Annotated in this window: 65 protein-coding genes and 2 riboswitches (2 of these 67 running past the window's edge); of the genes, 18 read left to right on the forward strand and 47 right to left on the reverse strand. The window is 37.8% G+C overall.

All coding sequences use genetic code 11. The annotated features are described in order from the left end of the window. The 3 genes in view from H9635_RS00595 to H9635_RS00605 are tightly spaced (at most 12 nt apart) and all read right to left on the reverse strand, a layout consistent with a single transcriptional unit that may run on beyond the window. Window positions 1-195 carry the beginning of an ABC transporter ATP-binding protein gene (locus H9635_RS00595; protein WP_191698204.1) on the reverse strand. It extends 717 nt beyond the left edge of the window, so only the first 195 of its 912 coding nucleotides appear in the window; it begins with the start codon at window positions 193-195; its stop codon lies off the left edge, out of view. 10 nt (window positions 196-205) lie between these two features. Continuing rightward, on the reverse strand, window positions 206-1417 hold the full coding sequence (locus H9635_RS00600; protein WP_191698205.1) for an ABC transporter permease: 1212 nt from the start codon (window positions 1415-1417) through the stop codon (window positions 206-208). 12 nt (window positions 1418-1429) lie between these two features. After that, window positions 1430-2545, reverse strand: coding sequence for an ABC transporter (locus H9635_RS00605; RefSeq protein ID WP_191698206.1), 1116 nt, complete (start codon window positions 2543-2545; stop codon window positions 1430-1432). A 339-nt stretch (window positions 2546-2884) separates the two neighbouring features. Between H9635_RS00605 and H9635_RS00610 the strand changes: the two genes are divergently transcribed. Next, window positions 2885-3052 (forward strand): hypothetical protein, encoded by a 168-nt coding sequence (locus H9635_RS00610; protein WP_191698207.1) that lies wholly within the window; start codon window positions 2885-2887, stop codon window positions 3050-3052. 92 nt (window positions 3053-3144) lie between these two features. Here H9635_RS00610 and glnA read toward each other — a convergent pair whose 3' ends face one another. Then, window positions 3145-4503, reverse strand: a complete 1359-nt coding sequence (gene glnA, locus H9635_RS00615) for a type I glutamate--ammonia ligase (RefSeq protein WP_191698208.1) — start codon at window positions 4501-4503, stop codon at window positions 3145-3147. Window positions 4504-4539: 36 nt separating this feature from the next. Then, complete coding sequence (locus tag H9635_RS00620; RefSeq protein WP_191698209.1) at window positions 4540-4926, reverse strand: MerR family transcriptional regulator; 387 nt, start codon at window positions 4924-4926, stop codon at window positions 4540-4542. Window positions 4927-5256: 330 nt separating this feature from the next. On the opposite strand from H9635_RS00620, the gene H9635_RS00625 reads away from it, so the two are divergent. Continuing rightward, window positions 5257-6120, forward strand: coding sequence for a YitT family protein (locus H9635_RS00625; RefSeq protein WP_191698210.1), 864 nt, complete (start codon window positions 5257-5259; stop codon window positions 6118-6120). Between the two features lie 63 nt (window positions 6121-6183). Here the strand turns inward: H9635_RS00625 and brnQ are convergent, their stop codons facing one another. From brnQ to H9635_RS00690, 13 genes are all read right to left on the reverse strand, one after another. Further along, complete coding sequence (brnQ, locus tag H9635_RS00630) at window positions 6184-7542, reverse strand: branched-chain amino acid transport system II carrier protein (RefSeq protein WP_191698211.1); 1359 nt, start codon at window positions 7540-7542, stop codon at window positions 6184-6186. A gap of 223 nt (window positions 7543-7765) precedes the next feature. Then, window positions 7766-8341, reverse strand: a complete 576-nt coding sequence (locus H9635_RS00635; protein WP_225231051.1) for an ECF transporter S component — start codon at window positions 8339-8341, stop codon at window positions 7766-7768. Between the two features lie 243 nt (window positions 8342-8584). Beyond that, window positions 8585-8758: riboswitch (FMN riboswitch) on the reverse strand. Between the two features lie 108 nt (window positions 8759-8866). Next, window positions 8867-10084, reverse strand: coding sequence for a hypothetical protein (locus H9635_RS00640; protein WP_191698212.1), 1218 nt, complete (start codon window positions 10082-10084; stop codon window positions 8867-8869). Then, the gene (gene sigX, locus H9635_RS00645) at window positions 10081-10614 is read right to left on the reverse strand and encodes an RNA polymerase sigma factor SigX (protein WP_191698213.1); all 534 of its coding nucleotides are present in this window, start codon (window positions 10612-10614) and stop codon (window positions 10081-10083) included. Before sigX ends, H9635_RS00640 begins: the two co-directional genes overlap by 4 nt. Before the next feature lie 142 nt (window positions 10615-10756). Then, window positions 10757-12532 carry an ATP-binding protein gene (locus H9635_RS00650; RefSeq protein WP_191698214.1) on the reverse strand — a complete coding sequence of 592 codons (1776 nt, stop codon included), beginning with the start codon at window positions 12530-12532 and terminating at the stop codon, window positions 10757-10759. After that, a complete protein-coding gene (locus tag H9635_RS00655) occupies window positions 12525-13241 on the reverse strand; it encodes a response regulator transcription factor (RefSeq protein WP_191698215.1) in 717 nt (238 codons plus the stop codon). Before H9635_RS00655 ends, H9635_RS00650 begins: the two co-directional genes overlap by 8 nt. Before the next feature lie 124 nt (window positions 13242-13365). Continuing rightward, complete coding sequence (gene ccsB / locus H9635_RS00660; protein WP_191698216.1) at window positions 13366-14550, reverse strand: c-type cytochrome biogenesis protein CcsB; 1185 nt, start codon at window positions 14548-14550, stop codon at window positions 13366-13368. Continuing rightward, window positions 14547-16205, reverse strand: a complete 1659-nt coding sequence (locus tag H9635_RS00665; protein ID WP_191698217.1) for a cytochrome c biogenesis protein ResB — start codon at window positions 16203-16205, stop codon at window positions 14547-14549. Before H9635_RS00665 ends, ccsB begins: the two co-directional genes overlap by 4 nt. Before the next feature lie 13 nt (window positions 16206-16218). Then, on the reverse strand, window positions 16219-16752 hold the full coding sequence (resA, locus tag H9635_RS00670) for a thiol-disulfide oxidoreductase ResA (RefSeq protein ID WP_191698218.1): 534 nt from the start codon (window positions 16750-16752) through the stop codon (window positions 16219-16221). 106 nt (window positions 16753-16858) lie between these two features. Next, complete coding sequence (locus tag H9635_RS00675; protein WP_191698219.1) at window positions 16859-17602, reverse strand: pseudouridine synthase; 744 nt, start codon at window positions 17600-17602, stop codon at window positions 16859-16861. Between the two features lie 215 nt (window positions 17603-17817). Then, window positions 17818-18792, reverse strand: a complete 975-nt coding sequence (locus tag H9635_RS00680) for a D-alanyl-D-alanine carboxypeptidase family protein (RefSeq protein WP_191698220.1) — start codon at window positions 18790-18792, stop codon at window positions 17818-17820. Window positions 18793-18804: 12 nt separating this feature from the next. Beyond that, window positions 18805-19392, reverse strand: coding sequence for an SMC-Scp complex subunit ScpB (scpB, locus tag H9635_RS00685; protein WP_191698221.1), 588 nt, complete (start codon window positions 19390-19392; stop codon window positions 18805-18807). Further along, a complete protein-coding gene (locus H9635_RS00690; RefSeq protein WP_191698222.1) occupies window positions 19367-20143 on the reverse strand; it encodes a segregation/condensation protein A in 777 nt (258 codons plus the stop codon). The genes scpB and H9635_RS00690 overlap by 26 nt, the downstream gene beginning before the upstream one ends. A gap of 202 nt (window positions 20144-20345) precedes the next feature. On the opposite strand from H9635_RS00690, the gene H9635_RS00695 reads away from it, so the two are divergent. Next, complete coding sequence (locus H9635_RS00695) at window positions 20346-20849, forward strand: DUF309 domain-containing protein (protein ID WP_191698223.1); 504 nt, start codon at window positions 20346-20348, stop codon at window positions 20847-20849. On the opposite strand, the gene H9635_RS00700 is transcribed toward H9635_RS00695, so the two are convergent. From H9635_RS00700 to xerD, 10 genes are all read right to left on the reverse strand, one after another. Beyond that, the gene (locus tag H9635_RS00700) at window positions 20846-21205 is read right to left on the reverse strand and encodes a GNAT family N-acetyltransferase (RefSeq protein ID WP_191698224.1); all 360 of its coding nucleotides are present in this window, start codon (window positions 21203-21205) and stop codon (window positions 20846-20848) included. The genes H9635_RS00695 and H9635_RS00700 overlap by 4 nt on opposite strands. Window positions 21206-21421: 216 nt before the next feature. Then, window positions 21422-22741, reverse strand: a complete 1320-nt coding sequence (lysA, locus tag H9635_RS00705; protein WP_191698225.1) for a diaminopimelate decarboxylase — start codon at window positions 22739-22741, stop codon at window positions 21422-21424. A gap of 102 nt (window positions 22742-22843) precedes the next feature. Beyond that, window positions 22844-24286, reverse strand: a complete 1443-nt coding sequence (locus tag H9635_RS00710) for a spore germination protein (protein ID WP_191698226.1) — start codon at window positions 24284-24286, stop codon at window positions 22844-22846. Beyond that, window positions 24283-25062, reverse strand: coding sequence for a SigF/SigG family RNA polymerase sporulation sigma factor (locus H9635_RS00715; protein WP_191698227.1), 780 nt, complete (start codon window positions 25060-25062; stop codon window positions 24283-24285). Before H9635_RS00715 ends, H9635_RS00710 begins: the two co-directional genes overlap by 4 nt. 12 nt (window positions 25063-25074) lie before the next feature. Beyond that, a complete protein-coding gene (gene spoIIAB, locus H9635_RS00720) occupies window positions 25075-25515 on the reverse strand; it encodes an anti-sigma F factor (RefSeq protein ID WP_191698228.1) in 441 nt (146 codons plus the stop codon). Further along, window positions 25500-25862, reverse strand: coding sequence for an STAS domain-containing protein (locus H9635_RS00725; RefSeq protein WP_191698229.1), 363 nt, complete (start codon window positions 25860-25862; stop codon window positions 25500-25502). The genes spoIIAB and H9635_RS00725 overlap by 16 nt, the downstream gene beginning before the upstream one ends. A 253-nt stretch (window positions 25863-26115) precedes the next feature. Then, window positions 26116-27861: a SulP family inorganic anion transporter gene (locus H9635_RS00730; protein WP_191698230.1), complete on the reverse strand. Its 1746-nt coding sequence runs from the start codon at window positions 27859-27861 to the stop codon at window positions 26116-26118. A gap of 526 nt (window positions 27862-28387) precedes the next feature. Then, window positions 28388-29692: a pyrimidine-nucleoside phosphorylase gene (locus H9635_RS00735; RefSeq protein WP_191698231.1), complete on the reverse strand. Its 1305-nt coding sequence runs from the start codon at window positions 29690-29692 to the stop codon at window positions 28388-28390. A 14-nt stretch (window positions 29693-29706) separates the two neighbouring features. Then, window positions 29707-30885 (reverse strand): phosphopentomutase, encoded by a 1179-nt coding sequence (gene deoB / locus H9635_RS00740; RefSeq protein WP_191698232.1) that lies wholly within the window; start codon window positions 30883-30885, stop codon window positions 29707-29709. Window positions 30886-30974: 89 nt separating this feature from the next. Next, window positions 30975-31877 carry a site-specific tyrosine recombinase XerD gene (gene xerD, locus H9635_RS00745; protein ID WP_191698233.1) on the reverse strand — a complete coding sequence of 301 codons (903 nt, stop codon included), beginning with the start codon at window positions 31875-31877 and terminating at the stop codon, window positions 30975-30977. 241 nt (window positions 31878-32118) lie between these two features. Here xerD and H9635_RS00750 point away from each other — a divergent pair, with 241 nt between their 5' ends. From H9635_RS00750 to H9635_RS00760, 3 genes are all read left to right on the forward strand, one after another. Continuing rightward, window positions 32119-32457: a MerR family transcriptional regulator gene (locus H9635_RS00750; RefSeq protein ID WP_404828820.1), complete on the forward strand. Its 339-nt coding sequence runs from the start codon at window positions 32119-32121 to the stop codon at window positions 32455-32457. 36 nt (window positions 32458-32493) lie between these two features. Then, on the forward strand, window positions 32494-33816 hold the full coding sequence (locus H9635_RS00755; RefSeq protein WP_191698234.1) for a hemolysin family protein: 1323 nt from the start codon (window positions 32494-32496) through the stop codon (window positions 33814-33816). Window positions 33817-33935: 119 nt separating this feature from the next. Then, window positions 33936-34280 (forward strand): general stress protein, encoded by a 345-nt coding sequence (locus tag H9635_RS00760; RefSeq protein ID WP_191698235.1) that lies wholly within the window; start codon window positions 33936-33938, stop codon window positions 34278-34280. A gap of 105 nt (window positions 34281-34385) precedes the next feature. On the opposite strand, the gene fur is transcribed toward H9635_RS00760, so the two are convergent. The 3 genes from fur to H9635_RS00775 all read right to left on the reverse strand — a co-directional run bounded on the left by fur (window position 34386) and on the right by H9635_RS00775 (window position 36035). Beyond that, window positions 34386-34850, reverse strand: coding sequence for a ferric iron uptake transcriptional regulator (gene fur, locus H9635_RS00765; RefSeq protein WP_191698236.1), 465 nt, complete (start codon window positions 34848-34850; stop codon window positions 34386-34388). A gap of 64 nt (window positions 34851-34914) precedes the next feature. Beyond that, entirely contained in the window at window positions 34915-35424 is a 510-nt protein-coding gene (locus H9635_RS00770) for a hypothetical protein (RefSeq protein WP_191698237.1), read from the reverse strand. 59 nt (window positions 35425-35483) lie between these two features. Further along, window positions 35484-36035: an NUDIX domain-containing protein gene (locus H9635_RS00775; protein WP_191698238.1), complete on the reverse strand. Its 552-nt coding sequence runs from the start codon at window positions 36033-36035 to the stop codon at window positions 35484-35486. 88 nt (window positions 36036-36123) lie between these two features. Here H9635_RS00775 and H9635_RS00780 point away from each other — a divergent pair, with 88 nt between their 5' ends. Together H9635_RS00780 and H9635_RS00785 are read left to right on the forward strand one after the other, a co-directional pair. Then, a complete protein-coding gene (locus H9635_RS00780) occupies window positions 36124-37014 on the forward strand; it encodes an aldo/keto reductase (protein WP_191698239.1) in 891 nt (296 codons plus the stop codon). Then, complete coding sequence (locus H9635_RS00785; protein WP_191698240.1) at window positions 37011-37481, forward strand: VanZ family protein; 471 nt, start codon at window positions 37011-37013, stop codon at window positions 37479-37481. Before H9635_RS00780 ends, H9635_RS00785 begins: the two co-directional genes overlap by 4 nt. Before the next feature lie 29 nt (window positions 37482-37510). Here the strand turns inward: H9635_RS00785 and H9635_RS00790 are convergent, their stop codons facing one another. Next, window positions 37511-37768: a YqkE family protein gene (locus H9635_RS00790; protein WP_191698241.1), complete on the reverse strand. Its 258-nt coding sequence runs from the start codon at window positions 37766-37768 to the stop codon at window positions 37511-37513. 73 nt (window positions 37769-37841) lie between these two features. Continuing rightward, complete coding sequence (locus H9635_RS00795) at window positions 37842-39020, reverse strand: acetyl-CoA C-acetyltransferase (RefSeq protein ID WP_191698242.1); 1179 nt, start codon at window positions 39018-39020, stop codon at window positions 37842-37844. 180 nt (window positions 39021-39200) lie between these two features. Between H9635_RS00795 and H9635_RS00800 the strand changes: the two genes are divergently transcribed. Next, a complete protein-coding gene (locus H9635_RS00800) occupies window positions 39201-40154 on the forward strand; it encodes an alpha/beta hydrolase (RefSeq protein ID WP_191698243.1) in 954 nt (317 codons plus the stop codon). 118 nt (window positions 40155-40272) lie between these two features. Here H9635_RS00800 and H9635_RS00805 read toward each other — a convergent pair whose 3' ends face one another. Together H9635_RS00805 and H9635_RS00810 are read right to left on the reverse strand one after the other, a co-directional pair. Then, window positions 40273-40746 carry an S-ribosylhomocysteine lyase gene (locus H9635_RS00805; RefSeq protein ID WP_191698244.1) on the reverse strand — a complete coding sequence of 158 codons (474 nt, stop codon included), beginning with the start codon at window positions 40744-40746 and terminating at the stop codon, window positions 40273-40275. A 164-nt stretch (window positions 40747-40910) separates the two neighbouring features. Next, window positions 40911-41132 (reverse strand): YneF family protein, encoded by a 222-nt coding sequence (locus tag H9635_RS00810; protein ID WP_191698245.1) that lies wholly within the window; start codon window positions 41130-41132, stop codon window positions 40911-40913. A gap of 212 nt (window positions 41133-41344) precedes the next feature. Here H9635_RS00810 and H9635_RS00815 point away from each other — a divergent pair, with 212 nt between their 5' ends. From H9635_RS00815 to H9635_RS00840, 6 genes are all read left to right on the forward strand, one after another. After that, the gene (locus H9635_RS00815) at window positions 41345-41695 is read left to right on the forward strand and encodes a lmo0954 family membrane protein (RefSeq protein ID WP_191698246.1); all 351 of its coding nucleotides are present in this window, start codon (window positions 41345-41347) and stop codon (window positions 41693-41695) included. 13 nt (window positions 41696-41708) lie between these two features. Continuing rightward, entirely contained in the window at window positions 41709-42335 is a 627-nt protein-coding gene (locus H9635_RS00820) for a PspA/IM30 family protein (protein WP_191698247.1), read from the forward strand. 67 nt (window positions 42336-42402) lie between these two features. After that, entirely contained in the window at window positions 42403-43077 is a 675-nt protein-coding gene (gene liaF / locus H9635_RS00825; protein ID WP_191698248.1) for a cell wall-active antibiotics response protein LiaF, read from the forward strand. Next, window positions 43074-44099 (forward strand): sensor histidine kinase, encoded by a 1026-nt coding sequence (locus H9635_RS00830; protein WP_191698249.1) that lies wholly within the window; start codon window positions 43074-43076, stop codon window positions 44097-44099. Before liaF ends, H9635_RS00830 begins: the two co-directional genes overlap by 4 nt. Further along, on the forward strand, window positions 44092-44721 hold the full coding sequence (locus tag H9635_RS00835; protein WP_191698250.1) for a response regulator transcription factor: 630 nt from the start codon (window positions 44092-44094) through the stop codon (window positions 44719-44721). Before H9635_RS00830 ends, H9635_RS00835 begins: the two co-directional genes overlap by 8 nt. A gap of 12 nt (window positions 44722-44733) precedes the next feature. Continuing rightward, the gene (locus H9635_RS00840) at window positions 44734-45048 is read left to right on the forward strand and encodes an acyl-CoA dehydrogenase (protein ID WP_191698251.1); all 315 of its coding nucleotides are present in this window, start codon (window positions 44734-44736) and stop codon (window positions 45046-45048) included. A gap of 259 nt (window positions 45049-45307) precedes the next feature. Here H9635_RS00840 and H9635_RS00845 read toward each other — a convergent pair whose 3' ends face one another. Beyond that, window positions 45308-46000, reverse strand: a complete 693-nt coding sequence (locus H9635_RS00845; protein ID WP_225231053.1) for a tetratricopeptide repeat protein — start codon at window positions 45998-46000, stop codon at window positions 45308-45310. An 88-nt stretch (window positions 46001-46088) separates the two neighbouring features. Then, window positions 46089-46418, reverse strand: coding sequence for a heme oxygenase (locus H9635_RS00850; protein ID WP_191698253.1), 330 nt, complete (start codon window positions 46416-46418; stop codon window positions 46089-46091). A gap of 127 nt (window positions 46419-46545) precedes the next feature. Between H9635_RS00850 and H9635_RS00855 the strand changes: the two genes are divergently transcribed. The 3 genes from H9635_RS00855 (at window position 46546) to H9635_RS00865 (ending at window position 50543) form a co-directional block, all read left to right on the forward strand. Continuing rightward, window positions 46546-47988 (forward strand): bifunctional metallophosphatase/5'-nucleotidase, encoded by a 1443-nt coding sequence (locus H9635_RS00855; RefSeq protein WP_191698254.1) that lies wholly within the window; start codon window positions 46546-46548, stop codon window positions 47986-47988. 466 nt (window positions 47989-48454) lie between these two features. Beyond that, window positions 48455-48985, forward strand: coding sequence for a hypothetical protein (locus H9635_RS00860; RefSeq protein WP_191698255.1), 531 nt, complete (start codon window positions 48455-48457; stop codon window positions 48983-48985). A gap of 19 nt (window positions 48986-49004) precedes the next feature. After that, a complete protein-coding gene (locus H9635_RS00865; RefSeq protein ID WP_318245164.1) occupies window positions 49005-50543 on the forward strand; it encodes a flotillin family protein in 1539 nt (512 codons plus the stop codon). A 289-nt stretch (window positions 50544-50832) separates the two neighbouring features. Here H9635_RS00865 and H9635_RS00870 read toward each other — a convergent pair whose 3' ends face one another. The 10 genes from H9635_RS00870 to H9635_RS00915 form a co-directional block, all read right to left on the reverse strand. Continuing rightward, entirely contained in the window at window positions 50833-51903 is a 1071-nt protein-coding gene (locus H9635_RS00870) for a branched-chain amino acid aminotransferase (RefSeq protein ID WP_191698256.1), read from the reverse strand. Window positions 51904-52047: 144 nt separating this feature from the next. Continuing rightward, entirely contained in the window at window positions 52048-52719 is a 672-nt protein-coding gene (locus H9635_RS00875; RefSeq protein ID WP_191698257.1) for a hypothetical protein, read from the reverse strand. Continuing rightward, on the reverse strand, window positions 52716-53210 hold the full coding sequence (locus H9635_RS00880) for an ECF transporter S component (protein ID WP_191698258.1): 495 nt from the start codon (window positions 53208-53210) through the stop codon (window positions 52716-52718). The genes H9635_RS00875 and H9635_RS00880 overlap by 4 nt, the downstream gene beginning before the upstream one ends. After that, window positions 53197-53625, reverse strand: coding sequence for a bifunctional adenosylcobinamide kinase/adenosylcobinamide-phosphate guanylyltransferase (locus tag H9635_RS00885; protein WP_191698259.1), 429 nt, complete (start codon window positions 53623-53625; stop codon window positions 53197-53199). Before H9635_RS00885 ends, H9635_RS00880 begins: the two co-directional genes overlap by 14 nt. Then, window positions 53577-54173, reverse strand: a complete 597-nt coding sequence (locus H9635_RS00890) for a histidine phosphatase family protein (protein ID WP_191698260.1) — start codon at window positions 54171-54173, stop codon at window positions 53577-53579. Before H9635_RS00890 ends, H9635_RS00885 begins: the two co-directional genes overlap by 49 nt. Continuing rightward, on the reverse strand, window positions 54146-54919 hold the full coding sequence (gene cobS, locus H9635_RS00895; RefSeq protein ID WP_191698261.1) for an adenosylcobinamide-GDP ribazoletransferase: 774 nt from the start codon (window positions 54917-54919) through the stop codon (window positions 54146-54148). The genes H9635_RS00890 and cobS overlap by 28 nt, the downstream gene beginning before the upstream one ends. Window positions 54920-54931: 12 nt before the next feature. Continuing rightward, complete coding sequence (locus H9635_RS00900) at window positions 54932-55474, reverse strand: bifunctional adenosylcobinamide kinase/adenosylcobinamide-phosphate guanylyltransferase (RefSeq protein ID WP_191698262.1); 543 nt, start codon at window positions 55472-55474, stop codon at window positions 54932-54934. Window positions 55475-55539: 65 nt separating this feature from the next. Continuing rightward, on the reverse strand, window positions 55540-56493 hold the full coding sequence (locus tag H9635_RS00905; RefSeq protein WP_191698263.1) for an ABC transporter substrate-binding protein: 954 nt from the start codon (window positions 56491-56493) through the stop codon (window positions 55540-55542). Further along, a complete protein-coding gene (locus tag H9635_RS00910; protein ID WP_191698264.1) occupies window positions 56480-57040 on the reverse strand; it encodes a hypothetical protein in 561 nt (186 codons plus the stop codon). Before H9635_RS00910 ends, H9635_RS00905 begins: the two co-directional genes overlap by 14 nt. Before the next feature lie 159 nt (window positions 57041-57199). Beyond that, a riboswitch (cobalamin riboswitch) is annotated at window positions 57200-57381 on the reverse strand. A 52-nt stretch (window positions 57382-57433) separates the two neighbouring features. Then, window positions 57434-57671, reverse strand: the 3' portion of a protein-coding gene (locus H9635_RS00915) for a Fur family transcriptional regulator (protein ID WP_191698265.1). It continues 173 nt past the right edge of the window; only the last 238 of its 411 coding nucleotides appear in the window; its start codon lies beyond the right edge, outside the window — the gene reads right to left on this strand; it ends in the stop codon at window positions 57434-57436.

Below are 57671 nucleotides of genomic sequence, written 5' to 3' on the forward strand. Positions count from 1 at the left end.
GCTTAAATTACCGTTAAATAGTACTTTTCCTTTTGTTGGCTGCAAATAGTTCATAATGACATTCATTAGCGTCGATTTCCCTGTTCCGTTTGGTGCAACAAGGCCGATCATTTCTCCTTGATTAAACTTTATCTCAATGTCATTTAACACTGTACGTGTTCCAAATTGCACCGTTATGTTTTGAATATCAATCATGTTACCCCTCCTATTTAATCAATCTAAAGCGCTTCGATAGTGAAATAAGCAATGTTAATACAATGATAATCGCTGCACTCGCTAATAGTAATTTCAAGCCGAGCATGTCGTGTAATCCTTCACTTGTAAAATAGAAATTTTGATATTTCGATACAATATTCCCAACCTGGACATAAGATATTGGAAAATATTCGACATTCCAGAAATAGCCGACACCACGACTTGCGTAAAAGCGATCACCAAAAATAAGTAATCCTCCCACCAACAAATTAAACATTTCTTGGCGGAATATAATACTGCATAATAGTACTGCTGAAACAATTACTACCATCCAAGTTGCTAATAATAAGAAGCAGCGGAATAAAAATATTCCCATAGACATATGGACAAATTTACCTTGCTCATTTGCAATCAATTCATAGCCATAAACAGGAACTGGTAAATCAAGGTTCCCAAAGCCAAATTGGAAGCCAACAATCATCAGACCAACGATAATCGGAATCCATAGAAACACACTGCCTATTAATCCAACAAATACCTTAACCAATAGCCGCTTCCAGTCTGCAATTGGAAAACCCTTTAAAACAGATGGATGACGACGATCCTTCGTTACGATATCAATTGTCAGTAATAGCGTGGCAATTAATAGAATGTATGGTAAAGGTCCCTTCAATAAGCGTTCTAAGGTTTGAAGTGCCGTTCGTTGTTCTAAAATTTCAATCGTTAAATCGTACCATACACGTTTATATGTATCATAACGCTGAAATTGTTCAAAGTAGGCATAGTAAGCTTCCTCTTCAGCAAATCGTCTGTCTTCCATATAATAGCGTGGGTTGTATGCAAGTAATTCGTTACGATAAGTATAGACATTGGTGTAATAGTACCAATCACTCGTTTCATCTGCATAATTACGTAAGTCCCCTTCATCAAGAGCTTGTAGACGTCGCTCATCATAAGGATTCAGGAAACCAAACATACTGACAGCGTGTCCAACAGATTCATGATAACCATATAAACTTTTACCAAACATCGAATCTAAAAACTCCGCACGAGTTAAATACCTCGCCTCAATTTCATCATAGTCTACCTTTTCTATCGGGTCATAAGCCGGCGCAAGTTTAAACGCATAAAAGAGAGCAGCAAATGTCAGTAAAGCGAACACTGCAATATTTTTCTTGCTCGTAAAAAATTGCTTCAATTCAAAAACAAAATATCCCCGCATATCTGTCCCCCCTTACGCTCGATTTATTTTTCCAGTTGAGAAGAAGCGCTGTATAATAACCAGCATCAATACAATACAAATGACCATAAGGATAAGTCCTTGATTCATCGTAATTGTTGTTGACTTTTCTAAATCAACCGGAACACCAGCTAAAATTTCATTAAAGCTCATAAAATTGAACGGATTATATGGAAACAGACTAATAAGCGATGGGAATAATATCGGTAAAAAGAACAAAATAAAATGTACAAATAAAGTTAAATACATATTTTTAAGGAGTACATTCAAAATAATCGACAGTAACATGACAAAAATTGATATAACAATCATGTACAGTACTGCTCGTCCAATATAGGAAATACTTGAAACAAGTGTCGGTTCACCTAAAAACACACGAACAGGTTCCGTAATATCTCCAAAGCCATTTCTCAAACTTACCAACGAACATATAAAGATGAGTGCAATAAACGCGAGCACATAACCAAATGCAATGACACATTTCGACAGAATGTACTGATCAAAACGCACTGGATAACCTTTCACTAAACTTGTATGTTCAAAATCATCCAACAAAATTGAGCTCGTGTAAAAGCTAATAAAAATATACCACCCAAAACCAGCAATACTGAAAAAATAAAGTAGGAACGGTATGTATTGTGATAAATCACTGATTGTTTGTTTCTCGGAATCTACCATCTGTTTAAAATACATATAGTTCAATGTATTCTCTAGCTTAGTAGGCAATAAATCCGCCACTTTATCATAGTCCTCCAGATCAAATGCCTCTTTTCGAAGCTCTGCTGTAGTCATTGAAGCCTCATAATACAACGGATAATTATCCATTGTTAATGCCGCTATTTGTAAGGCAATCGACCTGTTTTGCTTCGTCAAATTTTTAAAAAGATCACTACCATCCCCATCTTCAGAAGCATCCTTTACCTGAAACTTTGACAGTGCTGCGCGACCATTATAAAAATCACTCTTCTTTTCATCTAGCTGCTGTCCAACCTCCTGTGCCTTAATGAAAAACATCATTCCAAACACGACAACTACAACAGCTAATAGCGCCACCAAGTTTTTACGATTCGTACGTTCAATCAACAACCCAACTTTTAACGCTCGTAGCATGAATGCAACACCAACCTTTATATTTCATTTTCTGGAAAATTAAGTATCTTATATTAGAATAGTCTAATTATTCGGTATTTACAACACCGAAACTCCCAAACCCTAAGTAAAATGCCCCTTAATAGCTAGACAAAACTAACAAGTAAGAGGCATTTTTTCGGTCAAACAAGCATATAAGTTATAAATTACCAGTAATTGTATGCCCTTATTTGAAATAGCGCTATTTTTATGAGTTTGTACCTATCCCTACAATTTGGGCATTAAAACTTTATAAAAATGCTTTTAGACTTTAATTTTTTTGGGAACAACAATAATAGAAACATTAAAGGAGTTTTTTAAATGAACATTTCAAAAATTTTAGGTACTAAATACGCTAATTTAGAAACAGCCAAAGTATTTGTTAAGCCTGGGCAAGTAATCGTTACATATGATGAAAAAACATTTTATATTGTAAAAAAAGACGTGTATAATCAAGTTCTCTCTCAGTTAGATTACTGTGCATCTTAATACTTGAGAGACATTATTACCTATCCTTAATAACTTATTATGGTCTTTAAACAGAAAAAAGCGTTGGAGCCGACAGCCCCAACGCTTTCTTCTTAGTACATCTTCAAATATTGGTCGCGTTCCCACTGGTGTACAGATGTGCGGAACATATCGAACTCTACTTCTTTCGCCTCTTTGAAATTAGCGTAAATATGCTCGCCTAAAGCGTTAATAATTACTTCATCTTTAGCTAAAGTTGCTAATGCTGCATCTAAAGAACCTGGTAAGCTATCAATGCCGTTTGCTGCACGCTCCTCTGCATTCATTACATATATGTTGCGGTCTACTGGTGCTGGTGGCTCGATTTCATTTTTCACACCATCTAAACCTGCTGCTAAAATTACTGCCATTGCTAAGTATGGGTTTGCTGATGGATCTACTGAGCGTAGTTCAATACGAGTTGATAGACCACGAGATTCCGGAATACGTACTAATGGTGAACGGTTTTTCGGTGACCATGCCACATAACAAGGTGCTTCATATCCAGGAACTAAGCGTTTGTATGAGTTTACTGTTGGATTAGTTACTGCTGTGAAACCTTGAACATGCTTTAATACACCCGCTAAGAAATGTTTAGCTGTTTTTGATAACTGTAGGTCTGCCCCTTCATCCCAGAATGCGTTTTTGTCGCCTTGGAATAACGATAAGTTGAAGTGCATCCCTGAACCGTTCACACCAAATAATGGTTTTGGCATAAATGTTGCATGTAAACCATGTTTACGTGCAATTGTTTTTACGACTAATTTGAACGTTTGGATGTTATCACATGCTTCGATTGCGTTAGCATATTTAAAGTCGATTTCGTGCTGACCAGGAGCTACCTCATGGTGAGAAGCTTCAACTTCAAAGCCCATTTCTTCAAGCTCAAGCACAATATCACGGCGGCAGTTTTCACCTAAGTCAGTTGGCGCTAAGTCGAAATAACCACCGTCATCATTAAGCTCTAATGTTGGATTGCCTTTTTCATCTAATTTAAATAAGAAGAATTCTGGTTCTGGTCCTAAGTTAAAGCCTGTGAAACCAAGCTCTTCCATTTCTTTTAACATACGTTTTAAGTTTGAACGGGGATCTCCCTCAAAAGGTGAGCCATCTGGTCTTGCGATGTCGCAAATCAAACGGGCTACTTTACCTTTTTCAGCCGTCCAAGGGAAAATCATGAATGTATCTAAATCAGGACGTAAATACATGTCAGATTCTTCTATGCGAACGAATCCTTCAATTGAAGATCCATCAAACATCATTTTATTATCTAAAGCTTTATCTAATTGACTTACTGGAATTTCAACATTTTTAATTGTACCTAAAATATCCGTAAATTGTAGACGGATGAATTTCACGTTTTTGTCAGCCACAATTTTTTTGATACTCTCTTTAGTTGCTTTGCCCGCTTTATTAATAACTGTATTTGTCATCATTCAACACTCCCCAAATTATGTTTTTATCTTTTTTTAGAATTGAAAGAAACGCGATAAGTCACCTTGTCGTAGCGAAGTTTTTTGCATACGCTGAGCTTGTTGCATTTCTTCACGAAGTATTGCCCTAAGTTCTGTATCGGACATTCGTACAATGTCAGTATTCGTAACATAGTCCTTCGTCCGCATGGCAAATACCTTTTTTATACCTGCCATATTAATACCCTGGTCAAGTAACTCTCTTATCTCTAATAGGGCATCAATATCATCTAAAGAAAACATTCTCCTATTCCCTTCTGATCTGGCAGGGACGATTAGTTCATGTTCTTCATAGTAACGGATTTGTCTTGCCGTTAAGTCGGTTAGTTGCATAACCATGCTAATCGGTAATAACGGCATCGCTCTTCGAAATTCTCGACTCATCCTATCGCCTCCCTTTCTTGATTTAACTTTAAATCAATGTAAGGTACTTTGTCAATTCAATGTTATAAAAACTAACATACAAATATTAGAACGTTTTAATCGCATAATTCGAACGATTTTAGCGTCTTTATATACATGGCATGTTAGATTTATAAAAAATAAGGAATTTTAGTTCAGAATGTTCGCTACAGGATATTTTTGAAATTAATCACACCACTATTTACATAATTTACTCCTTTTTTAATTAAACTTATTGTTATTGTTAACTTCAAACGTCATGTTGGTTTCATTGTTGTATAATACTAATCATGAGGATCGAGGAGGAAGTTTATGTCAAAGTCTAAACCAAATATTGCAAAGTCCATCGGGCAAAAAATTATAGTTATTTTAGGTGGTTTTATCGCCGCTTACGGATTGGAAGCCGTTTTAATTCCAAATAATGTATCGGATGGCGGGATTACCGGAATTAGTATCGTCATCTCACAAACAACCCCATTAACATTGGGGATGCTAATTGCATTACTCAATATCCCTTTTATTTATCTTGGGTATAAACAAATTGGGAAAAGTTTTGCGATCAATTCAGTTATCGGTATCGCCTCGTTGGCAATCGGGACTTCCCTTATGCATCATGTTCCAACAATAATAGAAGGTGATGCACTATTAATTACCGTTGTCGGTGGTATTATTTTAGGTATTGGTATGGGTCTAGCACTTCGTAATGGTGGTGCATTGGATGGAATTGATATGCTAGCTGTACTGCTATCAAGAAAGCTGCCATTCGGAACAAGCGATTTAATTTTATTTTTGAACTTCTTCGTATTTATCATCGTTTCATTTGTGTTCGGTTTTAAAGGAGCATTATTATCTGCAATCGCATACTACATTGCATCAAAAGTAATTATTATTGTTGAAGAAGGATTAAGCGGTTCGAAAACTTATAAAATTATTACAAGCGAGCCAAACGAAATGGTCGAAACGATTCGCGATCGTTTAGGCCGAAGCGCTACTTTCAATACAGTGTATGGTGCATACTCAAACCAGGAGTTTAGAGAAATCACTTGTGTCATTAACCGTATGGAAGAAAGTAAAATAAAGGCCATCATTCGTGAGGTCGATCCTAAAGCTTTCGTTACTGTTTATGAAGTAGTCGAAGTAAGTGGCGGGACATTCCAAAAGCGAAACATCCATTAATAAAAATAAGTAAAAGGATGAATTAAAAGCATATGCTTTCAATTCATCCTTTTTTGATTCATGTTATTGATTACCTACAGCATTACTTTTGTCGGTACCCGGAATGCATAAACCAATCACTACCCCAATAACTGCAGGTACGATCCATCCCAGCCCTATCGAATAGAACGGCAAATAATGTGCATAAATTTCAGAAACTGTTGTAAAAGCACTCATTTCAAATGCTGGGACATTATTGATCAATGCATTATAGCCATCGATAACACTAATAAAGAATGTAAATAAAATAGCTGTCGCAAAAACTGATTGTTTATAACCAAACAACGGTCCGAAAAGCGCTAAAATAATTAAGACAATTGCCAAAGGATATAAGAACATTAACACCGGTACTGCATATGTAATAATATTCGTTAATCCGACATTTGCTATAACAAACGATACAATACATAGCAATACAACAAATGCTTTATAGCTCACTTTTGGAAATACTTCATGGAAAAATTCGCTACACGACGTAATCAGCCCAATACTTGTTTTGAGACAGGCAAGTACAATAATAATAGCCAATAAAATCGCACCGTACGAGCCAAAGTAATAATCTGCTACAGCCGCAAAAATTTGACCGCCATTCTCATAAGTTCCTATCGCTGTTACACTCGATGCCCCCATATAAGTAATGAGACCGTATATTAGCATCATAAGAGCCATTGCAAAAACACCTGATTTCCAAGTCGCTTTTGCAATTTCCTTTTTATCAGTAATACCCGTACGCTTGATGGCATGTATCACAACAATACCGAATGCTAGTGAAGCAAGTGCATCCATCGTATTGTAACCTTCTTTAAACCCTGTCATAAACGCCTCATTTATATACGCCCCAGCAGGCTCGACAAAATTGCCCATCGGCGAAAATAAACTAATTCCGATTAATACAAACAGAAAAACTAAAAATGCCGGCGTTAAATATTTGCCGATAATATCCATAATTTTCGCTGGATTTAATGAAAAGTAAAATACGATAGCAAAAAATACAAAACTAAACACTGCAAGCCATAATGTAATTTGTGATGGATCGATGAAAGGTTCGAAACCAACTACAAAAGGCACCGTAGCAGTACGAGGAATGGCAAAAAACGGTCCAATCGTTAAATACAATGCCAACGCAAATAGCAAACCAAATACCGGGTGTACTTTACTTGCTAAATCACGCAATCCATTGCTTCCAGATAAACCAATTGCAAGAATACCTAAAAACGGCAGCCCTATTGCCGTTACTAAAAAACCAATTAATGCAAGCCAATAATTCGTACCTGCTAATTGTCCCATTTGAATCGGGAAGATTAAATTTCCTGCACCAAAAAACATACCAAACAGCATTGTGCCAATAACTGCGTATGTTGAAAATGGTATTTTTTTCTCCATCGTCATCTCTCCTAAAGAAGTCATATCATGTTGGTCTTTTGACGAAATAGCCCGATTTTTCACAACAATGTACATTATGATAACAGTGAATTACTTTGAATTCAATAGCAATAATTATTCCCATATAACTTTATATACATATCCTAACAATCTTCTAGCAAATAAAAAGGAGTTATGTCATAAAATTAATTGTACATGACATAACTCCTCACTGTTTATTAAGTTAAGCTAAATATTGTCTGCGCTGTTGTTCAATCCATACACGCATTGAACGATAAATCATTGTCACGACAACTAGCATCATAATTCCTTTAACAATATTAAATGGTAAAATACCTAAAACTATCGTTTCATACATATCATATTCAAACCCTAGTAAATAAGTATACATCGGCAAGAACGCTACGTAGTTTAATATAGCCATCCCCAACGACATTACAACTGTTGAAACGACTAAGCCTGAAATCAACCCTTTTGCGGAAGGGAATTTTTTATAAATATAGTAAGCTGGTAAAATGAATAATACGCCTGTTGCAAAGTTTGCCATATGACCAACCGGAATTCCTTCTGGCGCCCCTGTATAAATCCAATCAAGTACATTCTTTACTAATTCAACAAGAATGCCCGCGACAGGTCCCATCGTAATCGCCGCAATTAATGCAGGAACATCACTAAAATCAATCTGCAAAAATACAGGAAACCAAGGTAATGGGAAGTTCAATAACATTAAAATGAACGAAATCCCACTTAGCATTGCGATAGTTACAAATGACCGTAACTTCAAAGTTCTCTTTTGCATAGAAATCTCTCCTCTTTGCTGATTCCATCTCGCAAGAAGAAAGGACGTATCAAATCATTCATGAAAAAACCCTTATGCAAAAAAGAGCATAAGGGAGAAATAGGCACACTTAAATAAAAGTCTACTCATGCCTTTGTAGTAACTTCCCTTAAATTTATGTATACGAAAGATATTTCGCTCATAATTAAGGAAATTATTAACGGTACTACAAAGCACGACATTTTCATAAAATGACGACCGTACCTTCACCTTCTCCCATCCAGACTATACTGTCGGCTTTGGAATTTCACCAAATCCTGCACACAAAAGTGGCTCGCGGGCTCGAAAAGTTTTCTGTAACGTCCTCCAATTAAATGGTCAGAGGTTACAACTTTAATTACCGCCGGTCGGGAATTACACCCTGCCCCGAAGATGAATCAATATGAAATTATGCAACAAAATACTTGTTACAATTTCTATTATATATATAAAAACGGAATTGTAAAGACCATTGCTTACAATTCCGAGTAAATTTATTTGAATTGATTAAAAATTATAGAACAATATATTTCCCGAAACTGGCTTCTCTAAAGGTTTCGTAAAGTCAAAGCCACTCCAATTTTCTTGCACAATTTGTTCAAATTTAATTTGCTTATCAAAACTTGAAGCCGTTAATAATAACCCTTCGATCATACGCATCACTTGAGCGGGATCATATTGTTCCAAATCAAGCGCTTGGTCGAATGTTACTGTTACAATATCCCCTTTATCTTCTACTGTTAACGAAACTCCAGGTAAAATGACTGTACGATATATATCATTGGCTTCGGTTGTCATATTATTTATCGCATCCGTTACGTTTGGGAAGGTCATTCGGAAGTTAGGACTTAAATAAACTGCCCCATCCCTCATTTGATACATAAAATAATTATATTGTGTTTGTTCACTTTTCAATGGTATTGACTGTCCCATTTCACCAACATGATCAAAATAAGCGATTTTTCCATTAGCATCTTCAATTTGTACTTCTTCATACGAATTGCCAAATGTATCTACAAGGGAACCGAAATAATTCGATAATGTAGCCGAACTTGTGTCATATCCGTGGTCCTCGGGTAATGTGTGAATAAGTTTATTTCCTTCTTCACGCAATTCGCCTTTTAACGGATGATACTCATTAAATCCAAGCATTTGCTCATCCAGCAATGGACTAAACGTTTTATAAAGCTCCAATGCTGTCGGTTTATCCGTGCCAAGCTTATCAACAACAACTTCATTAGGAATTAAAATACTCACAGGAACACTTTCTGCATCGTCCCCAGCAAGACCAATTTTGAATAAGGTCACGCCTTCAAGCTGGCTTTCATAAATTAAAGTTTGTTGACCTTGTGTATCCATTGAAAAATTAGAAATTGTCGCGGATTCACTTTTTGAAGTTGCATCTCCAGCCCTACTCATTTTGGCACTTTCTTCCGATTCTGTAGTCGCCATATCAAATGTATTTTCCATAGAGATAGACTGATCATTTCCTAAAAACTGTGCACCAATCAAAACTATAATAAATAAGGAAGCGATAGATACTAGAAGCGGCGCCCAGCGAATCCCTTTTTGCGTAGGCTGTTGTATTTGAGGCGGCTCTTCACTAAATGCTCCTTCATCCTTTAAACGATTAAATATTTCATCCTTTGTTCGATGATCGGTTACTTTTGGGGCCTGTTTTAGAAGTTGCTCCAGGTTCTCCTCATCCCAACGCTCCTTTTTCATAATGAATTCGCCTCCTTTCCATCTTGAGCTTCCAATAACTGTCTTAAATTTTTTAATGCCCGGTGCTGCGTCGTTTTTACTTTACCTGTGGTCCATCCTAATATATCAGCCGTTTCCTGTATCGAAAGTTCCTGAAGATAGCGCATAATAATCACCATTTTCTGATCCCCCGAGCATCGTTCCAATGCTAGCAGTAATCGGCTTAGTTCATCGTTTAGTTCCATTGACTGTTCTGGTGAAGGGACAGAGCTTACAAGCTGCTCTGTTTCCCAATCAAATGCGGTAAATGCATGCTTATCCCGAACCTGTTTCTTTCTGAAATAGTCAATTGCCACATTTTTTGCAATTGAGAAAAGCCACGTTTTTTCAGAGCTTTTTCCTTCAAAGCGTTCATACGATTTCAGTACACGTACATACACTTCATGGGAAAGATCCTCCGCCGCTGTACGATTTTTTACTAAATAAAACAGAAAATTAAAAACATCCTGATGATACATATCGTATAATCGATGGAATATGGACTGTTGCACCCATCCCACCTCCGTTCTAATAATTTGTCGTTTTCAAACAGTAAAAGTTACAATACCCTGTAATATTATATGAATAGCTTGTTAAAAATAAAAGTTTATCACTTTGAGAACAAAATGATAAACTTTTCTTACTACAATTTCGTTAAGTTAGTGGTAAATAAAATGTAAAGATTGTTCCTTGTTGCTCCACACTATCTACAGAAATCGTACCGTTATGTGCTTCTACTATATTTTTGGTTATTGCTAACCCTAAGCCTGTTCCACCTTTTGAACGTGTACGTGCTTTATCCGCTTTATAAAAACGTTCAAATACGTATGGTAAGTCATCTTGTGGTATACCTTGGCCAGTATCACTCACTTGAACTTTAGCAAATTTCTGTTCATTTGTTATCGATACTGTAACTGAACCTTCAGCCGGTGTATGGCGGATTGCATTATCGATTAAATTCGTTAACACTTGCTCAATGCGATCTTCATCAATCGGGATAAGCGCATCCTCCGAAAAGTCAGTTTCAAAATGAAGTTGTACATGATTTTCTTTAGCTGTCTGATCAAACTTATGCGTCATGCGTTCGATTACCGACACTAATGGGACATCATCTTTATAAAGACTCATATGACCCGACTCCATTCGTGCTAAATCCAATAAATCCGTAACGAGTCGGCTCATTCGTTGGGACTCATCATAAATAATACGAATCATATCAGTGCGTTCCTCTTCTGTTGTGACAACACCATCTATAATAGCTTCTGAATAGCCTTGCAACATCGCTATCGGTGTTCGCAACTCATGCGAAACATTGGCAATGAAATCCGACTTCAGTTTTTCCAGCTTTGTTTCCTCTGTTTTATCACGTATAACAGCAACCGCACCCCGAATCGAATCTCCGCTATAGAGTGGGCTGATCGTAATACTATAATAAGATTTCCCCATCTGCAACTCTTCGTCCAGCTGATCTTCAAAACTTAGGACATGATCAAGCATTTGATAGAGCTCTTCCGGAATCGGCTTCGAACTGTTTAAACCTTTTTCAACAAACCATTTTTGAAGCAAACGCTCCGCCGGGGGATTACTAACTAAAATTGTTTTATCACGATTAAAAGTGATTACCGAATCTGTCATCGATGTTAAAATACTGGATAATTGCTCTTTTTCCTGATTAATCACTTCCAAATGATGCTTTAATTGACGGCCCATTTGGTTAAAGGCTACTGCCAGCTGACCAATTTCGTCATTCTGTTTTATTTCAATTTTAGAATCGAATCGACCCTTTGCCAATTCAAATGCGTGTTCACGCATGTTCCGTAATGGCAACGTTATTTTGGAAGAAAGGAAAAACGCAAATATTGTCGTCAATATGAATGCAATGGCCGCTGCCAAAAAGACAATTTTCGTTGTTTCATTACTTGTTTGATTTAATGCGTCCGGGTTTTTGTAAATAAATACTGCCCCGTGTAACTCTTCGTCACTTTTTAATGGAAAGCCAAGAACGATATATTTCAAATTTTTATTTTCTTCAATATTCGAAGGCAGGAGAAGCTCTTTAACAATCGGCTCACTTGATTCATAAACTTCCCCTAAATCCTCGTTCGAAATAATATTTTTCTGTATTTCCTCTTTATTCAATCCCTCTTGCATTGAATACAGTACTTCATTTGGATTTTTCGCGATGAGGACATTTGTCGTTTCCGTTAATAACTCGGAGATAATTGCGAATTGTTTATCATCCAATTCATCCTCATCAACAATACTGGCTATAGCTGCCGCAGTTTGTCTCAAGGAAATTTCAGACTGTTCATTATGATAGCTTTCAAGAAACTCCAGCATAAATACCGTGAAAATAAACAGGACAAATGAAACGAGAAGCAAAATGGTTACCCATAGCTTCCCGACAATACTTGTTGCTATTCTAATCATTTACTACCTCAAATTTATAGCCGACACCCCAAACAGTTACAATCATTTTCGCCGCATTTTCAGAGACACGGTTTAACTTTTCACGTAAACGTTTAACATGGGTATCTACCGTACGAAGGTCGCCAAAGAAATCGTAATGCCATACTTCTTTTAGCAGTTGTTCACGGTCAAATACTTTATCTGGTGCTTTTGCTAAAAAGTATAATAATTCATATTCTTTTGGTGTTAAGTTCACTTCTGTACCATCCGCTGTTACACGGTGTGCATCGTGATCAATAGTTAAGTGCGGGAATACAACTAAATCCTTAGATGAAGAAGCATTCGCTACCGGTGAAAATACCGCTGATCGACGTAAAATAGCTTTTACACGCAGCACAACTTCGCGCGGACTGAACGGCTTAACAATATAGTCATCAGCTCCCAGTTCAAAACCTTGAACACGGTTTGCTTCTTCTCCTTTTGCTGTTAACAAAATAATCGGTGTTGTTTTCTTTTCACGCAGCTCAGCGCAAACTTCTAAACCGTCTTTTTCAGGCATCATAATATCCAGTAAAATACAATGATAATCTTTTTCTAGCGCCATTGAAAGTGCTTGTTCTCCGTTTTCTGCTTCTTCTACTGCGTAGCCTTCGCGTTCTAAATACATCTTTAATAAACGTCGAATGCGGTCTTCATCATCTACAATTAATACAGAAATATTTTCAGACACTGATGTTGCCCCTTTCAAAACTCTTCTCTTTCTCTACTCCATTGTACCTTTTAAAAGTACAATTGAAAAGAAAAGCTCAATCAAAATGATTGAACTTTTATAACTTTATGATATTTTAATAAACTTAAGCGTAAGAGTGTAAACCAGCAATTACTAAGTTTACGACAACTAAATTAAATAGAATGATTAGGAACCCTATTACCGTTAACCAGGCAGTCTTTTTGCCTTCCCAGCCTTTTGATAGGCGTAAATGTAAAAATGCTGCATAGAACAACCATGTAACAAGCGCCCAAACTTCTTTTGGATCCCAGCCCCAGAAACGTCCCCATGCTTTTTGCGCCCAAATCATCGCAAAAATCAGTGCTCCAAGCGTAAATATTGGGAATGCAATTAAAACTGTACGATATGCGATTTCATCCATCAATGTAGAGTTTACTCGCTTTACCAACGGCTGGAACATTGTTGCTACCTTTCTTCTAAAGATGAGACGGATCAAAATATAAATCACCGTACCAAATAGAATGGACCATACTACTGTTGTTAATTTTCGTGCATCAATTAGTGCAGGCAATTCTACTAATGGTGTCATGCGATCTTCTGTTAACTCTACATACTCATTCATGCCAAAGATTGGCGGCATCAAATATGTTGAAGTGCTTACTTTATCCAAAGTATCGACATATTCATACTTCGCTTCATAATCCATGACATTGAATGTTACCGTTGCTGCCACGAAACCTACAATTAATACACAGCAGAACATAACCGTTTCAAGCCAAAAGCTCTCTTTTGAGCGTTCATTCATATTTACATTTTTCAGTAAATAAATTAGACCCGCTACCGCACTGATTCCAAAAATGGATTGACCTATTGCTGCCGTAATTACATGAATTGTTAACCAGTGACTTTGTAATGACGGTACTAACGGACTTACCTCTGTCGGGAACATTGAAGCATAGGCAATGATTAGGAGTGCGATTGGTAAAGCTACTACACCTAATGCCGACACTTTATACATAAAGAAAATGACAATGAACGATAAGATGATGAACATACCGAATGCTGTCGTAAATTCAAACATATTACTAACTGGTGCATGTCCTGTATAAATCCAACGTGTTATGAAATAACCTAATTGTGCAACAAAACCGATAATTGTAACGGTGATTGCCAATTTACCGTATTTGTCTGCTCGACTCGCCGCTGTATCATTTTTTTCTTTAATTGCTCCTCCAAATAGGAATGTGCCAAACAAATAACAAAAAAATGCAACATACAGTAAATAACCACTTAAATCTATTAAACTCATAAGGTTTTACCATCCTTTTCTGTTTCAACATGTTCACTATTTTCCGATTCCAGCTGATCTACGTATTGTGGTAAATGGGCATGTTTCTTTAAGGCCTCTAAATCCTTCTTCATACCAAACCAGTTTTTGTTTGTATGGGCTGCTAAACGAACTGTACCATCTTCCAATTGTTCAATCCAAATACGACGGTGATTCCAATACGAACCGATTACTACACCGATCATAAAGATAATCGCTCCAACTATAAGTAGAGGAATTGTGCGGTCGTATCGGACCATTAAGCCCGACATGTGACGTGTTTCTACATTGGAAAACTTCATTTTATACATGTTGTTACCTTCAGGCTCTAATGTTTGCTGAATGGCTACAAAACTCGTTTCTCCTTCTGGTTTCTCAGGAGTACTCATTTTAAATATAAATGCCGGATTATTCGGTGTTTGTGTTGCAGTTTGCGGCACACCTTCCTTAAACCCAGAAAAATCAGGATAGAAGCCCATTAATTCTACTTTAGCTCCGTTATCCAATAGGTATTCGTCTTGAGGATTTGTTAAATCTATACTAACTTGCCCAAGTGATTCTTCAGTTTCTTTAAGTATTAAATCAAAAACCATTGTTTTAATTTCATTCAGCCTGAAGTCCATTTGATAAACCGCATAACCTTCATGCTTTAATGGATGATTCACTCGAATATTATATTGCTTTACTTCTTCTAAATCTTCAGCTTGTCCGGGAACAGCATTTTCCTTTTGTTTATATAATGTAACATCCGTTTGATAATTTTTCGCCACTACGTTAATTCCTTGTTTAATCTGCTCACCTTGTGGATCGTTATCGTATGTTTCCAATATAAATTGGTCATTTTTCAAAAAATAACCATCCATACCCGGAATTGCCCGTGTTTCTCCTTCACGTAACCAGATAGACTCATCTACGTAGAAGCCAGGAACTAAATGAAGCATAACAGCTATTATAAATATGATAAGTCCAACATGATTTATATAAGCGCCGTAACGAGAAAAACGTCCACGCTCTGCCAATATTGCGTCATCTTCACGGCGGACATTATATTTTAAATTTTTTAAAGTTTGTTCTACAAGCTGTAATGTTTGGCCAGTATCCTCACCCGGTTTACCTTCACTGTAGATGCGCTGACGCTTCATAAAGCTTGTATGTCTTTTCACTCGTTGATTCTTTAAAGACTTATGTAATGGAATACCACGGTCAATACTCGCAATAATAATGGACACACCTAGCATTAATACAAGTATTTGGAACCAAAGGGAAGAATAGAGATCCGATAAACCTAACGCATAATATATTTCCCCAAACCAGCCATATACATCTGAATAGTATTTTTCCTTCTCTGCATCAGTCGCTACTCTAACGTAAAACTCCTGCGGTAAAATCGTCCCGATAGAAGCTGCCACTAAATTTATTATGATAAGTGAAATACCGACCTTTACACTCGAGAAAAAATTCCAAATTTTATCAATAATCGATTTGTTGTAAGTTTTTGAACGAATGGCTGTCCCTTCGTACCGCATGTCTGCAATTTTTTTGCTTTTTTCCTCCATTGTTAAAGGAGATCCACATTTTTGACAGAGATTAGTACCTTCAGGATTTTCATGCCCGCATTCACAAAGTATTATATTCATTGCGTTAAAACTCCTATTCCGGCTTTATTGACTCCATATACTGCGCGATTTTTTCCTCGCTCATTTCACCAGTTATAATACGGTCAACAGTACCATCTGGTTTAATAAATATTGATGTAGGAAGAGGTCCAATGCTGTAGGCTGTAAATACGCTTTTCGTTTTGTCGATTGCAACCGGGAAGTTCATCCCCATATTGGCAACATACTTCTTAACTTCAAACTCAGATTGGGCGAAATTGACAGCAATAATCTGTACACCTTTATTAGCAAATGCTGTGTATTGACGAGTCATAGCAGGGAATTCTCGTTCGCATGGTTCACACCAAGTTCCCCAAAAATTTAAAACGACACCTTTTCCTTCGTAATCTTTTAATCTATGTTTCTCACCATTCAAATCTACTACTTCAAAATCAGGCGCCTGTGCCCCTGCTTGTACTATTTCTATTTTATCTTTCGTTACAGCACCATAAATGGTATATCCGATTGCTATTGCTAAAATTGCTAGTATAATGCCACGTGTCACAGAACGTTTTCTTTTTTTATCCAAACAAAAAACCTCCTTCCTTTTAGCAACTACTGTTGCCTATTATAGCAAATAATTACAAAATGATAATTCTTTTAATTATGAATGATTTATGAACGTTTCCACTATTTTAATTGTTGTAATCTAATTTTCCTGTTTCAGCCAGTACGCGCAACAGTTTTACTTCATGCTTTGTTAGCTGACGATATTCACCAGGCGACAATCCTGTTAGATCCAAAAATGCAAAGCGCTCACGTTTTAACTTCACAACCGGTGTCCCAATCGCTTCGAACATACGACGCACTTGACGGTTACGCCCTTCATGGATTGTGATTTCACAAATTGCTTTTCCGGCACTTTCATCAAAGCTTGTCATACTTACTTTTGCTGGAGCCGTTTTCCCGTCTTCCAGCTTAATGCCATTTTGAAGTTTCATTAGCCCTTGCTTTGTTGGAATCCCTTTAACACGTGCAATATATGTTTTATCTATTTTAAATTTAGGGTGAGTCATTAAGTTTGAAAAATCCCCGTCATTTGTTAATAGTAGTAAACCTGTTGTATCATAATCCAAACGACCTACCGGGAAAATCCGTTGATGAACATGCTTTTTGAAAATATCTGTTACTGTTTTACGACCTTTATCATCTGTTACAGCTGAAATATAGGCACGTGGTTTATATAATAGGAAATATACTTTATCCTCTTTTTCAAGCTTTACGCCTTCTACTTCTATCGTGTCCGAGTTCGAAACCTTTGTTCCTAGCTCTTTTACCACTACTCCATTAACTTTTACTTTACCTTCTACGATTAATTGCTCTGCTTTACGTCGTGATGCAACGCCTGCATATGCAATCACTTTCTGTAATCTTTCCATAAGTTCACCTCATTGATTGATAAACTGCAAAGACGCACGCTTCTACAGCATTCGAATTTGCACTTTTCCTTTATTGCTATAAATATTTTGAAGAAAATTAAATCTATAACTCGTCATCCACAACACGTACGCCATAAATTTCCTTAACGAATAAAAATTATGGCATACTTTCAATACTTATTAAAGAAATTTCACTTTTCAAACAATACGTTCGATCACCTTATCGTGACTAATTTGGAGGCGACAAGTACATCATCTGCATATAAAAGCCAAACACCTCTATTTGAATCCTTAAGTCTTGAAATCTTTACGATGTGCTGGAAGTTTGGCCGTTCTTTCTTATGAAGAAGCATTTGTAATGGTTCATCTAGTTCTATCGACAATCCATTTGCATTGTATTTCCCTGTTTTCACAATTGTTTGCTGCTCAAAATTCTGGTCAATAAAATCCGCCAAATTACGGTGGACATTCCAGTCATTTCCTTCATTAATCGTGACGACAACAAATGATTTTTGTTCCCGTTCGAAAAATGTTGCAAGTGTGCGCCCCGCTACTTTTGTATAACCAGTTTTCCCGGCAATTGCGCCAACTTTTTCATGCATAAGGCGGTGCTTATTTTTCCACTGTCTACCATCCGAAAAATGTTGTGTGGAAGCAATTTTCTTAAACTCCGGATTCTTCATCGCAATTTGCAGCATTTTAGCCGTATCATATGCAGAGGAAAGGTGGACTTCATTGTGTAACCCTGTTGGATTTGTAAATGTCGTTTCATGCAGACGGTAAAGCTGTGCCTTTTCATTCATTAGCTTCACAAAGCCTTCAACTGATCCACCAACATGTTCTGCCAATGCAGTAGCTGCATCATTTCCTGACTGCATCATTAAACCGTGTAGCAGATAGTCAATTGTATATGTCTCATTTTCAATTAAATAAATGGACGATCCTTCTACCATTGAAGCTTCCTTTGAAATAACCACTTCATCGGAAAGGTCACTATTCTCCAAAACAACTAATGCAGTCCAAATTTTAGTTAAGCTGGCTATCGGCAATCGGGCATGCTCATTGACCCCCATTAATGTTCGGCCGTTTTCCGCATCAATGACAACATAGCTATTACCCGCAGCCTCAATTTGCGTAGAATTGCTAAATAATACAAACAACATAACAATAGATACAAACCACTTTTTCAACAAGTCACTCCTTTAATTTTGATTAAATGTTTCCTGGAACTTCGTTAAAAATAAATCTGTAGGCTGATCATCTTCCTGATCGACTTCTTCCGGTAATGGCGGCAACTCATTAATATTTTTCAAACCAAAATAATTTAAAAATTCTTTTGTCGTTCCATATAAAATTGCACGCCCTGTCCCTTCAGCGCGCCCTACTTCCTGTACAAGTGCACGTGAAACTAACTTGGCTATTGGTCGTTCACTCTTCACACCCCGAATATTTTCCAGCTCGGCGCGTGTAATTGGCTGCTTATAAGCTATAATCGCCAATACTTCCAAAGAGGCTGCAGTTAATACTTGGTTTGTCGGATTTTCAATCAGCTTTTTCAATGTGTCGTTTACTTCTGGCTTTGTTGTTAATTGATAAGTACCAGCAAGTTGTTTTAAAGCGATTCCGCGTTTTTCATCATCATTGTACTGAGATTGAAGTTCGCTTAATCCTGCCTCTATATCCATTGCTTCCACTTCTATATATTGTGCCAGTTGTTTTATGGTCATACCTTCATCACCTGCTACGAATAACAGTGCTTCGATTCTACTCAGTAATTTGTTCGAATTCATCGTCTATGTCCTCCTTTTGCAGTAATACCGATAAATCATCGAAGTTGTTTTGTTGTTCGACAATAACGATTTGGCGCTTCATCAATTCTAATAATGTTAAAAAGGTTAAGACAAGCATTGGTTTATCATCTGCTTCAAACAATTGTGTAAACATTACTCTTCCGCCTGAACTTTTCAAAATATTTACAACAGAGCGCATCTGGTCTTTTACAGAAATCTCCTGCCTTGCTACTCGTGTAGACAATGGCTTTCTCAATTGTTTACGGCGCATTAGTTTCTGAAACGCACTTAGCATGTCATAAACATTCACATTCTGATCAAAAAGCACCATTTGTTCATCTGGCATAAATTCGGATAAATCACTTGGCGCTTTTGTAAAGACTTGCCCGCGTTCTGTTTCCAACTCCTGAAGTTGTACAGCTGCTTCCTTATATTTTTTATATTCGATTAAACGAGCGACAAGCTCTTCACGGGGATCGGCTTCATCCACTTCGAGTTCCGCGGTATCGATCTCACCTTCGTTAATGGGAATAAGCATGCGGCTTTTAATAGCTAATAATGTAGCCGCCATTACTAAATATTCACTTGCTTCGTTTAATTCCAAAGTTTGCATCGCATGGATATGATCAATATACTGTTCTGTTAACTCCGACATCGGAATATCATAGATATCAATTTCCAAGCGATGAATTAAATGTAATAATAAATCTAGCGGCCCACTAAAGGCATCCAGTTTCACTTCGTAAGACATAAAATACCACCTATCCTAATCAATTGCGCCTCGATTGCTTTTCAGGAAAAAATATAATGCTGGAAAAGTTGAACCGAAATTTATCATAAATATGTAAATTAAGCTATAATTGAAATTTGCATTTACTAGTTATTTTTATTCGACACGGTTCTACAAATTAAAGCAGAACCTATTTAATTAGTATAGATGAAAGGAGAACACAATGCATCCTTTGTTTCACCCACTGTTTATCGATTATTGTGCATATTTTAATGGCAATGAGGACTACTTTGAATGTCATGAAGTATTGGAAGAGTATTGGAAAGAGATTGCCCCAAAAGAAAAGTTTCATCCGCTTGTTGGCTATGTACAACTTGCGACAAGTATGTACCATTGGCGAAGGGAAAACTATAATGGTGCAACACGTATGATGAGTAAAGCAGTCTTAAACTTTGAAAAAAATAGAGATAGCCCATTTTTCGATTACATTGATTTCAAGGAACTCCTTACAGTTATGAAAAATAGACTGCGAAAAATGCAGACAAATGAACCGTTTCTGAAATTTACACTACCTCTTGAAAACGAGCAGCTTCAAACATTAGTTCAACAAAAAATAAGTATATGTACGCCTATGGACGCACACTTTATTTTCAATAAACATATGCTTCGAGACCGTACAGAAATACTTGAAGCAAGACAAATAAAAAAAAGAAGTCGACTGAACTAGTCGGCTTCTTTTAATATAGTTATACACTTTTGGACAAATGCACTTGTATCTTCGTTTGGCTGAATATTTTTGAATCCCATCTCTTGGAGCTGACGCAGCATTGTTAATGCAATACCTTCTCCACGATAGGATGGAATGACAGTAATATGTTGAATTGTTGTAGTATCATCCTCTTCCGCAATTCCTACTGCCCCCACATATTCTTCACCTTTTTTCCATAAAAAAAGTGTCCAATTTTCATTTTGCTCATAGTGATGAATGGTCTCCATTAAACGTTTAATGTCTTTTTCCTGAGGCATTAACGAAATTAATCCCATTGCAATCTTTTCAAGTGCTTTTTTATATCTTACTAACATTTTAACATTCCCTCAATTCTACCATTGCAAATCCTAACAAAAGTCCAGTGGAAATGCAATAACACAATTTTCCAACGTCTAATGTAAAAGGCACTTATACTAGTTTGAGAATTTGTAAATAAATGGACTAATAATATAAATGAAAAGGAGTGACCAAATGATAATTCCTATTAACAGGCCGAAACCCCATTTCGCTTGCTTCGATAATTTCAACGATTATTCACCCTTTACCAATGTTAACGGCAGATCATTTACTACAAGATTCTCGTAGCTTTCTCGCTTAATTGCAAGTTGATGCACACCATTTTCGACGAATACTACTGCTGGTCTAGGAACACGGTTGTAGTTCGAGGCCATTGAATAGCCATATGCACCTGTACAGAACATTGCTAAAATATCGCCAGTTTCTGCATTTTGCAATGCTGCATCAATAATTAACTTATCCCCTGACTCACATAATTTCCCTGCAACAGTATATGTATTTGTTTTAGCTTCATTAGCTCTGTTCGCAATAACCGCCTCATATTTCGCATCATATAGTGCAGGGCGGATATTATCGCTCATACCACCATCGACTGCAATATATTCACGCACACCCGGTACTGTCTTTTGTGATCCTACTGTATAAAGAGAAGTACCCGCATCCCCTACTAAAGAACGACCTGGCTCAATCCAAATTTCAGGCATTGCCAAATTGAGTTTTGTACTTTCAGCTTTTACTGTCTGTATCATATCCGCTACATATTCATGGGGCTCTAGTGGCTTGTCCTCTTCTGTATATCGGATTCCAAAGCCGCCGCCTAGATTTAATACTTGTGCTTCAAATGCAAATTGTTCTTTCCATGCACCCATTTTTTGCATTACTTTACCCGCTGCCAAACTGAAGCCTTCTGTTTCAAAAATTTGAGAGCCGATGTGGCAATGTAAACCTAATAGTTCGATATTTTCATCATATACTACTTGTTTAAATGCCTCATCAGCTTGTCCGTTATTTAAATCAAAGCCAAATTTAGAATCGGCTTGACCCGTAGTAATAAAGTCATGTGTATGTGCTTCAACACCTGGTGTCACGCGTAATAGAATTTTCATTTTTTGATTTCGCTGTTTTGACATCTCTTTAAGTAATGAGATTTCATAAAAGTTATCTACAACGATACAGCCAATTCCTGTTTCAAATGCCAACTCAAGTTCAGCAACTGATTTATTGTTCCCATGGAAGTGAATGCGTTCTGCCGGGAAACCTGCTTGAATTGCCGTATAAAGCTCCCCGCCTGATACAACATCCAAAGATAGGTTTTCCTGAGCTGCCAACTGATAGGCTGCAACACAGGCAAATGCCTTTGATGCATATGCAACTTGTGCTTTTACACCGAGATTTTCAAATGTATCGATAAAGCCGCGTGCCCGTTTACGAATAAGCGCTGTATCATAAATGAAAAGAGGTGTACCATATTGTTCGGCCAACTCAATTGTATCTATACCGCCTATTGTTAAATGGCCTTGTTCATTAATTTGCTGTGTACCATATAAGTGCATCGTGTTCTCCCCTAACTATAGCTTGTTCGAGCTAATATTCTCAAAAATCAAATATATCATATGAGAACTTTAACATAGGAGACTTACTGATGCAATGTGCGTTCAAACTCGTTTTCGCTGTTTGGCGCCTACTACAAATGGTCTAAGCGCGTCCTGCGACATTGGTGTTCGAATAATGACACGGGCAAATGCTTTCGGGAAAAACGGAACAAGTGGCCATAAATATGGAACTTTCATCGGTTTTAATGAACATAAATATGTGAAAATAATAAAGATTCCTATAAAGAATCCAGTTACACCAAACAATGCGGTTGCCGCTAAAAGCGCTAATCGGAATACCTTCACGGAAATACTCAACTCGTAGTTTGGAATGGCAAACGTAAAAATAGCCGTAACTGCGGTATATAATACTACTTCACTTGAAAATAGTCCTACATCAATCGCAATTTGCCCGATGATGATACCGGCAATTAAACCCATTGCAGTTGATAAAGGGGTAGGCGTATGAATTGCTGCAATTCGCAAATATTCAATACCGATATCCGCAAATAATATTTGCAGGAATATAGGGATTTGACCCTTTTCATTTATCCCGATAAAGGCTAAGCTATCGGGGAGTAAATCCGGATGTGTAACGAGTAAATACCAAAAAGGAAGTAAAAGAAAGCTTAAAATGACTGCTCCAAAACGAAGGAACCGCATCATCGTCCCAACTAACGGTGCCTGCCGATATTCTTCAGCATGCTGCAGCAGATGGAACATAGTTACAGGAATGAGCATTACGGAAGGCGATGTATCTACCATAATTGCAATATGTCCTTCTAATACATGAGCTGCGACAATATCCGGACGCTCGGTATAACGCACGAAAGGCAATGGATGGAATTTTTGCTTAAACAGCCATTCCTCTAATGATTTATCACTCATCGTTAAACCATCATGTTGAATTTGCTCTAGCCTTTCGATCAACCACTTCAAATGAGACTCATTAACCAAATCACTCATATAGGAAAGAACAACATCTGTTTGCCCGTATGTTGAAACATGATGCATTTCAAATCTTAGCTTTTCGCTTCTTATTCTACGACGGATTAATGCCGTATTTGTAATAATATTTTCAGAAAAACCATCCCTGGATCCACGGATTACTTTTTCGTTATCCGGTTCTTCCGGGCTACGGCCAGGATAATTGCGGAATTCCGCTAAATAGCAATAGCCGCTTTCCGTAACAAAACCTACATTTCCACTTAAAACTCCGAGCATAAAAGCATCAATTGATGTTGCATCTTCTTTACCGTGATAATTAAAATGGTAGTGGAAGTAATCTGGTTCGTCATCAATTTCCTCTTCTTGATCCCACTGAGTATTGGCAAGCATCTCAGCTAAACTTTCTCCATTTACTAGACCACTTACGTATACGATAAGCGTTGGTAAATTCTTAATCGTAATGTCTTTTACACACAGGTCAAATGTTTTGCCTGTATCGAACTGGGATTCAAAATAACCTTTTGCGATATCTTTAGATGTAAAAAGCTGATTCGTCATTTTTTCACCGGCTTACTCATAGTTGATAATTCCATCCAGGTTTTCAATTGGGCCAATATTTTCTTTTCCAACCTAGACACTTGTACTTGTGAAATTCCGAGACGATCGGCAATTTCCGTTTGTGTCAAATCTAAATAGTAGCGGAAATAAATAATGGACTGCTCTCGTTTCCCTAAGCGTTTTAGCATGTCTTTTAATGGTACATAGTCAAATGCAAGCTCGGATTTATCATCCCGCATTTGATCCATCAAAGTAATGGAATCACCATCGTTTTCAAATAGCTGATCATGCAAACTTGCCGGGTCACGCATTGCATCTGTCGCCAATAAAATATCATCTTGTGATACTTGAAGTATTTCCGCTAGCTCTGCGATAGATGGCGGCTTTTCATTTGTCTTTAAATAATCATCCGTTGCATGCCGAATTTTAAAATTCAACTCTCGGATGGATCGACTCACTTTTACCATACCGTCATCTCTTAAAAAGCGTTGAATCTCTCCAATAATCATTGGTACTGCATACGTAGAAAACTTTACTTCATAGGACAAGTCGAATTTATCAATCGATTTCATTAAGCCAATACAGCCTATTTGAAATAAATCTTCCAGCTCAACCCCTCTTGATGCAAAGCGTTGAACGATAGACCAAACAAGTCTAGTATTTCCTTCAATCATCGTTTTTCTCGCAAGTTGATCTCCATCTTGTGACTTTGCGATTAACTCGCGCATATACGCTTGTGTTAATAACGTTTCAGATGACTGTTCGATGTTCCCCATCCCCTTATTTCGTTATGTCACGAGTGTCTGTATTGGCAAAATTTGCTTTGTAAATGTCACGATTGTCCCTTGTCCTATCACGGATTCCACTTGTAAAAAATCCGAGAAGCTTTCCATAATCGTAAAGCCCATTCCAGATCTTTCAAGCTCCGGCTTTGTTGTAAATAGTGGTTCGCGTGCTTCTTCAATATTTTCAATACCGCAGCCCTCGTCCTTAATTGTTACGCTAATTTCCGCGCCGTACCTTACTGCATAAACAGTTACAATCCCATTTGGATTGTTTGCATATCCATGAATAATAGCATTCGATACGGCTTCAGATACGATGGTTTTACATTCTGATAGTTCTTCAATTGTCGGATCAAGTTGCGCCATAAAGCTTGTAACTGCAATACGCGCTAAAGCTTCATTTTCACTACGCGCTAAAAAAGTTAGCGTCATTTCGTTATCCATTGACAATCCCCCTCGCTGTGTAAAATAACTTGCTGTTCAGATGCAAATTGTACGCAATTTCCTAACCCTGAATATTGAAAGATTTTTTGCATCGTTTTTGATGGATTTAAGAGTATCGTTTCCCCATCGACTGCTCGAAGTTCTCGCATTCTGCCAAGCACTAACCCAATACCGGAACTGTCCATAAAATTTAAATGTTCTAAATTCCAAACGAGCAGCTTTACATTTCCTTGTAAAATTGCTTTTGATATATGTGTTCTCACTTTTTCTGTTTCATGATGATCCAGTTCACCGAAAAGTTGGACAATCAAAATATCATTTGGATACATTGTTAAATTAAAATTCAACTACATCGCCTCCTTCTAGAATGCAAATTCGGCAAGGTCAGATGATTTCCTTTCCACCTGACAAAACTAGTGTTTATTCGTTATAAGTAGTGCTCATGCGACAACTGATTTTAGTATAGGTATTACATTTCATTTTTAATCATTCATAGTACGAAAAAAGAGACTAAGTAGAAAGTTAATCTTTCTGCTTAGTCTCTCATTACATATTCATAGTAAAAATATTTGGACAGCTGTTACCCATCAGATCCCCCTGTCATTTTAAGCGCTCGGGTGGTAAAAGGTTCTCCCCTTCTGATACAATTTGACATTCCTTAAACGCCAAATGCTTGCAACCAATACATTTTTTCAAGTTAATATAATCGAAAGCTGCCGTAATTGCTTCACCTGTAGTCTGATAAAAATTTTGTTCTCCTATTAAGTCGTATAGTCCATTACGCCTCAACATTTCCTCTAAACTTGGCTGGACCCCCGTCACGATGACCTCACCGCCATTTGACTTGAAATTTTTCACGATACTGCGGAAATATTCTTCCCCTGTTGAATCAATATAAGGAACTTTCCCTAAACGCATAATAAATACTTCCGGTCGGTAATGGATGGTATTTAAAATCGATTGTTCAAAAGTTTGTGCAGCACCGAAAAACAGGGGACCTTCTATTGTATATACACTTATTTGCGGACAATCATGCAAATCCGACACCATCTGCGGTTGCAGTTTTCCTCCATCATCATCCAAATTCGGCAATACTTTTGAGACGACGAGCATTTCACTCATTCTTTTTGCAAAAAGTACCACCGCCAGAACAAGACCAACCTCAACTGCTAATGTTAAACTTGTAAACACTGTTAATAAAAATGTAATGACAAGTACGAGTGAATCCCCGGATTTCAACTTTAAAATATGTGAAAAATGGTGTCGTTCACTCATATTCCAAGCAACAATCATTAGTACCGGCGCTAAGCTTGCGAGCGGAATATGTACAGCGAACGGAGCTAGGATCAGCAAGGTCAAAAGGACAAAAATACCGTGGATGATCCCTGACATCGGCGAAGTTGCCCCTGATTTAATATTTGTAGCTGTTCGTGCAATAGCTCCTGTAGCTGGTATTCCTCCAAAAAATGGCGTAACAATATTAGCTATCCCCTGCCCTATAAGCTCCCGATTACTATGGTGCTTGCTATTAGTCATACCATCTGCAACAACAGCAGACAATAAGGATTCTATTCCGCCAAGCATCGCTATAACAAAGGCTGGACCTATTAACATGTAAATCCGTTCAAACGTTATTTCTGGAATTTGAAAGTGCGGTAATGTATTCGGAATGGCACCATAGGTCGAGCCGATTGTTGTTACTTGACCTTGGAAAAAAAGCATTGCAACAAGAGATGAAATTATAATGCCTACGAGTGCTCCTGGAATTTTAGGTAAAAACTTCGGAGTAATAATAATTAAAAGTAAACTGATGATTGCAATGAGTACACTATAGAAATTAACTGTTCCAATATTCGAGGCAACCTCCATAATATTCATATGAAATTTCTCATGCTGTTCCATATTGGATAGACCTAAAAAATTCCCGATTTGTCCGGCAAAAATAATGATGGCAATTCCTGCTGTAAACCCAACAGTAACAGGTCTAGGGATATATTTAATAAGCGTCCCTAGCTTGAAAATCCCCATTAATAAAAGCATGACACCTGCCATTAACCCTGCAATGAGCAGATTTTCATATCCGTAGACTAATACGATTCCAAGTAAAATCGGAACGAATGCACCCGTTGGACCGCCAATTTGAAATTTCGAACCACCAAATATCGATATTAAAATCCCTGCAATAATAGCCGTGTAAATTCCATACTCCGGTTTAACACCGGATGCTATTGCAAAAGACATAGCCAAAGGAACCGCAATAATCCCCACGATTATTCCTGACAATAAATCCTTTTTAAAATGGGCGAATGAATAGCCTTCAAATCGACCTGACCATTTAACTTGCATACAATCCCTTCTTCACTATTTATTCATTATTATAGCTATTATCGTACATAGTACAGTAATTTAATTCATATTTTACCATATTTATGTTTCTACACTATAAGTTAGGGATGACAAAATTGAAAAATAAGATAACGAAAAAAATTGGAGCAACCTATTTTCCGCACACGCTTAATCGCCAAGAAATTTGCCATTATATTTCGCACATCTCTTTTCGCTGAAGTAAGTTTTGGCCGCTCACCGCCGCCTCGCAATAGCGCAAGCGGCTTGATTAGATGTTCTTTACTTCACTATATAACGAGGGCGAAAATTTGAGATTGGTGGGCCTCGCAAACGGCAATAAAGGCAGTGATAAAGACGCGTATCACGTGGCATTAGCGCTGTCTTGCCGTAGCCCACCAATCAATCAAGTTAAACTTTATTAGAAAAACAACACCATACTATAGTGAGGAGCCATATTTATGTATTTTTATAAACATAAAAAAAAGCCTTTTACCACCCTCTCGGACAATAAAAAGCTTTTCCTATATTATTGAGTTATAATCGCTTCAATTAACTTTGGTGCTTCTACTTTCTCAGCGGAAATGAATACATGCGCATAGATTTTTTCCATTACATGTTCAATATTTTCGCTATTAGCATGAATCGTCATTAATGATTCACCTTGTGCAACTTGATCCCCTACTTTTTTATGCAAGACAAGTCCAACGGCTAAATCGATTTCAGACTCTTTCGTAGCACGTCCCGCACCAAGTAACATCGCTGCAGTACCAATATCATCGGCTTCGATTTTTGAAATATAACCCGATTGTTTCGCAGGAACGTCAAATTGATATTTCGCCTGAGGTAAACGTGATGGATCATCCACTACCGAAGCATCGCCACCTTGAGCAGCGATAAACTTTTTCAGTACTTCTAGTGCCGCACCATTTGCTACAACTTCCTCCAACATTTTTCGCGCTTCCTCGATTGTTTCAGCTTTACCGCCTAAAACAACCATTTGTGAACCTAATGTGTAGCATAGTTCATTTAAATCTGCTGGACCATGACCTTTTAATGTATCAATCGCTTCTTGAACTTCCAGCGCATTACCGATTGCATAACCTAAAGGTTGGCTCATATCAGAAATAATTGCCATCGTTTTACGACCGACGTTATTACCGATCTTAACCATAGCTTCTGCCAGTTTGATTGAATCTTCGACTGTTTTCATAAACGCACCGTCACCTGTTTTTACATCAAGAACGATTGCATCTGCACCCGCTGCAATTTTTTTGGACATAATTGATCCAGCAATTAATGGAATGCTCGAAACCGTTCCTGTTACATCACGAAGTGCGTATAGCTTTTTGTCAGCTGGTGTTAAGTTGCCGGATTGACCGATAACAGCCATACCGATTTCATTTACTTGCTTAGAAAATTCTTCACTTGATAATTCAACATGGAAGCCTTCAATTGCTTCTAGTTTATCAATTGTGCCACCTGTATGCCCTAATCCTCGTCCGCTCATTTTAGCAACCGGTACACCGACAGCCGCTACCATTGCTGCAAGTGGTAAAGTTGTCGTATCACCTACACCGCCTGTTGAATGCTTGTCTACTTTAACACCTTCAATAGTTGAAAGGTCAATTTGATCACCGGATTCCACCATGGCCATCGTAAGGTCCGCTCGCTCACGATCCGTCATATCTTTAAAGTAAATCGCCATACATAAAGCACTTGCCTGATAATCAGGAATCGTACCATCTGTATAACCTTCAACGAAAAAGCGGATTTCCTCTGTCGTCAATTCTTCACCATTACGCTTTTTTTCAATAATATCTACCATTCTCATGATGAGTGTCCCCCTTATTTAAGCTCTTTTAAAAAGCTTTTACCGAACTGTGGTGCTGCAACCTTAAAGTTATCAGCAATTGTTGCTGCAATATCTGCAAATGTTTCGCGTAATGGCAGCTGTGTTCCACCATTAAAGCGAGGAGAATAAACAATTAATGGCACAAATTCACGTGTATGGTCTGTACCCGGGAATGTTGGATCGTTTCCGTGATCAGCCGTAATGATTAATAAATCATCGTCTGATAACGCATCCAAAACTTCTGGTAATCGACGATCGAATTCCTCTAATGCTTCACCGTAACCTAATGGATCACGACGATGTCCAAAGTTCGCATCAAAATCAACAAGGTTCAGGAAACTCATTCCTTGGAAGTCACGACGAACAACTTCAGCCATTTTATCCATACCATCACTGTTGTCTTTTGTACGAATTGATTCAGTAACTCCATCACCATTAAATATATCCGAAATTTTACCAATTGCAATTACTTCTAGATTTGAGTCTTTCATTTCTGCCATCGTTGTACGCCCAAATGGTGTTAATGCATAGTCATGACGATTGGCCGTGCGCTTAAAGTTGCCCGGCACACCGACGAACGGACGTGCAATAACGCGACCAACTAAAAATTCCGGATTTAAAGTTAACTCCCGTGCAATTTCACAAATTTTATATAGTTCATCCAAAGGAATAATATCTTCATGTGCTGCAATCTGTAAAACAGGGTCAGCAGATGTATAGACGATTATTGCTCCAGTTTCCATATGTTCCTTACCGTAATCATCAATGACAGCGGTTCCACTATACGGCATGTTGCATAACACTCTGCGCCCTGTTGCCGCTTCTAATTGAGTAATCAGTTGTTGTGGAAAGCCTTCCGGGTAAACTTTGAATGGTGTATCAATGTTAAGTCCCATTATTTCCCAATGACCTGTCATCGTATCTTTGCCTACAGACGCTTCTTGCATCATGCCAAAATAAGCTGTAGGTGTTTCAACTTTCTCAATACCTTTAAGTTCACGGATATTGGCCAAGCCCATTTTTTCCATATTCGGCATGTTTAAGCCATTCATTTTTTCTGCTATATGACCTAATGTGTTTGAGCCAGCATCGCCAAAATTATGGGCGTCCGGTGCTTCACCAATTCCTACAGAATCCATTACGATTACATGTATTTTTTTAAACGGTTGCATAATGCTTTCACTCCTATTCTTCCTTTTTATTTTACATAAAAAGCCTAAACAAATAAAGGTCAGACATCCGATTTCGGTAGAATTTATTTTTAGGCCCGTGGATGGAATTGTTTATAGACTTCAGACAAACGAGTTTTGCTTACATGTGTATAAATTTGTGTTGTAGAAATGTCTGCATGACCTAACAGCTCTTGTACAGCCCGTAAATCTGCCCCATTTTCAATTAAATGTGTGGCAAATGAATGTCTTAATACATGGGGTGTTATTTCTTTTGAAATATTTGCAGTTTCCGCATGTTCTTTAATAATTTTCCAACAGCCTTGTCGAGTAAATCTTTTCCCTCTTTGGGTGATGAAAAACGCATCATTTTTCGGTGCATTTCCTAATAGCTGTGGTCTTGCTTCTTCTAAATATGTGTTGCATGCTTCCAGTGCTCCGCGACCAAGTGGAATGATACGTTCCTTCCCACCTTTACCAAATACACGGACAAAGCCCATTGTAATGTGAATATCCTCTAAATTTAATTCAATGAGCTCACTTATACGCATTCCAGAGCCATACATAATCTCTAATATCGCTATATCCCGTATCCCCTGTGGTTTTTCTATAGAAGGTGCGGCTATAAGCATATCAATCTCTTCTACCGATAACACCTTTGGTAATGATTGTTCTTTTTTTGGCATTTCCAAATGTACAGTAGGGTCTTGATCCGTTACTTTTTCTCGCAGTAAAAATTGGTGAAAAGACCGAATTGAGGAAATTTGCCTCGAAATCGTTTTCGTAGACTTTCCTGTCGTCCGTAAACTATCCAAGTAAAGTAATATATGTTCACGTACAACTTCTTGAAATGCATTAATTTGCTGATCATAATGGATATGACGAGCGTATGCGATTAAATCCCGTTTATAAGACTGCAAAGTATTATCGGAAAGCTGCCGTTCAACCTTGATAAAATGAAGATAATCTTCTATTGAATCTTTTAAAGCCTGCATAAAAATCGCCCCTCTTGCTTTATATACACCCATTTTACCATTTTACTTCGGCAGTCGATATATATTGCTCGCCTATCGTTTTACTAATATTTGTTTTTTTGCTGATATATGGAATATGTTTACAAAATGTGTTTTCTGCGTTATTCTTGAAAGTAAAACGTTGTGAATGAGGTGATAACTTGGGATCGGAAAACTAAAAATTGGTGAGCTTGCCACTGCTACCGGGGTAACAAAACGGACAATTGATTATTATACAAATTTAGGGCTTTTAAAAGTGGAGCGATCGGCATCCAATTATCGCTACTATGATAAAGAAATGATTAATCGTATCCACTGGATTGAAGAGCAAAAAAAGCAAGGTAAATGTTTGGATGAAATTCATCGTTTAATTGTCCCTGCAGAAAATGAACCTGAAGAAATTGATGTTCAGGACATTCGTTTGCAAATGCGCAAGCTCGAACATGATGTAAACGTTTTAATGGAACATTTAGATGAGAAGGAGCGACAAAAGCTTCGTAAAAAAGTGTCACCTGAAAGTGTTGCGCTAATGCAGTCACTTTTATTAATTTTAAATAACTAGGAGGTGAACGTTCTACTTCGTGAGTAGAACGCTCGTTTGACCACAATCATTAACTTAATAATTTTCTCGGTTTTAATCGCTTTAACCGCCTTTTTCGTAGCAACGGAATTCGCTATCGTAAAAGTACGCCAATCTCGTATTGATCAGCTAGTCGCTGAAGGGAAATCTGGTTCACTCACAGCTAAAAATGTAACAACACATTTAGATGAATATTTATCTGCCTGCCAGCTCGGAATCACCGTAACAGCATTAGGAATCGGTATGGTTGGTGAATCTACTTTTGAGTTTATATTACACCCGCTATTCGAATCTATTGGAATTGGTACAGATTATATTCACTGGTTTACATTGGGCGGAGCTTTCTTTTTGGCAACGTTTTTCCACGTTGTAGTTGGTGAATTGGCACCTAAAACAATTGCCATCCAAAAAGCGGAGGCTGTCACTTTAGCATTTGCGAGACCTATTCAATTTTTCTATAAACTAATGTTCCCTTTAATTTGGCTATTGAATGGTTCTGCACGTTTATTATTGAAACTATTCGGAATGCAGCCAGCGAGTGAGCATGAATTATCACATACGGAAGAAGAATTACGCTTACTTTTATCGGAAAGTTATAAATCAGGCGAGATTAACATGAATGAATTGAAATATGTAAACAATGTATTTGAATTCGATGATAAAATTGCTCGTGAAATTATGGTTCCGCGAACGGATATTATTGGATTTGATATATCCGCTACGTTTGAGGAAGTTTTAACTCAAGTATCTGAAGAACGCTATACGCGCTACCCAGTCTATGAGGGCGACCGTGATAATATATTAGGTTTTTTAAATATTAAAGACTTTTTAACATTAGGTATGAATAACCGAATCAATCCCGCTACATTTAAGCTAGAGGACTTCATAAATCCCGTTATCCATATGATTGAGACAACACCTATTCAAAGTTTATTGCAAATTATGCAAAAGAAACGTATCCATATCGCAATATTATTGGATGAATACGGTGGAACGAGTGGGATGATTACTGTAGAAGATATTTTGGAAGAGTTGGTCGGAGAAATTCGCGATGAATTTGATGACGATGAAATTCCGGATATTCGCAAAATTGCCGAAAACCATTATTTAGTCTATTCAAAAGTATTGCTCGATGACGTATCGAAGCTACTATTTCTGGATATTGAAAGCCCTAACGTCGATACGATCGGTGGTTGGTACTTTACGAATATGCCAGATTTAAATATCGAGGATTCGTTCATTTATGAAAATTATTTATTTAAAATCCAGGAAATTGATGGTCATCAAATTCAATTTTTGGAAATTAAAAAGATAGACGATTTAGTAGACCCGGTGATGTAATCTATATTACTGCACTACCCTCCTCTCATAGAATAAGAACTTGGTATTTCCCCAAAGTTTCAATTAACTAATCTTAGGGAATCATATAAGTATTCTAAGTTAAGGAGTGTGTATATAAAATGGCAGTTTTAAAATCAGTAGAAAATGGTGTACAGGCTAAATCAGTAATTGAATCATTTATTGCAGAAGGCTATGTGCGTGATCACATTCATGTTTTTGCAAATAGCAATAAGCGTGCAGAGGATATTGCAGACTTTTTCAATGTAGATGCTAAAGCAACTGCGGAAACAACTGAAAATGATAAAGGGGTTTTAGCAGCGATTAAAAACTTTTTCCAAATGACGCCTGATGATCTTCATCATCAATTGGCTAACTTAGGAGTAAGCGAACAAGAGCATGCTACAGCAAAAGATGATTTAGAAGCAGGTAAAATCCTTATTATTGCACATCATCCGCGTACTTAATTGAAATAGCTGAGACGATTAGGGAAACCTAATCGTCTCTTTTAAACTATATGTGCGTAAAAAAAAGAACAGCCAATTACGCTGTTCTTTTTTCTTGATTATAGATTATGCATTGCTGTCTCCAGAGTTATCATGATCATGACAACGCCAGCAGATGCCATGGAATGTTAGGCGGTGATCTTTAATTATAAAGTTCCAGCGTTTCTCCACAATTTCTTCTACATCTTCCAATAAATCTTCTTGAATTTCATCTACTGCGCCACACTCGATACAAACTAAATGATGGTGGAAATGCTTTGCGCCCTCTTGACGTAAATCATAGCGGGACACCCCGTCACCAAAATTAATTTTATCGACAATTTTCAGCTCTGTTAGAAGCTCAAGTGTACGATATACAGTAGCCAGTCCAATCTCAGGTGCTTTATCTTTTACTAATAAGTAAACATCCTCGGCACTTAAATGATCTTCCTCATGCTCAAGTAATACCGCTACTGTTGCTTCTCGCTGTGGCGTCAGCTTATAGCTCGCACTATGCAGTTGCTTTTTAATTCTATCAATACGGCTCTCCATATGTGACGCCCTCCTAAACTCTTTTCATTATACCAAATGAGTAAATCTCATTACAAGACAATGATTATTTAAATAAATAAGTAATTGCTATATTTTCAAGTCCAAAAAACACTACCATTACTATTAAAAGGAATATTACTTTTTTCCAAGGCATTACACTTTTCAAAGTTCGTCTACCACTGTTGTTATTTGTGATTTGATAGAGAGCGATCAATAGTACACAATAGATCAACTGGAACGGGAACCACCAAAAGGCATACAATTTTATAGATTGATGCTGCACAAGTAAATAAACAGAACTAAACCCTAGGAAAGTAACTTTTATTGAAATAAAAACTAGGGCCATTCGTGGTAAATATTTATGTGTCGAAAAGAATAATACAATAATTAAAGAAACTAGGAAAGGAACAACACTCCAAAGCAGTTCCGGTTTTTCCAGATCTAGTAGTCTTCGATCACTATATTTAATAATTTGCTGTACTTGCTCAATTTGAAATAATTGATAACATACTACACCACAAATAAAACATATGACTATCATAGATGTATATTGAATATATAAATATTTACGCATTTGGACGCCTCCTTGTCCATACAACTTATGCACATAAATTGTCCTTATGCGTAAACATTTTATTGATTTAAAATCATTTTCATCTTCACCCATAAAACGGCAAAAGCAGTTTTCGCATCATATATTCTTCCATCAGCAACCATTGCTTCTGCTTCTTCCAAAGTTACTTCCATTAGCTCTACAAACTCATCTTCATCTAAGTCTACAGGAATGTCCAGTTTCTTTAACTTTTCGGCAACATAGATATGGATAACTTCATCCGCGAATCCAGGTGACGTTGCAAAAGCCTGAACAAATCGGAAATCATCTGACGTATAACCTGTTTCTTCTTCCAATTCTCTGCGTGCTGTCACAATCGGTTCCTCGCCTTTTTCCATCTTGCCTGCGGGAATTTCTATGATTGAACGCTCCAAGGCTTTGCGGTATTGTTCAACGAAAAGAATTTTATTATCTTCAGTAATAGCAATTACAGCAACAGCACCGGGATGATTAATAATTTCACGCTTACCGGTTTCACCATTCGGTAGTTTAACATCATCAACTTTCAGTGAAATTACTTTACCTTTAAAAATAGATTCAGAATGGATCGTTTTTTCTTCAAATTTTTTCATGACTACGCCTCCACTTGTTCTCTTACTTCCATTCATTGTACCATTAGTAAGAGCTTTTCTAAAATATCGAATGTTGGAGGGATAATTTATGAAAAAAAGAAAATTAGGTACGAGCGATTTGCATATCTCGGAATTAAGTTTAGGCTGTATGTCATTACCTCTAAATCTATCAGAAGCTAAGCAAATCATACACGAAGCTATCGATGCAGGCATCAATTACTTTGATACAGCAGATTTATATGACCGCGGAGAAAATGAAAAAAATGTCGGCTCAGCATTAAAGGAGCATCGACAACATATTTATTTAGCTTCGAAAGTGGGTAATCGCTGGGAGGAAGGAAAAGACGGCTGGAGCTGGGATGCTTCTTCTGACTATATTAATACGGCTATTCGTAACAGTTTGCGTCGTTTACAGACGGATTATTTAGATTTATATCAGCTGCATGGCGGAACAACTGATGACAATTTGGAAGAAGTAATCGATACTTTTGAAAGCCTGAAAAAAGAAGGATTGATTCGCGAATACGGCATCTCCTCTATTCGACCAAATGTTTTCGTTCCTTTTCTACAAAATAGTAAAGCAGTCAGCAATATGATGCAGTTTAATATTTTTGACGAACGAGCAAGTGAATTTTTTGAAGTGATTGAAAAGACAGGGGCATCTGTCGTAACACGTGGCTCTATTGCAAAAGGATTACTTACCAATGACTGGCGCAATCGAATGGCTTCCTATATGGGCTATGACGAAGCTACTGCCGAAGAAATTTTGCTGAAAATTGAACAACAGTACAGCGATGTCCACGCTGCAGCACTTGCATTCAATCTGCAATATCAGACGATTGCCTCTACAGTAATTGGCGCACGTACAACAACACAGTTAAAGCAGAATCTGTATGCTTACGAAAAAGCACAAACTTTGCAAAATATTACCGACATTCATGATTGGACAAAAACTGAACGGTATACAGAGCATCGATGAAAAAAGCAATATCCTTCGTAGTAATTGGTCTTATCATTGTTGCAGTCATTTCTAATATGAGATATGAGCAGCAAACGATAATTCCTGTATTAAAAAATGTACTAGAAGATAAACCTTTTGAAGACTTTTTAAGTCAATTCCAAATTCCTTACTGGGGAAGAATCATATCGGTTGAATCGCAGGGCTACTATAAGTTTTTGGAATTTCTGTTTCGAAAAGGCGTTCATTTTTTTGGCTATGGTTTACTCGCGGTCACCTTTTATATTTTCTATAAAAAGCTGAAATGGAGATTCCCTACTGTACTTGCTTTTTTCACAGTAACGGTTATTGCATGCCTAGATGAATTTCGCCAAAGCATGATTCCTGGGCGCAGTGGATTGATAGAAGATGTAGTAATCGATGCTTCGGGTGCAATGACATTGCTAATTTTAACAAAAATCGGACATGCTCTATTTAAAAAAAGCTAGCGCAATTATTTCATTGCGCTAGCTTTACCTTAAAACTTGGAACCTTTATCCCCGTATTGATCTAATAATTCTTCAAAGCTCATGTTTTTTTCGCGTTGTTTCCGTTCGAATGCGGCTTTCGCTATACGTTCTTCTTCTTTCGCTTTTTCATCGGCCACCATATCCTGCTTTGCTGCCTTTAACTTAGCCAATACGTCTCCACCAAGCTGATCGGCTAAAGTTGCCGCCTTTTCTTTTGGTAAGTTGAATTCATCATTCGTACTTCTTTGTTGTTTCTTTTTTGCCATAATTTTCACCTTCTATATAATCAATTACGATTTGGTAATTTGCATCCTTTCAGTGTATGCATAAACACCACTGTTAGCGCTGTACGATCGTTGCTACCCCTTGCCCGCCACCGATACATAATGTTGCAAGACCGAATTCTGCGTCTTGCTTTTGCATTTCATGAAGCAATGTGACTAAAATACGTGCACCGCTCGCACCAATCGGATGTCCAAGTGCTATTGCCCCACCGTTTACGTTTAGTTTATCATGATTGAACGCCAATTCGCGATCAACTGCAATTGCCTGAGCCGCAAAAGCTTCATTCGCTTCAACTAAGTCCATTTTATCCAATGTTACATTTGCCTTTGCTAATGCTTTTTTCACTGCCGATACAGGTCCTACCCCCATAATGGACGGGTCTACCCCTGCGCTCGCATTTGCAACAATCGTAGCCATAGGTTTAAGCCCTAATTCGAAGGCGCGCTGTTTCGACATGACAACAACTGCCGCCGCCCCGTCATTAATGCCAGAAGCGTTACCAGCTGTTACAGAGCCTTCCTTTTTAAAGGCTGGGCGTAATCCATTTAATTTTTCTGCTGTCGTGCCATGCTTTACATATTCATCCTGGGCAAAAACGATTGGTTCCCCTTTACGTTGCGGAATTTCGATAGGAACAATTTCTTCTGCAAATCTATTTTTTGCTATAGCCTCTGATGCACGAGCTTGTGAACGGGCAGAAAATTCATCTTGCTCTTCCCGTGTAATGCCATATTGATCGCATAGGTTTTCCGCGGTTACGCCCATATGGTAATCATTAAAAGCACACCATAACCCATCTTTTATAAGTGTATCGACAATTTTTTGATCGCCCATACGGAAACCTTCCCGCGCATTCTGCATAATATAAGGTGCTTGACTCATATTTTCAAAGCCCCCTGCAACAACGACTTCTGCATCTCCAGCAATAATTGCCTGGGCTGCTAAATGAACCGCCTTTAACCCGGAGCCGCATACTTTGTTAATCGTCATGGCAGGAACTGTATGAGGAACACCTGCTGCGATGCTTGCCTGTCTTGCTGGATTTTGACCTAAACCTGCTGCAAGTACATTCCCCATTATTACTTCATCAATCGTCGTTGGATCTAACTGTATACGCTGTAATGCTTCTTTTATAACGATACTACCCAATGCCGGAGCAGAAATATCTTTTAATGTCCCTTGAAAAGCCCCAATTGGTGTACGGACTGCACTTACTATTACTACTTCTGTCATGATAAAAATCCCCCTTTTTGATGTGAATCCCTTTGTAGGCAATATATAAAGTTGCTTAACGAAATTTTATCAAATATTCCCTACTTTTCACACAAAATATTCCATCAGTCAAATTCCTACATAATATTTGATTTATCCTAAAAATTCATTGAATATTAAATTAAATAAGGAGTGATTTCCATGAAAAAACGCACATTAGTATTATCAGGCAGTATCGTAACAACTTTGTTGGCTGCTGCTACTACAGTTACAGGTGTCTTCATGACGAATCGCATTATGTATATAAAGAAAAAAGATGATGCGTTTATTAGGGAGCGTGAAATAACAGCAAAACGTTTTGACGAAGCTTGGTATGATGGCTGTTCAAAAGAAATATTGACTATTAATTCCCCAAATGGCTATACAATCAGCGGAATCTACTTGAAACCGCTGGAAACAAAAAACACAGTAATAATTTGCCATGGGGTAACCGAAAATAAAATCAATTCAATGCGATATGCGCGCATGTTTGAACGTCTTGGCTTTAATGCGGTCGTTTATGATCATCGTCGCCATGGGGAATCACAAGGTAAAACAACGAGTTATGGCCATTATGAAAAATTCGATTTACAGGCTGTAGTGGAAAAAGTACGAGAACTTACAGGAGAAGATGCTTTGTTAGGTATTCATGGCGAATCAATGGGTGCTGCTACAACACTGCTTTATGCCGGCACTTTGGCTGACAATGCCGACTTTTATATTTCCGACTGTGCCTTTTCGAATTTCCCCCAGCTATTAAAACGGATTTTCGAAAGTGTCGTGCCGATTGATGCGAAATATACACTTCCTTTTGCCGACTTTTTCATGCGTATTCGGGATGGCTATTCTGTCAAAGAAATTATGCCTATCGATGCGGTAAAGCAAATTGAACGGCCCGTTCTATTTATTCATAGCGAACCGGATGACTTTATCCCTTCATCTATGACAGAAGAATTATTTGAACAAAAACCCGAGCCAAAAATGCTGAAAATATTCGACAAAGGTGAACATGCAAAATCATTCAACGAAAACCAGGGAGATTATGAACAAACAGTCGCAAAGTTTTTGCATGATTATGTACCCGCTTATCGTAATGAAACGGAAACACTATTGTAAAATAGTTTTGGTCATATACTCTAGAAAACCACTTTAAAATCAAAAGCAGTTTAAATTTTACTCATCGTAAAAATTTAAACTGCTTTATTTCTATTCCGCATATTATAAGAGCTTTCGTTTACTGCTCATTAAAAACGATATGCCATTCATCACGTTTATCCAAAAATTGTTTCGCCAGCTCTTGTGCACCTTCCAGGCTATGGCTTGCCGCCCAGCCGCATTGCACTTCGTTGCACGCAGGTACAGATGTAGCTGCTAAAACATCATGCAATGTTTTTTCCAAAATTGCTAACACGCCTTCATAGTCATCATAATTCATAAACGCTACATAAAAACCTGTTTGACAACCCATTGGTGAAATATCGACTACTGCATCACTATGGTTGCGGATCCGGTCTGCCATTAAATGCTCCAATGAATGTAATGCAGGCATTACCATATGTTCTTTATTTGGCTGTTTAAAGCGAATATCGTATTTTGTTACGACATCTCCTTTAGCACCCTCTTTTGTCCCTGCTAGACGTACATATGGTGCAACCACTTTCGTATGATCTAAATCAAAGCTCTCTACATTCGTTTTTTCAGTTGTCATCTTTTGTCCCTCCAATACTTACAATCCTTATAAGGATAGACTAGAATCATAACCAAATCAATAGAATATTCAGATTTTTAACTCTAATTTAATAAAGGGTTAAATTTTTGCAAAACAAAAACTACCTCCATCACTCTTTAGAATGTAAAAGGTAGCTTAATTTATTATTTGTCTTGGAACTTGTTCATTTGAGACATCATTTGACGTACTTGTTTTTCCGACGGTTTACGTCCCATTTGCGCCATCATCACGCGAATCATTTGTTCATTAATTGGCGGGTTCTCTTTCAAATACTTCATCATATATTGACGAGCTGCGTAGAAACCAATTGCCACGCCCCCGATAAGAGCTGCGATTACGATAATAATCCAAATCCATGTTTGCATACTGTCCAACCTCCTCCATTACATATGTACCGAGAAAAACTCTCCAACAAGCATTATACAATAAAAGTTATTACGTTTCTATATATTTAATTTGAGTTATATGTCTGAGTTCCTATCAGCCTCCAGACCTAGATGAAAATACAGTTGCAGGTCGTTATTGAATTTTAGTAATTAACGTAACATGAAGTTATCAAATACAAGGAGGAACACATATGAAAAAGTTTTTCTTATATTCAGCTGGTTTCATCGCCGCAATTATTGCGCTTTGTCTATTGGTACCAGTAGTCGGACTATTATTATCAGGCGCACTTTTAGCAGCCGGTCTACATTATTACACGGGGAGCAAGTCTACATTTGGAAAAGTAATGAGTTTAGTTGTTGCATTTGTAGGATTAATTAGTGCAATTTCAAACATTCCCGGTTTTATTGGTCTAGTGGCAATTGGTATTATTTATTATATTTACAAATCACGTAAAAATGAGAAGGTTGAAATTTTTACAAGCAATAAAGAAGAGGATCCATTTACGAACTTTGAACGCGAATGGGCACATTTAAACAAATAAGGAGAGAAACATAATGAAAAATTTATTCACAAAATTTAAATACTCGATTCAGGCTGACTTACATGATTTATTTGATAAAAAAGTAGAAAAAAATCCAATTAAAATGTTAAACCATTACATTCGCGAAGCAGAAAAACAAACGGAGCATACAGGTAAACTGCTTGCACGTCAGGCACAGCTAAAAAAGGAATTGGAGTTACAGCTTTCACAAACAGCCGAGATGCTTGAAAAACGAGAAAAGCAATTACACTTAGCACAGGCTACCGAGGAAGTAGAACTCATTACCTTTGCACAAGAAGAAGTTGCTGCCTATACAACACGTAAGCACACATTGCTGACAAGCATTGATGCAGCAAACGTTGAATACTTTGCATTGGAACGTAAATTTGAAACAATGAAACATAAAATTAAAGATATGAAAGTACGACAGCTCCAGTTGATGGGGAAAGAAAATGTTGTACGTGCCAACCATCAGATGGACAAAGTGTTAACTTCTAATAACAATGAAAACTTTGATGAACTTTCGACATACATCGATGAGCTCTCTCAAAATATCGAGCGCAAGTATGAAGTGACATCATTTGAGTCCCGTTTAGCTCAGCTGGAAAAAGAACAAAAGCTAATTGAACAACCAAAATAATGCTATAATGTTTTAAAGGAGAAGGCGCTGTGCTTTCTCCATTTTGCTCGTTTTAGGAGGAGGCAATATGCCGAAAATCACGTCAGATCAGCTTACGATAATCGTTATTAGTATGGCACTTGTCGTTTTGATCGAATTGACACTATTCAATAATATCAGTGTATTTTTACTCATTGTCGGTGCAATTCTATTATTCTACAGCTTTAAAAAGAAAAAAAAATATACACTCTGGGCCGGTCTCATCTTAATATTCTTTGCAGTAATTCATTTATGGACATTACGTCTTTTAATCATCGGTACATTAATTTTTTTACTCTACCAATACTTAACGAAAAAAGAACAAATTATAGAAATCAAAAATCAAGTAATTGATACGATCGGAAAAAATAAATTGATTGGTACTACGGGCATCCCGACAGAAAGCTACCAATGGCGTGACATACACATTCAACGCTTCATTGGAGACATTACAGTTGATACAACAGAAACGATTTTACCCCAAGGGAAATCAATTATTGTCATTAATCAATCACTAGGAAAAGTGAGGATTACTGTCCCGTATGAAGTAACGCTTCAGCTCCACTATTCTACGATATATGGTGAGGCCAATTGCTTACACTTCTCGCCTAAGCAATGTATAAATGAGCAGCTCTACTTTGAGGATGGCGATCCGGATGCAAAACGTGTACTCGTACTATACGTTACTTCCTGGATAGGCGATGTGGAGGTGCAGCGCGGATGATTGCATTTATAGCTCGATTTTTCGTACTTATTTTAATTTTTGCCTCTTTTACAATGAATATACTAATTTTTATACTTGGAGAGCCGGAAGAAGAAACGTGGCGCTTTTTATGGGAAAATGTTGATTATGACATTCCATTGCTTGGAATTATCGCGATTAGCGCTACCGGTATTAGCTTCTGCATTGCATTATGGATGGCTGTCGCCGTGAAAATGAAAGAGAATCAGACAACGAGGATTGTCAAAAAAATTGCAGAACCTGATTTTGCCCAGAAATTAAAGAAAACTAACGGTTCTTTAAATAAAGCATTGCGTGATGCCAACGAATTAATCGATACCCAGCGTGCATCTCTGCAACGACTTTCCCATGAGAAGGTCGAAACGAATGATGCAATTGTACAGGAGCGCCTTCTTGCAGAACGTCAACGTCTCGCACGTGAACTCCATGATTCTGTATCGCAACAGCTTTTTGCAGCTTCCATGCTATTATCTGCCCTTACAGAACAGCAGCAAGACGAGCATGCCCAAAAACAGTTGGCACAAGTAGAAAAGGTCGTCCAGCAAGCCCAGCTTGAAATGCGGGCACTGCTCCTACACCTACGCCCCATTGCTTTGCACAATAAGAGCTTAGCAGAAGGTCTGGAAGATTTGATTGTCGAATTACAGGAAAAAGTCTACTTTAATATTGATTATCAAATAGAGGAAATCAATTTATCTAAAGCGGAGGAAGACCATTTATTCCGTATTGCACAAGAAGCATTATCCAATACTTTAAGGCATGCTAAAGCGACAGAGGTTGAACTGCTTTTAATTGCACGTGATCAGTTAGCCATTTTACGCATTCAGGATAACGGTCTTGGTTTTAGTAATGATGGCGACAAAACATCTTCTTACGGATTAAGAAATATTGCCGAGCGAGCTGTCGAAATTGGGTGTACGTATAAAATCGTCTCCGTTCCAAATGAAGGGACTATTGTAGAAGTAAAAGTTCCGATTAAAAAGGAGGAACAATTGAATGATTAAAGTTGTTATTGTAGATGATCACGAAATGGTACGTATCGGGGTCGCTGCCTATTTGTCGGCACAGCCTGATATCGAAGTCATCGGAGAAGCAACAAACGGCGAGGAAGCGGTTGAAAAGGTGCTATCACTAAAACCTGATATTGTCTTGATGGATAATGTTATGCCGATAAAAACAGGTGCGGAAGCGACAGCCGAGATTTTAGCGCAGTGGCCGCAAGCGAAAGTAATGATTGTCACAAGCTTTATTGATGACGACAAATTATATCCGGCACTTGAAGCAGGTGCGGTCAGCTATATACTGAAAACGAGTAACGCAAAACAAATTGCTGAAGCAATCCGTAAAACGATGGCTGGTGAAACAGTACTTGAGCCTGAAGCTACAACAAAAGTAATGGCCCGTATGCGCGGTACTGCACCTGCTTTGCACGATCATTTAACAGACCGGGAAATGGAAGTGTTACTGTGTATGGCCAGAGGACTTGCGAATCAGGAAATTGCAGAGGAACTATTTATTGCATTAAAAACGGTAAAAACACATGTAAGCAATATTTTAAGCAAGCTCGAAGTACAAGATCGTACACAAGCAGTCGTTTATGCATTTCAAAATGGCTTAGTTAAGTAAGGAGGTTATACGGTGACATTCACATATGAAAAATTTGCACAGGATGGGACCCTTACATTAATGGATCCCCTCTTCACACTATTGCTGATTTTTTCAGCACTGTTCATTATTGTACTACTGCGCTTTGCAATAAATCCTAAAGTTATGTTATTTATTGGTGCCTTAATTATTTTACTAAGTGCACAATTACAGTCGATTGAAGGCATTTTGGCTGATGAACTTAATTTAGCCGATTCATCGAAGAATTTTTACTTTTTTATTGCAATCGTCGTGATACAAGTTGGATTAATAGTATTTGCGTTTGTGAAGGACAAAAAGAAGAAATAGATGATAGTGGAAAAGGCTGTCTTGAAGGGATTTTTAAACCCTTTTTAGATAGCTTTTTTTATTAGAAGTTTTCATAGTTTATTAGAACTTTCGGCGAGGATTTTAGAACTTTCGCAGAAGATATTTGAACATCAGATACCTTTATTTGAAAATCTCGGAGATTTATTAGAAGATCAAAACGATATTAGAACTTTTTCAACAAGAAAAACTCACGAACCTGCTTATTGAAACCGTTCGTGAGCGCGATTTTATTACCTACCTAGTTGAAAAGATATTCCTTTAAATTTTCCAATGTTGAATCGATACCATTGCGAAGAGATGCTTGATCTTCGCGGCAAGTCTCAATCGCCTTTTCAATAGTAACGAGTGCTTGCTCTAAAAAGGGCTCGGCATTTAAGTCTTTATAAAGCCTTGTTAATACAAGTGCCTTGTTCCAGTGCCATCGGGCGTTTTCCGGATCCAGGTCAATAGCCCGTTCTATGTAAATCATTACCTCAAAAGGAGACCAATTAAAGCGGTTCATCGTCTGACCTGCTATCCCGTAATAAAGTGCTTTATTCGGATTATGCTTTACGGCCTCGATAAAGCAGTGGATACTTTCATCATATTGATGTGCCATTAAAAACAAATGCCCCTGTACATAAAACGACTGTGCTTTTCGTTTATCATCAGCTGTTCGTGCATCGTTCTCAAGCTGCTTCACTTTAGCTGCAAATTCCTGTTCGTCTTTAATGCTTCGCAATTGCTCTAGTTCATCATTTTCTTCATAGCTTTCATTGGCACGTTCAATACTTTGCGTATGTTGCTCAGTCGGCTTAGGGAAATTTTCATACTCGTATTTTTTAAATAAATTTAAAAATTGTGTAGCTAATGCGTCATTGCCTTCCTGTAACTGACGTGTAGCCTCTTCATAGCATTTTAAAAATTGCCCGTCATAAAAAAATTTTTCCATTAATAACACGAAAAGCACCTTCCTAATCTTGATGAATCATCGTATGAAAAAGAAGCGCCCTAATCATCATTAGGACGCTTTTTTTAACTTATTTTGAAATAGTGCCTGCTACTTCAGCAATAATAATTTCTGAACCTAGCATTGGAGAGTCGCCTTGCTCACCATGACCTTGCCCTTCAGATGGACGTTTATGTGATTCTTTAAATGCATCACTTTCACGCCATACTGAGAAGCTTTCTTTTGAATCCCAGTACATTACGACACTCATTTCATCATACTCTTCAAATTGAGTCGAAACTAATACTTCAACCTTTTGGAATCCTTCAAACTGTTGTAATGGACCCGGTTGCACAAATTTTGGCGCCATCATTTCGGCAAAGCCTTTTTTTACTTTGATGCGGTTTGTTACTGTAATCATTATTCCAACTCCTAAAATTTAAAAGTAAGTGTATTCACTTTTTATTAAAGCACTTTCATCACTGTTGCGCAATAATTCACACACGCTATAATGAAGGAAAATGAATAGTTGAAGGAAGTTTTTGCATATGCAGTTTTCTATTATTGCCACTAGTGACATACATGGCCATACAGAGCGGTTTTCACAGCTTGCTCAAATGATTTCAAAAAGACAGCCTGCATTGTTAATTGATAACGGTGATTTTCTTCAAGGCAGCCATTTAAGCTACTATTACGACCATATTATACATAAACAGCATCCTCAAATAGAGCTGGCTAATGCGCTCGGCTACGATGTTGGCATTTTCGGAAATCATGAATTTAATTATCCACCTGAAAAAGTGCGAAAAATACAAAAAGCCTGTAACTTTCCGTGGATAGCTGCCAATATTACGGGCTTTGCAAAACCGTATTTTATAAAGGAAATTCACGGAATACGGATTGCGGTAGTAGGCGTTGTGACGCATTTCACGAAGCTTTGGGATGAAACTAACTCGATACAGCATTTACATTTTGAACAAGCATTTGAAAGCGCAAAAAATACAGTGAACTATGTACGAGAAGTAGAAAAAGCCCATTTCGTAATTTTAAGCTATCATGGCGGTTTTGAACGGGATTTACATAATGGGAATCAAATTGATCTTGAACATGGTGAAAATGAAGGCTATCGCATGCTTTATGAAATTGATGGTATTGACGTATTTATTACAGGCCATCAGCATTTAGAAATTGCGACAAAGATTAACGGGATTTCTGTCGTTCAACCTGGAGCGAATGCACATTGCTTTGCTCAAATCGATGTAACGATAGAAAATGACCAAATAATTCATGAACCATCTCTTGTTCACGTGGATTCAAGCCTTCCAATACAGCCCTTTCCCGAATTTAACGGCTGGAAAAAGGAAGTAATCGGTAGCACAGAAAACGATTTAACATACTCGGATTTCTTTACTCCGCGCATAGCATCATCATCGTACACGCAATTGATACATGACATGCAGCTTCATTATTCAGGAGCTCAGATTTCAGTCATTGAACTCCCTTACCATTTTTCAGGCGGCTTTCAAAAAGTTATAACGCGAGAACAAGTTATACACAATATGCCGCGCGCCAATCGTTTGCTCGTTGTTGAAATGACTGGAGCTGACATTCGAGAAGCAATTGAACAAAGCGCAGCCGTCTTCGCACTGAATAACAAAGGTGAAGTCGATTTTAGTCTTTCTGTTTTTTACCCAGAGCCGCAGCCATATATTTATGATTTATGGGGTGGCATTGACTATGAAATCAATTTAAGTAATCCAGTTGGACAGCGTGTAGTTAGGCTGAACTATAATGGTTGCTCGATACAAGACACTTCATTGTTTGAAGTAGCGGTCAACAGCTACCGCGCAACAGGTGCCCATCATTTCCACATGTTTAAAAAACAGCCTATTCGTGAATCAAAAAAATTCATACCCGACTTAATGATGGAATATATTGAACAGAACAGCCCATTAACAGTAGAGCTAAAAAACTATTTTACAATGAAATAAATGCTCAAAAATAGCGTATGTCGCTTCGAACAAAACGACATATGCTTTTAATTGCTACTTTACTAATTCCCCACTGGCATCATAAAACTTCAATCCAAAACTCGTATTTCTTTGAGGTAGGTAAACTGCTTCAATACCAGCTTTCCCTTGCTCTACCTGAAACGCTACTTACTTACTAGCATGATCATTCAGCACGCCTTTAACGATTGGATGACCTTCTCCTCGTCCCTTGTAAGACTCCTTCATGCCTCTTTAATTGCCTATAGTTCACCTTTCTTTGTTAGCTCTATGACAAGCATTTGACGTACACGACGCAATTTTTTCTTAATCGTATTATAGGGCGTTTTAAGATAGAGAAATTATTTCTAACCATCAATATATTCTCCCTTTAAATTTTTGTTTTTTCTGAAACTTTTTCCAGTTCCATCCGTATTTACTAATACAAAGGACTTAAGGAGGTGACAACTTGTTTGGGTATTCCATTGAAACCATTTATTTAACCATCTTAATCGTTATCGGATGCTGTACGATTCTTTATTTATTTTTTGCAGATTTTGCTGATGTATCTATCGATGGACTTCCTTTTTTAGATCCGGCTGTTATCCTTTCGTTTATTACATTCACTTCTGCTGCCGGTTATATTTTTGAGCGTTTTTCAGGTTTTACAAGCCTCATCATCTTAATAATCGCATTCATTATAGCGTGTTTACTCACAGCACTTCTTTATTATTTCTTACTCGTTCCTTTACGCACAGCTGAAGTATCTCTTGCTTATACAGATGAATCGCTTGAAGGCCAGGCTGGAAAAGTCATTGTACCTGTTCCTTTAGATGGCTTCGGGGAAATCGTAATAGAATCCGCAAACGGTATCATTTCCAAACGTGCGGCGAGCTTTCATCATGTAGAAATTCCATATGATACAAAAGTTTTAATAATTGAGATGCGTAATGGTACGGCAATGGTTGCGGTTTATGAGAAAGAGGAGTTTCAATTTTAAATTTTAGGAGGAAAAGTATATGTCAAGTATTGCAGAAATGTCAGGTATTTTAATTGCAGTGGGGGTTGTCGTATTTCTGATTGTCGCTCTTGTAGCGGTTTATGTAATGAAATACCGTACAGCAGGTCCAGATGAAGCATTAATCGTAACAGGTAGTTATTTAGGGAGTAAAAATGTACATACAGACGAATCAGGTAATCGCATTAAGATTATCCGTGGTGGTGGTACATTTGTGTTCCCTGTATTCCAGCAGGCAAAACCGCTTAGTTTACTTTCTAGTAAATTAGAAGTAACAACACCTGAAGTATACACAGAACAAGGTGTACCGGTTATGGCAGATGGTACAGCCATCATTAAAATTGGTGGTTCCATTGCGGAAATTGCTACAGCTGCCGAACAGTTTTTAGGGAAAGCAAAGCAAGATCGCGAAAGTGAAGCACGTGAAGTACTAGAAGGTCACCTGCGTTCTATTTTAGGATCGATGACTGTTGAAGAAATTTATAAAAACCGTGATAAGTTCTCGCAGGAAGTACAGCGTGTCGCATCGCAGGATTTAGCGAAAATGGGCTTAGTCATTGTTTCATTTACAATTAAAGATGTCCGCGATAAAAACGGCTATTTAGATTCACTCGGTAAGCCTCGAATCGCTCAAGTAAAGCGTGATGCCGATATCGCAACAGCTGAGGCGGATAAAGAAACACGTATTAAACGTGCTCAGGCTGCTCAGGAAGCGCAACAAGCAGAATTAGAACGCGCTACTCAGATTGCAGAAGCTGAAAAAAATAACCAGTTAAAAGTAGCTGAATTCCGTCGTGAGCAGGATATTGCAAAAGCTCGTGCCGACCAGGCCTATGAATTAGAATCTGCACGTGCAAAACAGGACGTAACAGAACAGGAAATGCAAGTTAAGATCATTGAACGTCAAAAGCAAATCGAATTAGAAGAAAAAGAAATTCTACGTCGAGAAAAGCAATATGATTCTGAAGTGAAGAAAAAGGCAGATGCAGACCGTTATGCCATCGAACAAAACGCAGAAGCTCAAAAACGAAAAGAGCTTGCGCAGGCAGATGCGGAGAAATATCGTATCGAAACACATGCACAAGCAGAAGCGGAACGTATTCGTTTAGATGGTCTTGCTAAAGCTGATGCAGAGCGTGCACAAGGTACGGCTGAAGCTGAAATTATTCGTTTACGCGGTCTTGCAGAAGCAGAAGCGAAAGAAAAAATTGCAGAAGCATTTGAACAATACGGTCAGGCTGCTGTCCTTGATATGATTGTGAAAATGTTACCTGAATATGCAAAACAAGTTGCAAGTCCACTTGCCAATATCGATAAAATTACTGTTGTTGATACTGGAGGCGGTGCAAATGGTGGCGCTGGTAAAGTTACAGGCTATGCAACAGATTTAATGGCCGGTCTGCAGGAAACTTTAAAAGCATCATCTGGTATTGATGTAAAAACATTAATCGAATCATATGTCGGTAAAAATGCATTTGAAAAAGCAGCTCCCGTTTCTCACGAAAGATTTAACCATGTAGAGGAATTAGTGGAAAAATAAAGTGAAAATAGTGATCGGGACCTAAGTAGAGAATTTATTAAATGAGCAGAAACTGTATAATAAAAATAATCTTTATTAAAATTGGTTGAAGTGAAGGGTCGACTCCAGCGGGACCAGCGAAATTATTTTGCTACGAGTAATCGCAGGAGCACGACGCCTGAGACGTTCGTGTAAGGCCGTGCCCGCGGAAAGCGTACCCGTAACGGAAACCAATTTTTAGCGCACTCAAAAAACTACAATTTTTCTCCGCGGAGAAAAATTGTAGTTTTGTTTTGTCCCGGCATCTAAATTAGATTTTAACCGTCCAGCCAAATGGATCTTCCATTTTTCCGTACTGAATGCCTGTTAATGTATCATACAGCATTTGTGTCACTTCACCAATTTGGCCGTTGTTGACTGTAATCACATCATCCAGCCACTTTAATTCACCAACTGGAGAAATAACTGCAGCTGTACCCGTACCGAACGCTTCTTCCAGCGTACCGTTTTGGGCTGCAGCGACAATTTCTGCAAACTCGATTGCACGTTCTTCAAGCCGAATGTTTTTTGATTTTAATACTTGAATCATCGAGTCACGTGTAATACCGGGTAAAATACTGCCATTTAATGCAGGTGTAATGACTGTTCCTGCAATTTTGAAGAAGATGTTCATGCTTCCTACTTCTTCTACATACTTATTTTCCTTACCGTCTAACCATAATGTTTGAGAGTATCCTTGTTTTGCGGCAAGTTCCGAACCTTTTAAGCTTGAAGCGTAGTTACCCGCTGTTTTTGCTTCGCCGGTACCCCCTACTACAGCACGTACATAATGCTGCTCTACTAAAATTTTAACCGGGTTAATGCCTTCTTTATAATAAGAGCCAACTGGTGACATAATAATCATGAATTTATAGCTTTTCGCAGGGTTTACACCTAAATAGCTTTCCGTCGCAATAATGAATGGACGAATATAAAGAGATGTACCTGGTTCTGTTGGTACCCATTCACGATCCACTCGGATTAATTCCTTCAATGCTTCCAGTGCAAAATCCTCATCGATTGGCGGAATGCAAAGGCGTGCATTAGAAGTATTCAACCGTTGGAAATTACGTTCCGGACGGAATAATTGTACGTCACCTTGCTCTGTCATGTATGCTTTTAAACCTTCAAAAACCGCTTGTCCATAATGGAAAACCATTGCAGCAGGGCTTAATGTAATCGGTGCATAAGGTTCAATAGATGCATTATGCCACCCTTTACCTTCTTCATAATCCATTACAAACATGTGGTCCGTAAAAATTTGACCAAAACCAAGCTTTTCTGCAGGTGTCTTTTCTTTTTTGTTTGTTGATAACTCAGTTGTAATTTGGTACGTTGTCATAATTCATGCTCCTTAACTTATTGAAATTGATACACTCTATCATACCACTTTATTTTTAGAATATTTAGTATTTTTTAATTTTAAACAAAAAATATTTTTTACTAGCAGTTCTAATAGTTTTCGAGCATATTTCATCATTTAAAATTAATTCATTTCTACAATTTCAGTTAAAGGTGCTGTCATATTCTTTTTAAAAGTTTCTTCATATTCTTTTTTTACTGCGACTAGCACAGCACATGATGGTCCGGCCGACGCTTCTAAATTGATTGCTGCACTGTATTCTTCACCGATAAAGCGCTTAATTTCGGTACCAATTCCTTTTGAACCTGTAGGCCAGATTGCTTCAATGATCCCACTTTGTAAACCTTCAAACAACTCTTTTAAGTTAGCAATTTTGTCAAGGTTTTCCACTACATCGTTACCGACTAGCGGTTCACCGACAATATAATAAAGGCAGTTCGTCCGATCACCGCTAAATTGCTTTTCCCCTATTATTGTTAAGGAAACAGCCGACTGCAAAGCGGAAAAATTCGTTTCACTGGAACCTGTCAATGGTGGCATATTTAAAGCCATTTCATTAAATGCCTTTTTAAACCCTTCTGCATACTCATTCCATACGTTGTCACCCGAAAAGTTGGCCATTAATAACTGCACAGGAATTGCCCCCGCACATAACTGCTCCAAAATGGCGGTACGTGCTGTAAAATATGCGGTAATTTCATTTGGCACTTTCACAAGATCATGCTCTTTTGTTCCAATACATCCTGAATTATCGATTGTTACGATTAACCCGTTTACTTCGATCGCGTTTCTCATGCGTTCACCCCAACACGCTGTACTACATTTTTAATGACTGGCATTACGACGATGGCAATGAGACAGTTCACGAATGTTGCAATAGAAAGTGAAGCAATGGATCCGATATAAAATGCCGGTGAAATAAGGAAGTAAAATGGTAAAGGTGCAATAACCCCATTTCCAATCACAACAAATATCCACTTTGAAATATGCAATCCTTTTCGATGCATTACAGCGAAAATTGCGACAATAATGAACATCTCCACTGCAATAATGATATGGAAAACACCTAATGGAAAGCCAGATGTAAGTCCTGTTGCAATATGACCGAGTGCTCCTGCTGCGCCTGCGAAAATAGGCGGTAAAAAAATCGCACTAATAAATGCTGGAGCCGAATCCAGTGCCGCTGTTGCAACAACGCCTACCGGTATTTTAATAAAACTTCCAATCGCACACATTGCAGCGATTAAAGCGGTTAAAATAATGAAACGTAATTTAGTTTTGTCCATAATGTGCTCCTTTTAAAATTTGTGGAATACCGTACCATACACGAACAACCGTATGCCCTTCGCTACAAAGCTTTTGGTATAGTCGACCACAAGTATCTCTTAATTGTCGTGCTTCCTTTTCAAGCGGCACTACCCCCCTGCTCGTATCTGTACAAATACAAAATACTTCAGCGAGTGCGGAAATTTCGGCAATATGCTCAAAAATCTGCTGTGCAACCTGCTCCTCCGGTTGATGAAGATGCGGTAAAACAATCTGTTCGAAATTGCTAATAATAAATCGTTTATCTCCAGTTACTTCCTCTATCCGAGGTAATACCCCCTCGTATTTGACAAGCTCTTTTGTAGGTAATTGTGCAACTAAATCTTCTACATATGCTCGTTTACCGTTATGTGCTCCTCCGAGTATAATGAACATCTTGCACCTCCTATAAAGTCTTCAATCGAACCCCAGCTAAGCGTATAAATTGTTCGGTGGTTGGCAATCGTTTGCTGAAACGTCTGCTCCGTAATACCGTATTTCGCAAGCAGTATCCGAATGACACCACCATGAATGATTAATGTATATTCTTTCTCTTGTTGTACAATTTCATGAACACCCGTTAAAACACGCTGTTGAAACTGTAAAAAGTGCTCCCCGTTAGGAATTGGCGTATTTACCGGATCATCAATCCATGTCCGGTAAATGTGATTATGCTGGAGTTGTTCATATGTGCACATTTCAAAATCACCGAAATTCAGCTCCCGCAATTTTTCATTCTGGATATATGTAGCATGTGGAAAATAACATTGTGCTGTTTCTCGGCACCGTAACAAATCACTTCCAAATACTTCATTTGTATGGATCGGTGCCTGTGCCTGTACCTTTTTTAGAATCGGCTCATCTGTCCAGCCAATATATTTTTTCTCTATATTCGCTTTTGTCTTTTCATGACGAATTAAATGCAAAGTAACACCGTCACCCATAGCACAACCTCCAAACCTTCTCCTAAAGCACCGAGTAAATCACCGCTCATCCCGCCAAAATGCTTTTGCGACCATTTCCTGTAAAAGATAAGTGATAGTAGCATAACAATTACTAAAATAAACAAGCTGTACATCGAAAAATAAATCCAAACTGCAAATAATGCTAAAGAAAAAATACTTATTATTAGCATTAATTTCTTTGAAATGATAATGGATTTAAAATAAGCTGCGAGCCCTGTCTGCTTGGCCGGTTGCATCGTAAAAAAATAAATCAGCATCCCTAAACGGGCAATAAAAGGGATAAAAATAATAAAGGCAATAATCTCCTCATGACCATTTAAAAGCATTTCATAAATAACACCGACTTTTAACAGCAATAAGCAAAAAACACTGATGACACCGAAAGCACCTGTACGTGGATCATCCAAAATTTCCAATCGTTTTTCTTTTTCACCATAGGAAAAAAAGGCGTCGCTCATATCTATCCAGCCATCTAAATGCAGACCGCCTGTTAGAATAATGAACATAATTACAATTAAAATCGCCAATAGTAGACTCGAAATGTCACTATAACTTGAGATGATAAAAATGCCACCACTTATTATTGAACCGATGAGTAAACCAACAATCGGTAAGAAGGCGTACATCCATGTAACCGACTTGGCATTCATATCAAGCTGCTTCTTAATTGGGATTGCCGAGAAAAATTGCCATGCTAATAAAAATCCTGTAAAGCTGTTTTTCAACTTGCCCACTCCTTACTTCCACCGCTGTACAAGCTGATATTGTACTTCATATGCTTCATCGCTATGTTGGACAATCCACTGATGAAGTTTTCCCAACAGTTTACGATATAAATTTACCTCATCATAATGTGAAGGCAATTCGTCTAACACTTCATTTGATACAACTATTATTGTAGCACCATGCTGATGCCAAGCTAGCAATTGCTTTTGCAGCGATTCAATACAATTATTGATATATTCGCTATTTTTTCCTTCTGCTTCATAATTGAAAAGTACATTTGAAAGCCAGGTTGTCACACATTCAAAAAGCACGACTGCCTCTTTTGAAAGCTGTTGAATTGTTAAAGGAATCTGTACTTGCATTTCCACCGTGTCCCAGTTAGCGTTTTGGTTTTGACGGTCCCGCTGATGACGGACAATCCGTTTTTTCATTTCATCATCAAACGATACTCCCGTAGCGACATAGTAAAGCGACTTATTTTCGCCTAACTGCCTCGCATAGTTCTCTGCAAATGCACTTTTTCCGCTGCGTACACCACCTGTTATAAAAATCAATCGTATGCCTCCTTTCCAGTTCAAAAAGAACATGCCCAACTAAGGCATGTTCTTCTATTCTATAACTATTTAAACAGCTCTGGGTATACTGATTGTGCCATAATTTCAACGGCTTCACCAATACGCGGTCCAGGACGTGACATGATATCTCCGTCCACTAAGTAAACTGCCCGCTCCTTGACTGCTTGTATTTTATTCCAGCCTGTGCGTCCTATAATTTCTTCAACCGCATTTTCCATATAAGTTGCAGGTGAAATAATAATTTCGGGATTGCGAGTAATAACATCCTCTTCTGTCACACTAATCCAGCTCGTCTGATCAGCATAGATATTTTCGATATTCGCATAATCCATTATTTCTTGCTGGAAAGTACTGTTGCCGGTTGTCCAAAGATCCGGAGCTGGGGACACTTCGTAATACACTTTTTTCTTCGTATCGATTGTTGCTGTTTTTTCTTGTACTGTCTTAATCTGTGCTTTAATATCGGCTACAACTTCTTCACCTTTTTCTTCGATATCCATAACTTCAGACAACTGAATAATATCTGAGTAAACATCATCGAATGTCGTGGCAGAAGCAATAACAAATACTTTCAGACCCGCATCTTCCAGTTGAGCAATTTGTGCTTCCTCCCCAATTGTATATGCCACAACTACATCCGGATCCAATTCCAAAATTCGTTCTGCATTAATGGCTGTAGACGTTGAAACACGTTCAATTTTTTGTGCTGCTTCCGGATATGTATCAAAGTCCGTTGCACCAATAATTTGTTCACCTACCCCTAGTTCAAACAAAATTTCTGTATTGCTTGGCTGTAATGAAATAATCGTTTCCGGGACTTCATCAAATGTTACCTCAACACCACGGTCATCGACAACTGTATAAGGAGCGCCATCATTTTTGGATGCAGCTTGCTCCTCATTTTTAACGTCCATATCTGTTTTTCCCTCATCTGATCCACATGCTGCTAATAATAAAGTTGCTGCTAAAGCAACTACCCATTTGTTATTCAATTTCATTTGTTGTAACTCCTTTTTTCTTTTTTGTTGGATAAGATTTTGAGATGAATGGAATTTCTTCTTGGTGATGCTGTTGATTCATATAGACCGCCATGACAAAAAATACATTGGCAAGCAGCCCTAGAAAATCAAACAGAATTTCATCCACTTCTCTATCTTCGCTTACTTTATGTAATGCTCTGTAAGACTTTTTCGCCTCACTGCGGCAAATATGAAGTCTTGCGGCACTTTCGATTCCTTGTGGCAAGACAAACTGCTGAATCGTTTCCCCGACTTCACTTACATAAAAATCGTATCGATCGCTTAACCATTTTAAATCTTCTGATGTAATGGCTAATTTACCGCGGACCGAACCATTAGCATGATAGGCTAATGGTTGAATTTTCTTTAAATCTTCAAGCACAATCTGACCTAATACATCATCGACTAATGTTGGAAATACTGCGCCAATTCTTGTTGTTAAAGAATCTGTCCGAATCTCGTAGTCAACACAGCTTGATTTTTCCCGCATAAACGGATAGCAGGAATAACGAATATCCTTTTTCATAAAGTTCTCCTCACTTCAAGTAGTACCTCCTCGCAATTATTGAGTGAACGAAAAAAAGCCACCCATAAGAAAATGGATGGCTTCAAAAATCAATAAAAGGGTGCAAAACGCTCATTCGATCAGTGATTGCCGTACATTCTCTTTAATTCCGAAGAGGGATGTTACGATAAGAAAAAGATTGGTCTCCTGGCTCTGCGTTTCACTTTACTCATAAGTACCTTCCCGCTATATTAGCAGTGGTATTACACTTATTTTCATCAACGCTTACAGTTACGGATATAGCTTCGGATTTACACCGAATTCCCATTTATGCATCATGCATCTTTTTCCTGCAAATCTATTCAATTTGTCTTTATCACTTTAGCATATAAAAAACTTTATGCAAACTAAATTTTATAAACATTCAGGACATTTGCCATAAATCTCAAATTTATGCGCTTCTACAGTATACCCCGGCAACTTTTCACCAAGCATTTCCATTGGACAGACGGACAGCTCTTTTACTTTACCGCAATCACGGCAAATAAAATGATGATGATGGTGGTCTGATTCACAATGCATGCGGAAATTGCGCTCGCCGTTTAATTCCGTTTCTTCCAAAATATCAAGCTCAACAAAAGTCGCTAAGTTA

It is taken from the genome of Solibacillus faecavium, assembly GCF_014836905.1.
Lineage (GTDB): Bacteria > Bacillota > Bacilli > Bacillales_A > Planococcaceae > Solibacillus > Solibacillus faecavium.

What these genes read in the sequence shown, in the direction of transcription:
- spoIIAB (WP_191698228.1), bottom strand. Translation starts at nt 25,515, where the DNA reads ATGGATAACGAAATGACGCTAACTTTTTTAGCGCGTAGTGAAAATGAA.
- fur (WP_191698236.1), bottom strand. Translation starts at nt 34,850, where the DNA reads ATGGAGAGCCGTATTGATAGAATTAAAAAGCAACTGCATAGTGCGAGC.
- lysA (WP_191698225.1), bottom strand. Translation starts at nt 22,741, where the DNA reads ATGCACTTATATGGTACACAGCAAATTAATGAACAAGGCCATTTAACA.
- H9635_RS00905 (WP_191698263.1), bottom strand. Translation starts at nt 56,493, where the DNA reads ATGAAATTGAATAACAAATGGGTAGTTGCTTTAGCAGCAACTTTATTA.
- H9635_RS00890 (WP_191698260.1), bottom strand. Translation starts at nt 54,173, where the DNA reads ATGGGTGACGGTGTTACTTTGCATTTAATTCGTCATGAAAAGACAAAA.
- H9635_RS00675 (WP_191698219.1), bottom strand. Translation starts at nt 17,602, where the DNA reads ATGGAAAGATTACAGAAAGTGATTGCATATGCAGGCGTTGCATCACGA.
- H9635_RS00845 (WP_225231053.1), bottom strand. Translation starts at nt 46,000, where the DNA reads ATGGAAAAATTTTTTTATGACGGGCAATTTTTAAAATGCTATGAAGAG.
- H9635_RS00830 (WP_191698249.1), top strand. Translation starts at nt 43,074, where the DNA reads ATGATTGCATTTATAGCTCGATTTTTCGTACTTATTTTAATTTTTGCC.
- H9635_RS00785 (WP_191698240.1), top strand. Translation starts at nt 37,011, where the DNA reads ATGAAAAAAGCAATATCCTTCGTAGTAATTGGTCTTATCATTGTTGCA.
- H9635_RS00850 (WP_191698253.1), bottom strand. Translation starts at nt 46,418, where the DNA reads ATGATTACAGTAACAAACCGCATCAAAGTAAAAAAAGGCTTTGCCGAA.
- H9635_RS00810 (WP_191698245.1), bottom strand. Translation starts at nt 41,132, where the DNA reads ATGCAAACATGGATTTGGATTATTATCGTAATCGCAGCTCTTATCGGG.
- H9635_RS00690 (WP_191698222.1), bottom strand. Translation starts at nt 20,143, where the DNA reads ATGTCTTACGAAGTGAAACTGGATGCCTTTAGTGGGCCGCTAGATTTA.
- H9635_RS00815 (WP_191698246.1), top strand. Translation starts at nt 41,345, where the DNA reads ATGAAAAAGTTTTTCTTATATTCAGCTGGTTTCATCGCCGCAATTATT.
- H9635_RS00620 (WP_191698209.1), bottom strand. Translation starts at nt 4,926, where the DNA reads ATGAGTCGAGAATTTCGAAGAGCGATGCCGTTATTACCGATTAGCATG.
- liaF (WP_191698248.1), top strand. Translation starts at nt 42,403, where the DNA reads ATGCCGAAAATCACGTCAGATCAGCTTACGATAATCGTTATTAGTATG.
- H9635_RS00835 (WP_191698250.1), top strand. Translation starts at nt 44,092, where the DNA reads ATGATTAAAGTTGTTATTGTAGATGATCACGAAATGGTACGTATCGGG.
- H9635_RS00790 (WP_191698241.1), bottom strand. Translation starts at nt 37,768, where the DNA reads ATGGCAAAAAAGAAACAACAAAGAAGTACGAATGATGAATTCAACTTA.
- H9635_RS00875 (WP_191698257.1), bottom strand. Translation starts at nt 52,719, where the DNA reads ATGAGAAACGCGATCGAAGTAAACGGGTTAATCGTAACAATCGATAAT.
- H9635_RS00605 (WP_191698206.1), bottom strand. Translation starts at nt 2,545, where the DNA reads ATGCTACGAGCGTTAAAAGTTGGGTTGTTGATTGAACGTACGAATCGT.
- H9635_RS00770 (WP_191698237.1), bottom strand. Translation starts at nt 35,424, where the DNA reads ATGCGTAAATATTTATATATTCAATATACATCTATGATAGTCATATGT.
- H9635_RS00735 (WP_191698231.1), bottom strand. Translation starts at nt 29,692, where the DNA reads ATGAGAATGGTAGATATTATTGAAAAAAAGCGTAATGGTGAAGAATTG.
- H9635_RS00880 (WP_191698258.1), bottom strand. Translation starts at nt 53,210, where the DNA reads ATGGACAAAACTAAATTACGTTTCATTATTTTAACCGCTTTAATCGCT.
- H9635_RS00885 (WP_191698259.1), bottom strand. Translation starts at nt 53,625, where the DNA reads ATGTTCATTATACTCGGAGGAGCACATAACGGTAAACGAGCATATGTA.
- H9635_RS00625 (WP_191698210.1), top strand. Translation starts at nt 5,257, where the DNA reads ATGTCAAAGTCTAAACCAAATATTGCAAAGTCCATCGGGCAAAAAATT.
- H9635_RS00865 (WP_318245164.1), top strand. Translation starts at nt 49,005, where the DNA reads ATGTCAAGTATTGCAGAAATGTCAGGTATTTTAATTGCAGTGGGGGTT.
- H9635_RS00635 (WP_225231051.1), bottom strand. Translation starts at nt 8,341, where the DNA reads ATGCAAAAGAGAACTTTGAAGTTACGGTCATTTGTAACTATCGCAATG.
- H9635_RS00870 (WP_191698256.1), bottom strand. Translation starts at nt 51,903, where the DNA reads ATGACAACGTACCAAATTACAACTGAGTTATCAACAAACAAAAAAGAA.
- H9635_RS00640 (WP_191698212.1), bottom strand. Translation starts at nt 10,084, where the DNA reads ATGAAAAAGGAGCGTTGGGATGAGGAGAACCTGGAGCAACTTCTAAAA.
- H9635_RS00795 (WP_191698242.1), bottom strand. Translation starts at nt 39,020, where the DNA reads ATGACAGAAGTAGTAATAGTAAGTGCAGTCCGTACACCAATTGGGGCT.
- H9635_RS00820 (WP_191698247.1), top strand. Translation starts at nt 41,709, where the DNA reads ATGAAAAATTTATTCACAAAATTTAAATACTCGATTCAGGCTGACTTA.
- H9635_RS00910 (WP_191698264.1), bottom strand. Translation starts at nt 57,040, where the DNA reads ATGAAAAAGGATATTCGTTATTCCTGCTATCCGTTTATGCGGGAAAAA.
- H9635_RS00715 (WP_191698227.1), bottom strand. Translation starts at nt 25,062, where the DNA reads ATGGGGAACATCGAACAGTCATCTGAAACGTTATTAACACAAGCGTAT.
- glnA (WP_191698208.1), bottom strand. Translation starts at nt 4,503, where the DNA reads ATGACAAATACAGTTATTAATAAAGCGGGCAAAGCAACTAAAGAGAGT.
- H9635_RS00805 (WP_191698244.1), bottom strand. Translation starts at nt 40,746, where the DNA reads ATGACAACTGAAAAAACGAATGTAGAGAGCTTTGATTTAGATCATACG.
- H9635_RS00760 (WP_191698235.1), top strand. Translation starts at nt 33,936, where the DNA reads ATGGCAGTTTTAAAATCAGTAGAAAATGGTGTACAGGCTAAATCAGTA.
- H9635_RS00855 (WP_191698254.1), top strand. Translation starts at nt 46,546, where the DNA reads ATGCAGTTTTCTATTATTGCCACTAGTGACATACATGGCCATACAGAG.
- deoB (WP_191698232.1), bottom strand. Translation starts at nt 30,885, where the DNA reads ATGCAACCGTTTAAAAAAATACATGTAATCGTAATGGATTCTGTAGGA.
- H9635_RS00775 (WP_191698238.1), bottom strand. Translation starts at nt 36,035, where the DNA reads ATGAAAAAATTTGAAGAAAAAACGATCCATTCTGAATCTATTTTTAAA.
- xerD (WP_191698233.1), bottom strand. Translation starts at nt 31,877, where the DNA reads ATGCAGGCTTTAAAAGATTCAATAGAAGATTATCTTCATTTTATCAAG.
- H9635_RS00610 (WP_191698207.1), top strand. Translation starts at nt 2,885, where the DNA reads ATGAACATTTCAAAAATTTTAGGTACTAAATACGCTAATTTAGAAACA.
- H9635_RS00780 (WP_191698239.1), top strand. Translation starts at nt 36,124, where the DNA reads ATGAAAAAAAGAAAATTAGGTACGAGCGATTTGCATATCTCGGAATTA.
- H9635_RS00665 (WP_191698217.1), bottom strand. Translation starts at nt 16,205, where the DNA reads ATGAATATAATACTTTGTGAATGCGGGCATGAAAATCCTGAAGGTACT.
- H9635_RS00695 (WP_191698223.1), top strand. Translation starts at nt 20,346, where the DNA reads ATGCATCCTTTGTTTCACCCACTGTTTATCGATTATTGTGCATATTTT.
- H9635_RS00650 (WP_191698214.1), bottom strand. Translation starts at nt 12,532, where the DNA reads ATGATTAGAATAGCAACAAGTATTGTCGGGAAGCTATGGGTAACCATT.
- H9635_RS00710 (WP_191698226.1), bottom strand. Translation starts at nt 24,286, where the DNA reads ATGACGAATCAGCTTTTTACATCTAAAGATATCGCAAAAGGTTATTTT.
- H9635_RS00730 (WP_191698230.1), bottom strand. Translation starts at nt 27,861, where the DNA reads ATGCAAGTTAAATGGTCAGGTCGATTTGAAGGCTATTCATTCGCCCAT.
- H9635_RS00800 (WP_191698243.1), top strand. Translation starts at nt 39,201, where the DNA reads ATGAAAAAACGCACATTAGTATTATCAGGCAGTATCGTAACAACTTTG.
- brnQ (WP_191698211.1), bottom strand. Translation starts at nt 7,542, where the DNA reads ATGGAGAAAAAAATACCATTTTCAACATACGCAGTTATTGGCACAATG.
- ccsB (WP_191698216.1), bottom strand. Translation starts at nt 14,550, where the DNA reads ATGAGTTTAATAGATTTAAGTGGTTATTTACTGTATGTTGCATTTTTT.
- H9635_RS00700 (WP_191698224.1), bottom strand. Translation starts at nt 21,205, where the DNA reads ATGTTAGTAAGATATAAAAAAGCACTTGAAAAGATTGCAATGGGATTA.
- scpB (WP_191698221.1), bottom strand. Translation starts at nt 19,392, where the DNA reads ATGAATTCGAACAAATTACTGAGTAGAATCGAAGCACTGTTATTCGTA.
- H9635_RS00600 (WP_191698205.1), bottom strand. Translation starts at nt 1,417, where the DNA reads ATGCGGGGATATTTTGTTTTTGAATTGAAGCAATTTTTTACGAGCAAG.